The 57,671-nt window shown below is 40.7% G+C and carries 43 protein-coding genes; 32 read left to right on the top strand and 11 right to left on the bottom strand.

From position 1 onward, the window contains the following. Positions 1-73: 73 nt before the first annotated feature. From BMX21_RS02605 to BMX21_RS02595, 3 genes are all read right to left on the bottom strand, one after another. Complete coding sequence (locus BMX21_RS02605; protein ID WP_027203556.1) at positions 74-1,189, bottom strand: HD-GYP domain-containing protein; 1,116 nt, start codon at positions 1,187-1,189, stop codon at positions 74-76. A 100-nt stretch (positions 1,190-1,289) separates the two neighbouring features. After that, a complete protein-coding gene (locus BMX21_RS02600) occupies positions 1,290-2,351 on the bottom strand; it encodes an FAD:protein FMN transferase (protein WP_242952854.1) in 1,062 nt (353 codons plus the stop codon). Between the two features lies 1 nt (position 2,352). After that, positions 2,353-3,165, bottom strand: a complete 813-nt coding sequence (locus BMX21_RS02595; protein ID WP_092041013.1) for an AP2/ERF family transcription factor — start codon at positions 3,163-3,165, stop codon at positions 2,353-2,355. Positions 3,166-3,513: 348 nt separating this feature from the next. Here BMX21_RS02595 and thrC point away from each other — a divergent pair, with 348 nt between their 5' ends. Next, positions 3,514-5,001, top strand: a complete 1,488-nt coding sequence (thrC, locus tag BMX21_RS02590) for a threonine synthase (RefSeq protein WP_092041010.1) — start codon at positions 3,514-3,516, stop codon at positions 4,999-5,001. 255 nt (positions 5,002-5,256) lie between these two features. Here thrC and BMX21_RS02585 read toward each other — a convergent pair whose 3' ends face one another. Then, positions 5,257-6,630 carry a citrate/2-methylcitrate synthase gene (locus BMX21_RS02585; protein ID WP_022752607.1) on the bottom strand — a complete coding sequence of 458 codons (1,374 nt, stop codon included), beginning with the start codon at positions 6,628-6,630 and terminating at the stop codon, positions 5,257-5,259. A 541-nt stretch (positions 6,631-7,171) separates the two neighbouring features. Between BMX21_RS02585 and deoC the strand changes: the two genes are divergently transcribed. The 4 genes from deoC to BMX21_RS02560 all read left to right on the top strand — a co-directional run bounded on the left by deoC (position 7,172) and on the right by BMX21_RS02560 (position 13,887). Next, positions 7,172-7,831, top strand: coding sequence for a deoxyribose-phosphate aldolase (gene deoC / locus BMX21_RS02580; RefSeq protein WP_092041006.1), 660 nt, complete (start codon positions 7,172-7,174; stop codon positions 7,829-7,831). Between the two features lie 85 nt (positions 7,832-7,916). After that, on the top strand, positions 7,917-9,734 hold the full coding sequence (locus BMX21_RS02575; RefSeq protein ID WP_034489272.1) for an aminopeptidase P family protein: 1,818 nt from the start codon (positions 7,917-7,919) through the stop codon (positions 9,732-9,734). Positions 9,735-9,921: 187 nt separating this feature from the next. Continuing rightward, positions 9,922-11,682, top strand: coding sequence for a zinc ribbon domain-containing protein (locus tag BMX21_RS02570; protein ID WP_092041003.1), 1,761 nt, complete (start codon positions 9,922-9,924; stop codon positions 11,680-11,682). 528 nt (positions 11,683-12,210) lie between these two features. Then, the gene (locus BMX21_RS02560) at positions 12,211-13,887 is read left to right on the top strand and encodes a DUF5722 domain-containing protein (RefSeq protein WP_092041000.1); all 1,677 of its coding nucleotides are present in this window, start codon (positions 12,211-12,213) and stop codon (positions 13,885-13,887) included. Positions 13,888-14,076: 189 nt separating this feature from the next. Here BMX21_RS02560 and BMX21_RS02555 read toward each other — a convergent pair whose 3' ends face one another. Together BMX21_RS02555 and BMX21_RS02550 are read right to left on the bottom strand one after the other, a co-directional pair. Continuing rightward, on the bottom strand, positions 14,077-15,891 hold the full coding sequence (locus tag BMX21_RS02555; RefSeq protein WP_092040997.1) for a carboxylesterase/lipase family protein: 1,815 nt from the start codon (positions 15,889-15,891) through the stop codon (positions 14,077-14,079). 152 nt (positions 15,892-16,043) lie between these two features. Next, the gene (locus BMX21_RS02550; RefSeq protein WP_022752599.1) at positions 16,044-16,328 is read right to left on the bottom strand and encodes an HU family DNA-binding protein; all 285 of its coding nucleotides are present in this window, start codon (positions 16,326-16,328) and stop codon (positions 16,044-16,046) included. A gap of 365 nt (positions 16,329-16,693) precedes the next feature. Between BMX21_RS02550 and BMX21_RS02545 the strand changes: the two genes are divergently transcribed. The 3 genes from BMX21_RS02545 to BMX21_RS02535 all read left to right on the top strand — a co-directional run bounded on the left by BMX21_RS02545 (position 16,694) and on the right by BMX21_RS02535 (position 19,794). Further along, positions 16,694-17,623, top strand: a complete 930-nt coding sequence (locus BMX21_RS02545) for a hypothetical protein (RefSeq protein WP_092040994.1) — start codon at positions 16,694-16,696, stop codon at positions 17,621-17,623. Between the two features lie 215 nt (positions 17,624-17,838). Beyond that, entirely contained in the window at positions 17,839-18,879 is a 1,041-nt protein-coding gene (locus tag BMX21_RS02540; protein ID WP_092040991.1) for an SPL family radical SAM protein, read from the top strand. Between the two features lie 99 nt (positions 18,880-18,978). Then, entirely contained in the window at positions 18,979-19,794 is an 816-nt protein-coding gene (locus tag BMX21_RS02535) for an SDR family NAD(P)-dependent oxidoreductase (RefSeq protein ID WP_092040988.1), read from the top strand. A gap of 611 nt (positions 19,795-20,405) precedes the next feature. Here the strand turns inward: BMX21_RS02535 and BMX21_RS02530 are convergent. Then, entirely contained in the window at positions 20,406-21,566 is a 1,161-nt protein-coding gene (locus BMX21_RS02530; protein WP_242952853.1) for a DUF3048 domain-containing protein, read from the bottom strand. A gap of 293 nt (positions 21,567-21,859) precedes the next feature. Between BMX21_RS02530 and BMX21_RS02525 the strand changes: the two genes are divergently transcribed. From BMX21_RS02525 to carB, 24 genes are all read left to right on the top strand, one after another. Further along, the gene (locus BMX21_RS02525) at positions 21,860-22,558 is read left to right on the top strand and encodes a YggS family pyridoxal phosphate-dependent enzyme (protein WP_092040981.1); all 699 of its coding nucleotides are present in this window, start codon (positions 21,860-21,862) and stop codon (positions 22,556-22,558) included. Positions 22,559-22,662: 104 nt separating this feature from the next. Next, positions 22,663-25,593: a right-handed parallel beta-helix repeat-containing protein gene (locus tag BMX21_RS02520; protein WP_092040977.1), complete on the top strand. Its 2,931-nt coding sequence runs from the start codon at positions 22,663-22,665 to the stop codon at positions 25,591-25,593. A 32-nt stretch (positions 25,594-25,625) separates the two neighbouring features. Next, positions 25,626-26,261, top strand: a complete 636-nt coding sequence (locus BMX21_RS02515) for a histidine phosphatase family protein (protein WP_092040973.1) — start codon at positions 25,626-25,628, stop codon at positions 26,259-26,261. Between the two features lie 80 nt (positions 26,262-26,341). Further along, the gene (locus tag BMX21_RS02510) at positions 26,342-27,709 is read left to right on the top strand and encodes a hypothetical protein (RefSeq protein ID WP_022752590.1); all 1,368 of its coding nucleotides are present in this window, start codon (positions 26,342-26,344) and stop codon (positions 27,707-27,709) included. Then, entirely contained in the window at positions 27,709-28,380 is a 672-nt protein-coding gene (locus tag BMX21_RS02505; protein WP_022752589.1) for a DUF6320 domain-containing protein, read from the top strand. The genes BMX21_RS02510 and BMX21_RS02505 overlap by 1 nt, the downstream gene beginning before the upstream one ends. A gap of 45 nt (positions 28,381-28,425) precedes the next feature. Then, on the top strand, positions 28,426-29,628 hold the full coding sequence (locus BMX21_RS02500) for a pectin acetylesterase-family hydrolase (RefSeq protein ID WP_092040969.1): 1,203 nt from the start codon (positions 28,426-28,428) through the stop codon (positions 29,626-29,628). A gap of 108 nt (positions 29,629-29,736) precedes the next feature. After that, a complete protein-coding gene (gene truA, locus BMX21_RS02495; protein WP_092040966.1) occupies positions 29,737-30,594 on the top strand; it encodes a tRNA pseudouridine(38-40) synthase TruA in 858 nt (285 codons plus the stop codon). 781 nt (positions 30,595-31,375) lie between these two features. Then, complete coding sequence (gene rho, locus BMX21_RS02490; RefSeq protein WP_092040963.1) at positions 31,376-33,031, top strand: transcription termination factor Rho; 1,656 nt, start codon at positions 31,376-31,378, stop codon at positions 33,029-33,031. A gap of 229 nt (positions 33,032-33,260) precedes the next feature. After that, positions 33,261-33,818 carry a DUF3793 family protein gene (locus BMX21_RS02485; protein ID WP_092040961.1) on the top strand — a complete coding sequence of 186 codons (558 nt, stop codon included), beginning with the start codon at positions 33,261-33,263 and terminating at the stop codon, positions 33,816-33,818. Positions 33,819-33,906: 88 nt separating this feature from the next. Then, positions 33,907-34,329 (top strand): flavodoxin, encoded by a 423-nt coding sequence (locus BMX21_RS02480; protein ID WP_092040958.1) that lies wholly within the window; start codon positions 33,907-33,909, stop codon positions 34,327-34,329. A 785-nt stretch (positions 34,330-35,114) separates the two neighbouring features. After that, positions 35,115-36,560, top strand: a complete 1,446-nt coding sequence (gene glgA / locus BMX21_RS02475) for a glycogen synthase GlgA (RefSeq protein WP_092040956.1) — start codon at positions 35,115-35,117, stop codon at positions 36,558-36,560. Positions 36,561-36,973: 413 nt separating this feature from the next. Beyond that, positions 36,974-38,638, top strand: coding sequence for a putative polysaccharide biosynthesis protein (locus BMX21_RS02470; RefSeq protein ID WP_092040953.1), 1,665 nt, complete (start codon positions 36,974-36,976; stop codon positions 38,636-38,638). A 44-nt stretch (positions 38,639-38,682) separates the two neighbouring features. Then, a complete protein-coding gene (locus BMX21_RS02465) occupies positions 38,683-39,267 on the top strand; it encodes a hypothetical protein (RefSeq protein WP_143057195.1) in 585 nt (194 codons plus the stop codon). A gap of 587 nt (positions 39,268-39,854) precedes the next feature. Further along, positions 39,855-40,883 carry a tryptophan--tRNA ligase gene (gene trpS, locus BMX21_RS02460; RefSeq protein ID WP_022752580.1) on the top strand — a complete coding sequence of 343 codons (1,029 nt, stop codon included), beginning with the start codon at positions 39,855-39,857 and terminating at the stop codon, positions 40,881-40,883. Positions 40,884-41,083: 200 nt separating this feature from the next. After that, positions 41,084-42,850, top strand: a complete 1,767-nt coding sequence (locus tag BMX21_RS02455) for an Rqc2 family fibronectin-binding protein (RefSeq protein WP_092040947.1) — start codon at positions 41,084-41,086, stop codon at positions 42,848-42,850. 154 nt (positions 42,851-43,004) lie between these two features. Further along, on the top strand, positions 43,005-43,892 hold the full coding sequence (locus tag BMX21_RS02450) for a YicC/YloC family endoribonuclease (protein WP_022752578.1): 888 nt from the start codon (positions 43,005-43,007) through the stop codon (positions 43,890-43,892). Between the two features lie 72 nt (positions 43,893-43,964). Beyond that, positions 43,965-44,225 carry a DUF370 domain-containing protein gene (locus BMX21_RS02445; protein ID WP_022752577.1) on the top strand — a complete coding sequence of 87 codons (261 nt, stop codon included), beginning with the start codon at positions 43,965-43,967 and terminating at the stop codon, positions 44,223-44,225. Further along, on the top strand, positions 44,215-44,838 hold the full coding sequence (gene gmk, locus BMX21_RS02440) for a guanylate kinase (protein ID WP_092040944.1): 624 nt from the start codon (positions 44,215-44,217) through the stop codon (positions 44,836-44,838). Before BMX21_RS02445 ends, gmk begins: the two co-directional genes overlap by 11 nt. Positions 44,839-44,985: 147 nt before the next feature. Then, entirely contained in the window at positions 44,986-45,333 is a 348-nt protein-coding gene (rpoZ, locus tag BMX21_RS02435; protein WP_022752575.1) for a DNA-directed RNA polymerase subunit omega, read from the top strand. Between the two features lie 25 nt (positions 45,334-45,358). After that, on the top strand, positions 45,359-46,717 hold the full coding sequence (rimO, locus tag BMX21_RS02430; RefSeq protein ID WP_092040940.1) for a 30S ribosomal protein S12 methylthiotransferase RimO: 1,359 nt from the start codon (positions 45,359-45,361) through the stop codon (positions 46,715-46,717). A 95-nt stretch (positions 46,718-46,812) separates the two neighbouring features. Further along, positions 46,813-47,367 carry a CDP-diacylglycerol--glycerol-3-phosphate 3-phosphatidyltransferase gene (gene pgsA / locus BMX21_RS02425; RefSeq protein WP_022752573.1) on the top strand — a complete coding sequence of 185 codons (555 nt, stop codon included), beginning with the start codon at positions 46,813-46,815 and terminating at the stop codon, positions 47,365-47,367. A gap of 176 nt (positions 47,368-47,543) precedes the next feature. Next, the gene (locus tag BMX21_RS02420; RefSeq protein WP_092040937.1) at positions 47,544-48,011 is read left to right on the top strand and encodes a CinA family protein; all 468 of its coding nucleotides are present in this window, start codon (positions 47,544-47,546) and stop codon (positions 48,009-48,011) included. A 170-nt stretch (positions 48,012-48,181) separates the two neighbouring features. After that, positions 48,182-50,329, top strand: a complete 2,148-nt coding sequence (locus tag BMX21_RS02415) for a DEAD/DEAH box helicase (protein WP_242952852.1) — start codon at positions 48,182-48,184, stop codon at positions 50,327-50,329. A 200-nt stretch (positions 50,330-50,529) separates the two neighbouring features. Further along, complete coding sequence (carB, locus tag BMX21_RS02410) at positions 50,530-53,751, top strand: carbamoyl-phosphate synthase large subunit (protein WP_092040934.1); 3,222 nt, start codon at positions 50,530-50,532, stop codon at positions 53,749-53,751. 215 nt (positions 53,752-53,966) lie between these two features. Here the strand turns inward: carB and BMX21_RS02405 are convergent, their stop codons facing one another. The 4 genes from BMX21_RS02405 to BMX21_RS02390 form a co-directional block, all read right to left on the bottom strand. After that, positions 53,967-54,458: a hypothetical protein gene (locus BMX21_RS02405; RefSeq protein ID WP_092040930.1), complete on the bottom strand. Its 492-nt coding sequence runs from the start codon at positions 54,456-54,458 to the stop codon at positions 53,967-53,969. A 36-nt stretch (positions 54,459-54,494) separates the two neighbouring features. After that, the gene (locus BMX21_RS02400) at positions 54,495-54,857 is read right to left on the bottom strand and encodes a DUF2971 domain-containing protein (protein ID WP_092040926.1); all 363 of its coding nucleotides are present in this window, start codon (positions 54,855-54,857) and stop codon (positions 54,495-54,497) included. Between the two features lie 621 nt (positions 54,858-55,478). Further along, entirely contained in the window at positions 55,479-56,291 is an 813-nt protein-coding gene (locus BMX21_RS02395) for a zinc ribbon domain-containing protein (RefSeq protein WP_092040921.1), read from the bottom strand. Between the two features lie 84 nt (positions 56,292-56,375). Beyond that, the gene (locus BMX21_RS02390; RefSeq protein WP_092040917.1) at positions 56,376-57,167 is read right to left on the bottom strand and encodes a hypothetical protein; all 792 of its coding nucleotides are present in this window, start codon (positions 57,165-57,167) and stop codon (positions 56,376-56,378) included. Positions 57,168-57,671: the final 504 nt, after the last annotated feature.

Below are 57,671 nucleotides of genomic sequence, written 5' to 3'. Positions count from 1 at the left end.
AAAGATTTATAGTCTGTCGTCCTTGACGAGATATACCTGATATGGCACCGACTAGGTTTGAAGCCTTAGTATATCACTCCAAAATCTGAGGTGCTTCTACAAAGTCTGGGATCTCTACTTCGAAGTCTGTGCTTAGACCGCAACTTGTTATAGCAGCAACATCGAATACGTATCTGTTGTCCATAGTCTTCTGGACATCTGTTATCTCTATATCCCTGTTATGCCAGTCGGCAAGATCCAGAATGGAGTTATCCTTAAAAGTCAGAATTGTAGGTCTGAATATATCATCTTTATTTTCTGCAAGAACCAATGCTTTCTCATGGTTATTAAGTTCAACTGTTATACCACAGGAGAGAATGTTGACACTGTCTATAAGGGCATCAACGATCTTTTTGTCATATACATTCTCATGAAGAAGTGTGCGGATGGCTGTTACTTCTGAAGCGGGTTCGCCTGCATTTTGCATAGCTGTCATCCTGTCGTAGGCGTTGGCTACAAGCAGGATCTTTGCACCAAGGATTGCATTTGGATTGGGTTTTTGTTTACTTCCATGAGCTTGAACGCATATACGCTTGATATCGGGACTATCTGAGTATAGGGATTCGATAAGATTAAATCCCTTGGTCATATAATCTTCCGGGATATCAGAACTTTCACCGGAAAAAGAAGGATTGTCCGAAATGAACAGGATCTTGCCAAGCTCGTGTATGACAGCAGCTGTTACAACTTTCATCTGGTCTATAGGAGAGGTGTTTAACTTATTGGCTATCATGGCGCACAGCATAGCAACGCTAAGAGTATGCCTGAATATGTGATCTTCTTTGGTTCTAAGATCCTGACTGAAATTGATCTTGCTATCAAGATGACCATAATTCTGGATTATATCTGCAACTATGAACTGAGTTTTGGACAAAGTTTCTTTAGATACAATAAGTTCAAGCTCCTGCTTAATGGCATAAACATTCATAGTCTGGAATCTTTCGAAATCTATATCAGCTTGAGTCATGGGAGGAACTGGTTCGGCAGGCTCTAGAATGAACATGCCCATGAGACCGAAATTTTTAATGCTGGCAATCCCGGATTCATTGATTTTGGAATTACGATCGTATAGAAGTATTCCGTTTTTGGAGTATACAGGCCTCGCCAGACGCATGCCTGCTTTCATATTATCTATTTTTACAAAACGCATCGTAATCCTCCGGTGGAGAATAGTCGTTGTAACGAATATATATTAACGCTTATATAAATATATTATCACTATATTGAAAGCTATGCAATTTCGCTTGATTTCATTTAGTTAATCCGGAGCTGTAGGTTATAGAATAGTCGCTGTATACAAAGGCTGCTTCTACGCTGTCTAACGATTCTATTAGTTCCATGCCCTTTGAAGGGCCCAGTACGAAGCAGGCTGTAGAGAGAGCGTCACCGTCTACCGAATTGTCTGATAGTATTGTGACACTGTAAAGGCCATTATTAACAGGATAGCCGGTTTTGGGGTCTAATATATGGTGATAGATAGTATCGTCTATTTTGAAGTAGCGTTCATAGACGCCTGAAGTAACAACAGATTTATCTACGGCAGATACTGTGGTCACGTAGTCGCCTGCATTACCAAAAGGCTTTTCTACTCCTACTGTAAAAGAGGTGTTATCGGGCTTTGAACCAACAAGAAGAGCATTGCCGCCAAGATTTATAATGGCAGATCGTACTCCTTGTTGAACCAGATATTCTTTTAACTTATCAGCTATAAAGCCTTTGGCAATAGCACCTAGTTCTATCTTAACATCAGGATCTGTAAGCGTTACGATAGAGTTATCCTTATCGACAACGATAGTATTATAATCAGTGTGTTCTAAAGCTTTCTGAATGTCTGCATCGCCTGGTACTACGTGATCTTTTTCATCATCAGATGTAAAATCCCACAATGAGATAACACTGTAAAGAGCCGGGTTAAAAGCCCCATCTGTAAGTTTGGCATAATATAAAGCTGTATCAAGAAGGGAGATGGTTTCGGTACTGACTTTGACAGGTGTGCCCGCAGAATTATTGATCTTCCATATATCAGAATCTTCTTTTGATGCCGAAAGAAGGTTGTCATAGTATGCTGCAAGTTCCATGCATCCGTCGAGAATGCTTTCGTCCTGCTTATCATAGATGCGTACATTTATGACTGTATCAAAATAAAACGAAGTCCTATCGACATAGTCCGAAGAGGACGCGGTTTGATAGCCGCATCCTGTCAGACCTGCAAGAAGGAGAGAAGCAAGCATTGCTACTATGATGATCATTGCGATAATAGCAAAGAAACGCTGCTTGCGGTCCCTCTTAGAAGTGTTTGTGTTATTTGACATATTACCTGACTTCCATTTCGTTATAATTTTGTATACGCTTTGATATTTTAACATGCGTATAGATATCAGCATAGTCCTTGGAACTTAAATCTTCAATATAGTTTAGCTCATATTTTTTCTTAACACCTTTTTTAAGAAGGATATCAGCGGCTTTATTATAGGCAATCGCTGCTTCGTATTCCGTGTTGTAATGGCCTATAACGTAGGAACTTCTGATATGGATCACAGCTTTGTAACGTTGAAATCCCTTCTCAGTGTACATGCGTACGCCCCGGTATCTGTTGATGATCTCTATATTCTGGTATCTAAGATCTGTGGAATCTGAGTTGATGAATCTATAGTCGCGCCCTGCCACTGCGTATGGAGGGATACCATACCTTGAATATATGCTGATCTGGCTGCCGTAGTCAGCTACGAACAGATGTGATCCTCTTCGCATTATAGAGTGCGAAGAATAGTAGAACAGATCATCAATATCGAATGTCAAAATGTCATTGTATGACAGATAGTATAGGAAAAAATCTTTTTTTAATAATATAGGTGTTCCTATATATACTCCCTGATCTCTGAAATTGACAAGTATTACGCATTTCTGGAAAGATAGCGCATAATCTTTTTTCCAGTCTTTGAGCTCCCAGGCAGAGTTCTCGATAATGCCCCTTGCTTCAAGATATGCTGCGTGTGCCATCATGGGATTGTCATAAGAACCAAGGGCAATGTGCTTGCCCTTGTGAGTGATTGAAGCTCTGTAATAGGTGGATCCGTCCTTGTAAACGGCGGGTTGTACGCCGGATAGAGTGGTCAGATTCTCCATACTCAACTTTAACCTCATGTCGCGAGTAAAGTAAGTGGCTAATGGTTCAAATTGGTGGAGCTCGCGGCACCAATTTGGGTTTGAAAGTGAAACACTTTCAAACTTAACCTCATGTCGCGAGTGAAACGAGTGACTAATGGTTCAAATTGGTGGAGCTCGCGACATCAATTTGGGTTTGAAAGTGAAACACTTTCAAACGTTGCTCTCTTAGTGAAAAATAATGAATATTGATGTATAAATATACATTATTTGTTTGAATTGCTTGTTCCCTAACTTGAGTAATGTATGGTACAATGTGCAATAAAGTTTAGTTATCTATATTTTACCATGTACAGGGAGGCAATATCCATGGCAGATGTAATTTATTCAAGTACAAGAGGGGCGGATCTTAAAGTAAAGGCATCAGAAGCTGTGCTTCGCGGCCTTGCACCGGATGGGGGACTTTTTGTTCCGGATCATATTCCGCATCTTGATAAGACACTTAAAGAAATCTCACAGATGAATTATCAGCAGACTGCTTATGAAGTTATGAAGCTGATGCTCACTGACTATACCGAAGAAGAACTTAAGTATTGCATTGAACATGCTTATGATTCCAAATTTGATACTAAAGAGATTGCACCTTTGACACAGGCAGGCGGAGCATATTACCTCGAGCTCTACCATGGACGTACTATTGCATTTAAGGATATGGCTCTTTCCATCCTTCCATACCTTATGACAACGGCTGCCAAGAAGAACAATGTTAAGAATGAGATCGTAATCCTGACTGCTACAAGTGGTGATACAGGTAAGGCTGCACTTGCAGGCTTTGCAGATGTTCCGGGTACCAGGATCATCGTATTCTATCCCAAGCATGGAGTATCCCCTATCCAGGAGAAGCAGATGGTGACTCAGGAAGGTGCTAATACATGCGTAGTTGGTATTGAAGGTAACTTCGACGATGCTCAGACGGGAGTTAAGAAGCTCTTTACTGATAATGAGCTTGCAGCTAAGATGGATGAAGCCGGATACCAGTTCTCATCAGCTAACTCTATCAACATCGGACGCCTTGTTCCTCAGATCGTATACTATGTATATGCATATACAAGACTTCTTAAAGATGGCAGTATCAAAGACGGCGATCCTATCAACGTAGTAGTTCCTACTGGCAACTTTGGTAATATCCTTGCTGCATATTATGCTAAGAAGATGGGACTTCCGATTGCCAAGCTTATCTGCGCTAGTAACTCTAACAAGGTATTGTATGATTTCTTCCAGACAGGAAGCTATGATAGAAACAGAGACTTCGTACTTACAAGCTCACCTTCAATGGATATCCTCATCTCTTCAAACCTTGAGAGACTTATCTACCATATCGCAGGTGATGACTCAGGCGCTGATGCAGCATATATGAACAATCTTGCTACTACAGGCAAGTATGAGATCACAGACGAAATGAAAGCAAAGCTCTCGGATTTTTACGGCGGATTTGCTACAGAGGATGAGACCAAAGATGCTATATCAAGTCTCTATAAGGCTACAGGCTATGTGATCGATACACATACAGCAGTTGCAAGCCATGTATATGATCAGTATAAAAAAGAAACAAATGATAACACAGTCACAGTTATAGCTTCTACTGCAAGTCCTTTCAAGTTTACAAGAGCTGTCCTTGGAGCTATCGATAAGGCAGAAGATGATGACGATTTCAAACTTGCTGATCAGCTTGCTGCAGAAGCAGGACTTGAGATTCCTGAAGCAGTATCTTCTATCAGAAACGCACCTGTTCGTCACAATACAGTTGTAGAAGTTCCTGATATGGAAAAGGCAGTAAAGAACTTCCTTAATATGTGATAACTGTATAAGGCCAAAAACATAAGTGCTATTGGGCAATAATCCATAAATTCAATAATCTTTTGATATTTGCATAATTAAAAAAGCCGGTCTCTTATTTGAATATAAAAGAACGGCTTTTTTATTTGTCTTAAGTTTCATATCTAGTGTACTGACTCGTTCATATTTGATCAAATATGAATGAGCCGGCACACTAGCATGATAGCTCATAAAAAATGTAGAGTTCACCGCGCGGCTGTGTAAAGCTGTATATTTTTATACGCGCTTATTTATAGGTATATATGGCATATCAGGACCGATTGCCTTATATGCGGGACGGATGATCTTGCCGTTATTGGCGAGCTCTTCCATACGGTGTGCACTCCAGCCGACGATACGAGCCATTGCAAAGATAGGAGTGTACAGTTCAAGAGGCAGACCCAGCATCTTATATACGAATCCTGAATAGAAATCGACATTGACGCTGACACCCTTATACATCTTTCTCTTTTCAGCAATGATCTTAGGAGCAAGAGTTGCAACCTTGTCGTAAAGTGCATACTCTTTATCGAATCCCTTTTCATGGGCCATCTGTTCTACGAATCCCTTGAATATCTGAGCTCTTGGATCAGACTTTGAATAGACAGCATGGCCTACACCATAGATAAGACCTGCTTTGTCAAAGGCTTCACCGGCAAGGAGTTTCTCGAGATATTCTCGTACCTGATCATCATCTGTCCAGTCACTAAGACTGTTTTCCATATCTTCAAACATCCTAACGACCTTGATGTTGGCACCGCCGTGTCTGGGACCTTTTAAAGAGCCGATGGCAGCAGCCATGACGGAATAGGTATCTGTAAGTGAAGATGAGAGTAGGTGCGTAGTAAAACTTGAGTTGTTACCTCCGCCGTGCTCCATGTGAAGTATGAGGCAGATATCCAGGATTTTTGCTTCAAGCTCTGTGTACTGACTGTCAGGGCGCAGCAGATACAGGATATTCTCTGCTGTAGACAGATCAGTCCTTGGCGGATGTATGAACAGAGAATTGCCTTCATGATAATGGTTGTAAGCCTGATATCCGTATATTGCAAGCTCAGGAAAAAGAGCTATAAGAGACATGCATTGTCTTAGTACATTCGGAAGAGAGGTGTCATCCGGATTATCATCATACGAATACAGAGTAAGGACAGATCTTGAGAGTGTGTTCATCATGTCCTTACTGGGAGCTTTCATGATAATATCGCGCACGAAACCGGTAGGAAGACTTCTGTAGAAAAAGAGAGCTTCCTTGAATTCTTCAAGTTCCTTTTTGTTGGGCAATTGTCCGAACAAAAGAAGATATGCAACTTCTTCAAATGCAAAGCGGTTTTCTGTAGTGCTGCCTTTGATGAGCTCTTTAACATTTATTCCGCGATAATACAGCTCACCGTCTTCGGGAAGTGTCTGACCGTTGACCTCTTTGGTAGCGGTGATCTTGGAGATGTGGGTGAGACCTGTAAGTACACCTTTACCGTTAAGATCACGAAGACCTCTTTTTACATCAAAACGAGTATAAAGCTCGGAATCGATAATGTCGGATTTATGGCATAGTTGTGCCAGTTGTTCGATCTGTGGGGTTACAATTGAGTATACGTTTCTTTCTTCAGTCAATAAGCCGTCCTCCTTGCCTTTTGAATATTCTCTCGAATATGATGATGTATAGATCAAAATTATCTTCTGAGCTATGCATCAGTTGATGGAAAAATTTGAAAATAATTGATGCAGATGTGGTTGTATTCAATTCTAAAATCGTATACATTTTTGAATCAAAGATTCAAAAATGCAGCAATAGAGCAGGTTGAGTTCACCTTCGGTGAAGGCTCTATTGCCAACAGATTCATTGAATCACGAAACACGCAGTAAATGCGTGTTTCTGTAATTTACGTTCAAGAAGTCATACATCTGTAAAAAATGAACTGCATAACAAGAAAAAGCAATTCATATAAAATAGAACAATTATATTTTACCACAAAAATACGTATTTTTATGCAAGCTTAGGAACTTTTTAGAAAAAATATCCAAAAACTTGTTTCGATATAAAATAGCAAAGTGATGCTATTATTTAGCCTATGTGATATAATCTTATGGTCAATGGAGATAATTTTTTTGTGAAAGATTTTATCTTACTTATTTATTTTTGGAGGTATTGAACATGGAAGATAAGGAGATACTTGGATACATTGATCACACTCTTTTAAAGGCTTTTTCAACCTGGGATGAGATCGTAGCACTTTGCGATGAGGCTGTAAAATACGGAACAGCTTCTGTATGTATTCCACAGTCATTTATAAAGAGAGTCCATGAGAAGTATGGAGATAAGCTTACAGTATGTACTGTTATAGGCTTCCCTCTTGGATACAATACAACACATTCTAAGGTTGTTGAGGCACTTGATTCTATCGAGGCTGGTGCAACAGAGATAGATACAGTTGTTAATATCGGTGATGTTAAGGATGGCCGTTTTGATGAAGTCAAGAAGGAACTCATGGAGATCCGTAAGGCTACAGAAGGTCACTGCCTTAAGGTTATCATCGAGACATGCTATCTCACAGACGAAGAGAAGAAGAAACTCTGCCAGATCGTAACAGAGGTTAAGGCTGATTTCATCAAGACTTCTACAGGCTTTGGTACAGCCGGCGCAACAGTAGAGGATGTTAAGCTCTTTGCACAGAACATCGGACCTGATGTTAAGATCAAGGCAGCAGGCGGAATCAGAACTATCGAGGATGCTAAGGCTATGATAGATGCAGGCGCATCTCGTCTTGGCTCATCAGCAGTAGCACCACTTATCGGTGCTAAGTACAATATGTAATATATTTTTTAATATCAAGATCAGTGTCATAAGTACCTATGATACTGATGACATTTGAAATTATAGTGAAAGAAGGATCCAAAAAATGGAAAATGTGGCAGTGAAGAATCGTCTGTCCCTTCTTCGTGCAAAAATGCAGGAGTATGGAATAGACTACTACATGATGCCAACTTCGGATTTTCATAACTCCGAGTATGCAGCAGATTTTTTTAAGGCAAGAGAGTATTTTACAGGCTTTACAGGCTCTAACGGAACAGTCCTTGTAAGCAGTGACTGGGCAGGTCTCTGGACTGACGGCCGTTATTTTATACAGGCAGAGAAGGAGATCGAAGGAACCGGTGTAACTCTTTATCGTATGGGCAATGAAGGAGTACCTACACTTTCCGAGTATCTCAAAGACAATATTAAGAAGGGTCAGGTTCTTGGCTTTGATGGACGTGTTATCTCTACAGCTATAGGACTTTCTCTTGAAAAGAGTCTTGAGGACCTGGATATAACATTTTCCTATGAAAGAGACCTTGCTGATGAAGTATGGACAGATCGTCCGGCTCTTCCATGTCATAAGATCTATAAACTTAGGGAAGAACTTTTTGGCAAGAGCTTTAAAGAAAAGCTTGCAGATGTTCGTGCCAAGATGTCTTCATACAAGTGCGACAGTCATTTCCTTAGTAAGCTTGATGATATTACATGGCTCACAAACCTTCGCGGCAATGATGTTGAGTGCAATCCTGTAGCTTTATCATATGCTTTTATCACAATGGATGAGTTCCATCTGTTCGTGCAGGAAGAAGAGCTTACTGATGATGTAAGAAAATATCTTAGCGATAATGATGTTACTGTTCATGGCTATCATGAAGTAATAGATTTCCTTAAGAATAGAAATTATACAGGCAATATACTTGTTGATAAGAATAATATCAACTATTCTACTTACAGAACACTTATTAAGGCAGCAGGCAAGGACAAGCTTGTATACAATGACAATCCTACTGAGCTCATGAAGGCTATCAAGAATGATACAGAGATCAGAAATATCCGTGAAGTATACCTTCGCGATAGTGCTAAGCTCTGCGAGTTCATGTACTGGGTTAAGACCAATGTTGGCAAGATTCCGATGACAGAGTACAGTGCTGCTATGAAGCTTGATTCTATGCGTGCTGAACTTCCGGGATTTATAGAGCTTTCATTCCCGACAATAAGTGCTTATGGCGCTAATGCAGCAATGATGCATTATGAAGCAACTGAGACTGATTATGCAGAAGTTAAACCTGAAGGAATGCTCCTTGTAGATTCAGGCGGAACATACGAAGGCGGTACAACAGATGTTACAAGAACTATGGTTCTTGGACCTATATCTGATGAGATCAAGAAGCACTATACAGGCTCTTGTATATCTATGCTTCATCTTGCAGATGCCAAGTTCCTTAAGGGATGCACAGGCAGAAACCTTGATATCCTTGCAAGAGAACCCCTTTGGGCTATGGATATAGACTACAAGTGCGGTACAGGACATGGAATCGGATATATGCTCAATGTTCATGAGGGTCCTCATAACATCCGCTGGCAGTATCGTGAAGGAATGAAGGAATATGAGCTTGTTCCGGGTATGATAGTATCTGACGAGCCTGGTGTTTATAAGGAAGGAAGCCACGGAATCCGTCTTGAGAACATAATTGAAGTTGTAGAAGGTACTAAGAATAGTGACGGTCAGTTCCTTAAGTTTAATTTCCTTACATATGCACCTATAGATCTTGAGGCAATAGATACTCAGTATATGCAGCAGTATGATATAGATCTTCTTAATGCATATCACAAGGCTGTATTTGAAAAGGTATCACCTCTTATCAAGGATCAGGCTATAGTTGACTGGCTCAAGGAGCAGACAAGACCTATCAGCAAATAATAAAGGGATTCTTGTTTTTTATGTACATACTTTAAAGAATGTATGATAGCTGAAAACTTCGTATTTTATGTAGGACATAAATACAGGACATCAGCATATTAAAAGGGTATTAAAATGGTATATGTTTCCACTTTTAGAAACATATACCATTTGTATAAAAGCGAAAAAAGTTCGGAGGGAGCTAAATATGATTTGTAATGTGTGTGGAAAAGAGTATCAGGATGGTAATGCATTCTGCCCTTATTGCGGGTCAAAAACAGCAGCGCCTGGAAGCCAGCCCCAGATGACATATGGAGCTAGTCAAGGCGGTCAGCAGTATGGAGCGATGCAGCAAGGACAGGGACAACAGTACACAGGTCAGGTTCAGGGCCAGCAGTTTGGGGGACCTGGACAGGGTCAACAGTATGGAGGACCGGCTAATGGCCAGCAGTATGGAGGCCAAGGTCAGCCACAGCAGTTTGGAGGAGTAGGTCAGCCTTATGGCCAGCCTCAATTTTATAACGGACCTATGCAGCAAGAGCCGCCCAAGAAAAAGAAAAGCCATAAAGGTGCGATAATAGCAATACTTCTTGTTATTGTACTTATTGGATGCGGTGTTGGCGGATTTTTTGGCTACAAATGGTATCGTAACAATTGTTTAGAGAATGCACTTGCCGATGGTGAAGAGCAGTATGCTGACGGCAATTATGATAAAGCTATATCTTTTTATAAAGAAGCACTTAAATATGATGAAGAAAACAAGCAGGCTCTTGATGGAATCAAGAAGTCAGAGCTTGGTAATGCACTTGCAGATGCAAAGGCACTTTGTGATAAGGGATCTTATGATGAAGCAATAGCAGCATATGATAAGATCCTTGAAGATTATCCTGATAATGAGGATGCCACCAAGGGTAAATCAGATACCAAGAAGGCTAAACTTCAGGCACAGATAGCAGCTGATCTTGAAGTTGCTAATGGATATCTTGATTCCAAAGATTATGAAAATGCTATAACAGCCTACGAGACAGTTCTCAAAGAAGACAGCGGCAATGAAGAAGCTAAAAGCGGCATTGTAACAGCATATAATGCGATCATTGATGCAGATATTGCAGCATCAGACTATGAGACAGCAATGGAAGATGCACAGAAAGCTCTTAAGGCAACAGGAGATGACAGCTTCCAGACAAGAATGGATGATGAGATCTCTCCTAATCTTATACCTGATGTAGATGATGCTTTAGAAGCAGCTGATGATTATCTGATGGATACAACCGGTCTTAGCGCTTCTATCAACAATACCATAGAGTTTTCTATGACTATGAGTTCAGGAACCTATGATTTTGATGGAGAGATAAATGCTTCATTCAAGGGTACTTATGATGATGACACCATAGATCAGGCATATACAAGTTTGGAATATTATATTGATGATAACGAAGGCGATAGTCTTGTAGGACATCATTCAGAAGAGATATTCTGTGATGGCAAGACATTTTCATCCAATTATGATGGTGGCGGATGGGAAGCTGATACAGATGATAACCAGTATTCATATTATGGTATCATGCTCTCTGATAGTATTCTGTTCGATGTAGATCTGATCTCTGATTGCACGATAGATGATACTACTACCGAAATTGATGGAAGACAATGCTTCGTGATCCGTGGTACATTTGGTGCAGGAGATGCAGATACACTTGCAATGTATGCAGAGTTTTTCTATGGTCTTGGTATTGGAGACGATGTAGATTCAGTTACAGCTGAAGTTGTATTGTATCTAGATGCAGAGACATTTGCACCTGTCCGTCAGGAGATAGTGCTTGACAGTCTTGATATGTCACATTTTGCTTCAGATATTTCAGATGCAATGGGAGAAGATGGTATTAAGGTATCAGATGCTACATGTAAGTTTACAATCACTTATGATTCATATGAAGAAGTTGGCGATTTAACACCATCTGATTATTAAATTATCATAATAACAAATGCAAATATAAATTTTCAGTTTATTTATGAAAATGTAGTTGCAATTTGTAGAAGCTGTTATATAATGATGGTAGAAGAACTCGAAAGAGTTCACCTGAGATGTTCGACAATCCTGTCAGTTTTTGAACCTACAGTTACTTTAAACGGGAATCCTATATCTCCTCATTTTCAATGTCACGCCTCCGGCCCTGCGCGTGCGCAGATCAAGCTAAGGGAGAGGAAGACAGCGACTGAGGCTGCGGTAACCCACCTGGCGTTCGCTAGGAGTCAAAAAGCAGGAAACGACATCACCGGGTACAACATGATGACAATGCCGGCGACAACATAGTTTGTCGTCGGCAACTTTTTTATTAATGACTCAAACTTCCCACTTTGATGATACTGTACCGCTTAAGTGGGAGTTAATGACTTACAAGCGCATGCAGTGAGTACCTATATTTATTTGAAATAGGCCCAACTGCATGATATAGTTAAAAGAGTAGATTAAAAATATTTATTCTGGAGGATATTGATGAATAAGAAGAGCAGGAATACAATCATTGGATCTATTGTAGTAGTCATGCTTGCAGTTATTGCAGCAGTTGTAGTATCCGGAATCTCTTTCTGGAACAGTTCAGTAGATTCAGAGGCAGCAGGAAGACCTGTAAAGATCGATTCTGTTACCATTGTGGGAAGTGACGTTGTAGCACAGATCTCATGTAGTTCTATTCCGTCAAGTGATGATGGAGTCTTCTATCTCTATGGAGATGAAGTATATGAAGATGGTGCAACCGGCAAGGTAGTTGCAACTACCAAGACAGCTAAGAGTGCGACATTAACATTCCCTCTTAATCTTAATTCAGAAGATTCAAATCTTAGCCGTAAATTCCTTGTAGTAGTCGAGCAGGGTGGTAACCTTGTTCAGGTAAGTGATGAGCACTATATTACAAATCCTGAAGCTGTAGCAACTTATACATCTATTCGTAATGACCATGGTATCAAGGGTCTTCTTGCAGATCTTGAGATGGAAGATGTATATGAACTTTCAGAGCTTGGCCTTCAGCAGGTTATCTATAACTTCGATCTTGGTACAGTATGCGGACTTACAGATGATCCTGCATATCCTACTATCGAGTATACATATGACGGAACAACATATTATTTTAACGGTCATACAGTAACAAGCTATGACACACTTATATCTCAGTGGAACAACATGGGACTTCAGGTTACTATGGTAATCCTTAATTCTGATGATGTTCAGTCACCTTATACAGCTGACCTTATGCATCCTGATTCAAGAGACGGACATGAGTGCCCCGGATATGCTTTTAACACAGCAGAAGAGGGCGGTACTAAGCACCTTAAGGCTATCGCAGCATTCCTTGGTGAGAGATATTCCGGAATGACTGGTCATGGCCAGGTTGATAACTGGTGTATAGGTAACGAAGTTAATGCAAGAACTGAGTGGTATTACCTTCAGTCAGATGATCTTGATACCAATGTTAATGCTTATGTAAAGGCATTCCGTATCTTCTATAACGGCATCAAGTCAATGAACGGCAGTGCTAATATCTACAATTCGATCGATCAGGAGTGGAACCGTAAGTCCAATCCCGGATGTTTCCTTAGTAAGGCATATCTTGATACATTCAATTACTACATGAACAGAGAAGGTAACATTAACTGGGGACTTTCATTCCATCCTTATAACTCACCACTTTTTGATCCATATGCATGGAAGGGACAGTCACAGTATGTAAGCAGAAACATTAAGACACCTTACATCACAATGCAGAATATCGATGTTCTTATCGATTATATGCACCAGGCTGATTTCCTTGCACCTGACGGAAGCGTACGTAGTATCTCACTTGCAGAGCAGGGCTACACTTCAAGCTTTGGCGAAGACTATCAGAGTGCTTCACTTGTGTATAGCTACCTGATGGCAGCATCTTATCCTGATATTGATGCATTCCTTCTGTTCAGACAGACAGATAATGCTCATGAGATGGAATCCAATCTTGCTCTTGGTCTTAATAACCTTGACGGAACTCATAAGCCTGCATACTACTTCTATCAGGCAATGGGAGCTGCTAATCAGCAGGAGTACATTGATAAGGCTTCCAATATCATCGGAATGGATGTACAGTATCTTGTAGATAACAGAATCCTTCTGACAAGAAGCGGCTGGTCATTAAACGACTGATGCGTATATTGTTTTGAATAAGATCATATAAATACTAAAGGCTATCTAAACCGTACGAATGGAATAGATAGCCTTTTTTGAATTCAAGGAGACTTAGCAGATGGAAAGAAAAAAATTTATAAGAGTTCCTATAAACCAAAAAGCAAAGCGGCGATTCAAGATCGTCGCTTTCGCTATCTTAAACGTAGTTTATGAAATTGTTGACTGCTGGTACAAGTCGATGATCTTGTATAGTTCTGTATTAGGATCGTCGATCATCTTGATCTGTGTATCCAGCTGAAGGAGCTGATCCTGGTCAGCTGATCTCATCTTCCATTCAGGAAGGCCTTCGCCATTTGGATTGCCGGTCTTTGCGAAGTTGACCCAGTACTGTTGCATTATTTCTGAGAGCGCGTAATCTTCTTCATCGTAGAGCCCAGGGTGTCTCCAGAGATTACCATAGGCGTAGGGGAGTTCGCCTGCGTGATAGTTGGATAGTATATTATTTGTTTTAGTAAAATAGTATTCGTAGCATGGGACATTCTGCGCTATCAGATAATTGTTCCATACATAATGTGAATAGCTAAACCATAGAGCAGAATAGCTTATGTTAAGAGCTCCCTTGGCATCTCCCATTGCATCTACTATGAAGTGCTGATCTCTTTGTGGAGAGTCTGCCGGCACAACTTTGGCCATATCATCTGCATAGGGGCCAAGTGCATCTGCCAAAAGCTCTACATAATTATCACTTGTTGCCTTAGTTCCTAAAAGGAATGCATCAGCTTCTTTTGCATTAAAGCCGTTTAGAAGAGCTTTCTCATGGTTTTGACCCTTTTCATAGGTTAGATATGGCTGCTCAACTATCGCATAGCCATCTATAGTCATAGCTGACTGGACAGAAGAGGATGTAAGAAGCTTATCAGCAGGAATATCTCTAAGCTCTTTGGACGAAGATACTCCAAACTCATCTCTTACTATATCGCCCTGCTCTAAAGCTTCATCATAGCTTCTGAAAGTATGATAGGGCTTATAAGCTACTATTCCACTAGACTCGGCAATTGCATATCTAAATAGTCCTTCTGTTAGAGGAGATACGCACAAGGCATTAACACTTGAAGCTCCGGCTGACTCCCCGGCGATGGTTATCTTCTCGGGATCACCGCCAAAGGCTTCTATATTGTCATATACCCACTGGAGCGCAGCTATCTGGTCGAGGAGTCCGTAGTTACCTGTGGTGCCATTCTCAGATTCTGCTTTAAGGTCATCGGCAGTATAGTAGCCGAATACTCCAAGGCGGTAAGCGAAGTCTACGAATATAACGCCTCTTTTAGCCAGATCTTCACCTCTGTACTCTGTATATGAAGGATGGCCTGTAGTAAGGCTTCCTCCATGGATGTAGAAGATAACAGGAAGTGGCTCATCACCGGCATCTTCCGGTGCGAATATATTAAGATACAGGCAGTCTTCACTCATCTCTTCAATATACTCATCTCCGAATTTGATCTGATAGTCATGCCAGCCCAGAATGTGTGAGAGACTATCATACAAGGGATTTGACCTTGACTGCATAGCCATAGGGCCGAATTCATCACATTCTCTTACCCCTTCCCAGCTATCAGGAGATTGAGGCTCTTTGAATCTAAGATCACCAATAGGAGCTTTGGCATAGGGGATGCCGGCATATACCTTTACCGAGTGATCTTTATTATAAACACCTGTAAGATCGCCTTGAGAGATACTGACTACCTCTGTAACATCGGGATTATTGTTGTCTACAGCAGGAACTCTCTTGTAAGGCGGCGTGGTAGATATATAATTTATTCCAAATACTGCAAAAAGGATTATCCATAAGAGTAGTGAAGTCTTAAATGATGAGCTTCCTGATCTTTTGAAAAATAAATGTGCGATAATCACACCACATGATGCCATTATTCCGATAACCCAGCTGATAAGTATATTTTTGGACAATTCCAAAACAGCTATATATAGTACAGTTATCAGAATGATTCCAATATAAAAAAGCATTACTGGTTCTCCTTGAGTAAATAAATTGCACACAATCGAACATGCAAGAGTTATTCTATACTATATTCGGCAAAATGTCACAGATAATAAAATTATTTTTTTATAAACTAAAAAAGGAGCTGTCATAAGACAGCCCCGGTGATATTATTTGATTATTTCTTCTTGCCGTTAACAGCGTCCTTAAGAGCCTTACCAGGTTTAAACTTAGGAGCGATAGCTGCAGGAATCTTGATTGTAGCGCCAGTCTGAGGGTTCTTACCATTTCTTGCAGCTCTCTTAGCTGTCTCGAATGTACCGAAACCAACAAGCTGTACTTTGCCTTTCTTCTTCAGAGTCTTTGTTACAGCATCAACAAATGCCGTAACTGCCTTTTCAGAATCTTTCTTTGAAAGACCTGTCTGCTTTGCGATTGCATCAACGAGTTCTGCTTTGTTCATCTGTTTTTCCTCCGTTTAAGTAGTGAAATTAACTAACTAAGCACATTCTAGCACTGTGAGTGCAAAAAAACAAGCATAAATAGACGGTTTAAGATAAAATAATCGAAATTTTTCGCTTCATACCTTGATTTGTGTGATAATTAAGCCTAAAAATGCACTTATTCACTCTGATTTTCTACATCGTACTCAAAGAGAATGCTAATTTTATGCCATTTTCTTTAATCACAGTACAGGGTTAATTATGTACAATGACCTACCGACTGGTAGTATAATAGTTCGTATTAGACTACTCAAACTTTATGCTTGAATGGAGCAGTATCATTAAAGCTTAAAGTTTGAGTTAAAATACTTAAAAGGATAATGATATGATTATTGTTTTGTGTGCGCTGTATCCTGAAGCGGAGCCTGTCATAAAGAAGCTGTCCTTGAAGCAGGACAAGGCAGATAGATTTTATAAAAAGTATTGTAATAATGATAATAGTATATGCCTTTATATTACGGGCCCGGGGCCTATAAACGCTGCAACTGCAGCTTCCTACGCTCTAGCTGAAAATAAGACTGATATTGATGACATACAAATAGTTAACTTCGGAAGTTGTGCTTTTCTTGATGGTAATCTAAAGCCGTCCGGGATCTGCCTGTGCAGCAAGATTGTTAATATTGATAGTGGCAGGACCTTCTATCCTGATATGCTCCTTAAGTCAAGCCTTGATGAAGCGACAATAGTAACAGGCAGCAGGATCTATGAAAAGAAGTTTGAAAATGGCAAAGACGAATCCCTCGTTTCTAACAATGAGGGGCGAACTTTGCAGGAATCTTTTTTAGAAAAAACAGTTCCTTTTTTATATGACATGGAGGCAGCTGCTATATATGAGGCAGCTTCTCATTTTATAGGGCCTCATCAGATGCATTTCCTAAAATATATCACAGATGAAGGTGATGGCAGGATCACTCCAGAGATTGTGAGAACAAGAGCACAGGAGTCACAGGATGACGTAGTAGAATATCTGAAGTCTCTTGAACTTCTTGCAGATAATCTGGCAGTATCAGAGTTAAGCGATGGGCTTCTTTCTATACAGGATCGTCTCATAGAAGACCTCCATGCCTCTTTTACCATGCAGCATCAGATACACCAGCTGCTTAGATATGCTGATATTGCCGGCATAGACTTTGAGAAGATTCTTACAAAGCTCTATGACGATGGCAAGCTTCCATGCAGAGATAAGCGCCAGGGTCTTAAAGTGTTAGAAGAAGTAAGAGCATACATAGATGGCAGTACTGAAGCTACGGAGTGATGTTTCGGTGCCAGACCGTTTTCTTAAAGTATTTAACCGGAAATATATCTAAATCTTCCTGAAGGTGAAGAACCTACAAAGGAGGAGCTGCAGCGAGCAGAAACAGATAAACACTGATATTATAAGGAGCTTCAAACCTTGTGCTTGGAGCTCTTTTTTCGTACAATAAAGGAACATATTGATTATGAGTTTTTGGATTTGTGGAGACCGGAGATATGGACGGAGAAGATATTTTTCAAAATGCTTTTAAGCATATATATGTAGAAAAAGAATTATTAGGCAATGGCAAAGCAGATATTATCCTGAGTCACTTTCCTGATTCACGCGTAATTGTAATAGATCATTACAAAGATGTATTCAACAGGAAAAGACAGGATTTTAGTGCTCAGCGCCTCGCAAGAAATCTGATACTGGCATCCAAAAAAGGTCGCCTTGTATATGACGGAGCTCCTGTATGTCAGGATTTTGGTAATAGCCATTTTTATTATACGTCATGTATCATGAACTGCCTGTACGACTGCGAATATTGCTATCTAAAAGGAATGTATCCTTCTGCAAATCTTGTTGTATTCGTGAACATAGAAGATATATTTAAAGAAGTAGAAGAGCTGCTTTCAAAGTTCCCTGTATATCTGTGTGTATCCTATGATACAGACCTTATGGCACTTGAGAGCCTTACCGGATTTGTATCAAAATGGGTAGAGTTTACTAAAAGTCATGAAAATCTTACAATTGAAATACGTACCAAATGCGGAAGAGGTGACCTGGATATAGAGCCATGTGACAGAGTTATATTCGCATGGACTATTTCGCCAGACCCTGTCATTAAACAGTATGAGCACGGCACTGCAAGACTTTCAGCAAGGCTTGAAGCTGCCGCTCATTATCTGGAAGCCGGATGGCCTGTAAGACTATGTTTTGATCCCATGATCTATATTCCGGGTGGTCATGAAAACCCTATGCCTGGAAAAAACTGGAAACAAGTTTACAGCGGTATGCTGGAAGAAGTAAGTACAGCTATAGATATGACTAAGGTAAGAGACTTCAGCGTAGGAAGTTTTAGAATATCAGAAGCTTATCTTAAGAAGATGAGAAAAGTAATGCCGGTATCTTCTGCGGTGCAGTATCCATATATTCTGGATGAAGGATACTATCACTACCCAAAGAAACTGACAGAAGAGATGGAGTCTTTCCTCACAAGTAAGATCTTAAAAATCTGCCCTGATGCCAAGATATTCAGGTGGGAAGAGACGTAAGTTTGAAAATGTTCCATTATCAAAAAAACAAATTGATGCCGCGAGCTCCGTCAATTTGAACCATTAGTAATTTGTTTTGCTCGCGACATGAGGTTAAGCATGAATAATGTAAATGCAAACATCAATAATAGAGAAGAATGCAGAAACGATAAAGATGAATACATAAATAATAGAGAAGATAACATAAATACTAAAGATGAAAATCTAAACAATAAAGCCGTCCTCCTTACAGGCGCATCCTCAGGCATAGGAGAACAGATAGCTCTCATGCTATGCAGCGAAGACTATATAGTATACGGAATAGGCAGAGACTTTACAAAGACAGATGATACACTTATAAGTAACCCAAACTTCAGAAAGATAGCCTGCGATATCACAGATACAGATGCCCTTGTGAGGGAAGTAAAGGCTATAAGGAAAGAAAATGATATAAACATCCTTATCAATAATGCAGCCTGCGCCTACTACGGCCTCCACGAAGAGATAAGCCCCGATAAGATCAGGAAGATGGTCAGAACCAATTTAGAAGCGCCCATGATCCTAACTCAGATCCTTCTAAGAGACCTAAAGAAAAGCGGAGGTGTTATAATTGACATCTCATCTGTCACAGCTCTTGCATCATCCAATCCTCATGGCGCAGCTTATGGTGCAATTAAAACAGGACTCCTTAGCTTTGGCAACAGCATATTTGATGAAGCCAGAAAGTACGGCGTAAAAGTCACCACCATCATGCCCGATATGACAAGAAGTAACCTATACAGAAACGCAGATTTTGAAGCAGATGATGCTTCGAAAGCAAGTCTTGATCCTGCAGAAGTTGCAGAGACGGTAAAATACATACTAGAACGCCCCGAAGGCGTAGTAATACCACAGATTGTCCTTAGACCTCAACTACATAGAATTAAGAAAAAATAAAATGCTAACATAAAAAGTGACGTTCATTTGCTGAACGTCACTTTTTCAAATGATACTAATCAATTTTTTGAATATCTAAGTAATATCCTAAAACCTCACCAACATCAGTGCACTTTCCACGAATAGTGACAGTATCACCTATGATCATATCCATAATCTCAATATACTGATCCTTATAATTGAGGGATTATAAATACAGAACTAAAAGCAAATAACTTATATTTATCACTTGCAGAACATGAGTCGTCCAATTGGAAGGTGCAATATTCCTAAAGACTTTGCCGGGGCTGGCAGAATATAAATCGTTGACAAGCTTTATAATTGGTTTATAAAATTCATGAGCGTGATAGATGGAGCTTTTTATTCTGCATGGGGTCTGCATGTTTGAGCGAAGCGAGTTTCAGACCCCGGAATAAAAAGCTCCAGATATCATGCCATGAATTTATAAAACAATTATAGCTTGTCAATGATTTATATTCTGCCACCCCCGGCAAAGTTTTTGGGGATATTGCACCTCCCAATTGGACGGCTCATGTTCTGCAAGTGATGGCGCAGACGTACATAAAAAAATCCACACCGCTTCTTGGAAGAAGCAGGTGTGGATTTTTGAATTACTTGTTCAGTTCAACTTCGTCCCATGTATCACGAGGAACAAGTGCAACATAAGTCTTACCTGTGTTGATCTGAAGCTCCTGTGAGTAAGAAGAATCTGTGAAGTAGTATGTGAGAGCTTCCTGTGAACCCTTGATCCACCAGATCGGGATGCACTGACCCTTTGTAAGGTAGTAACCTGTGCACTGATCACCGTTATCAAGATAGTTGTAAACAAGGTATCCGTTCTCATCAAGCTGTGAATGGCTTGTGTTCTGAAGGATTACATTGTCGAATGCAAGAGGCTCATTGTCTTCTGCATCAAGGTGAGCATCACCATACTCATAGTACTCATACATCTCTGTATCAGGGTTGTACTTAAGAGTTGAGCTGTTGTGATAGAAAGGAAGAACAACTTCTGTTACGTCAGAAACCTCTGTTCCCTCTGCAGCAAGATCAACTGTTGTACCATAATCTGTGAAATAGAACTTCTCGCCATCTTCAAAACGGTTTTCATTGTAAGTAGTAGAGATGTTTGAGTTAGAGAAAGCCTTGTCAAGATCTCCAGATACGATATACTCTGTGAACTCACGGGACTTACCGTTGTTTACACGAGAGAAGATACCTGAGAAGTGATCTGCGAACAGGTTCTGCTTGAAGTAGCTGTCATTGTAGTAAGGACCACCATCGTGGCACAGTACTGCGTTGAACTCAGCAGCAAGTACGATGTTAGTAGGTCTTGTACTTCTGATACTTCCGAGCTGTTCGATAGACTCCCAGTCCTTGAAGATGCACATAAGACGTGTGATACGATTGTTCTTAGTGCTGTTCATAAGTTCGTAAACGATATCTGCTTCAGCTGTTCCGTAGTGAGGAAGTGCTGTAAGCTCGTTATCAACCATAACAGCGATAGGACGCTGATCCTTTAGAGACTCGTCGATAGGCTCGCCTGTAAGTTCGCTAAGGTACATTCCTTCAGGAACTTCAGTTGTTGTAGTAACTTCCTGACTTACATCTTCTGTAGTAGCATCTGTTGTTGTAGTATCAGAAGGTGTTGTCTCAACTGCTGTAGCTGATGAACCGATTGTAGATGGCTGTGTGCCTGCATCATTAGAGCTACATCCAACGACCATAGCGGCACAAAGACCTGTTACAAAAAGAGAAGCAAATCTTTTTTTCATATTCATGACTCTTTCTGACTGCCCTTGTATTTAATGGGGTTAGACAGTCTGTTTAGTTTAGTGGCAGGTAAAAACCTGCCCATCTATTTTATCAAAAACAAGTTTATGGTACAACCTTTATCTGAAATTAAACTGAAAAATGACAATTTTTGGGTAACCTGTCAAAAGAAATGAACATTTTTTCCGAATAAAAAAATAGTATCTGCGGCGCAGCTGCTTTATGCGAAGGGTGCAAGCATTCTGGCAGTGTGGTAGAATATAAAAAGTAAAAAACTAAAAATGAAAGGCATATCATGAGTAATATCACAGAGAACTTAGATGAAGTTGAAAAGAAGATTCAGGCTGCCTGTGACAGGGCTAAAAGGCCAAGAGAGTCAGTTACACTTATAGCTGTAAGTAAGACCAAGCCTGTATCTGATATCAGAGAAGCTATGTCGCATGGAGCTACTGTCTTTGGAGAGAACAAAGTTCAGGAGCTTCGTGACAAGACTTCCCAGATTACGGAAGATGTTCACTGGCATATGATAGGACACCTTCAGAACAATAAAGTCAAATATCTGCCCGGAATGGTAGATATGATCCATTCGGTAGATAATTTAAAGCTGGCCCAGGAGATTGAGAAGCAGGCAGCTAAGCACGATATTGTCATGGACATATTATGTGAAGTCAACATGGCAGGAGAGGATACCAAGTTCGGACTTGCTCCTTCTGAGTGCATTCCTTTTATAGAGAGCATCAAGGATTTTGAACATCTGCATATCCGCGGCCTTATGACTATCGCCCCTTATACTGAGGAACCTGAGTCTAACAGACAGTATTTCAGAGGGCTTAAAGAGCTTTTGAATAAGGCCAATGAGATGAAACTTACCAAAGAGCCTATGGATACTCTGTCTATGGGCATGACAGGAGACTATGAAGTTGCCATAGAAGAGGGTGCTACATTTGTTCGTGTCGGCACAGGAATCTTTGGAGAGCGTAACTACGCTATATAAAAATGTATTTTGATTTTATATCCAGGAATTAACAGATGAATAGCGAAGAAGCCAGCGAGTAAGATGACGGTCTTGTCTGATCCTATACGGGAGGAAGTGGACTTATGTATTATTATGTAGCACAGAACAACTTTGCAGGTGGTGACGGATCAAGAGAACATCCTTTTAAAACTATACAGGAAGCTGCTAATGTGGCACTTCCCGGTGATGAAATCATCGTCTCTCCCGGCATATACAGGGAGAGAGTTGATCCGCCGTTAGGCGGCGAAGAAGGTATGCCCATAGTATACAGAAGCTCAAGTCATCTTGGCGCAGTGATAACGGGAGCAGAGAAGGTCGGCCCTTGGAAAAGAGAATCTGAGAGCGTATGGTCATGCGAAGTTCCTAATTCTGTCTTCCCGGAGCGAAATCCCTTTACTGAGTTTGTAAGAGGAGACTGGTTTGATGTAAGGAAGAAGGCTCATCTTGGAGATGTGTTCCTGAACGGAAGGTCCATGTACGAGGTCTTTTCATATCAGGAAGTTGAAAAGCCTGTGACCAGGAAGTCTTCCTGGAATCCGGGTGATACGCTCTTTGTCTGGTATTGCGAGCAGTCGAGGGATGGACTTTATACTGTATTTAAGGCCAATTTCAGAGGCTATGATCCTAATATAGAAAATGTTGAGATCAGTGTTCGCAGTACCTGCTTTTATCCAAGCAAAGAAGGCATAGGATATATTACGCTCTCTGGTTTCAAAATCTGTCAGGCAGCTACCAACTGGGCACCTCCTACTGCGCATCAGGAAGGAATGGTGGGACCCCACTGGTCCAAGGGCTGGATCATCGAAGACTGCGAGATAACTGAATCCAAGTGCAGCGGTATCTCGCTAGGCAAGTATCTGCAGCCTGCTAATGAGAATAAATGGACTACTACCTATCTCAAAGACGGCACACAGACCCAGAGGGATGCTGTATGTCAGGCCTTGAATGAAGGCTGGGACAAGGAGACAGTAGGTTCTCATATCATCAGAAGATGTAACATCCATGACTGTGGCCAGACAGGTATCGTGGGACACATGGGCGGCATCTTTTCTACAATTGAAGACAATCATATCCATCATATAGGATGTAAAAATAACCTTGCAGGTGCTGAAATTGGCGGTATCAAGCTTCATGCGGCTATAGATACTCTTATAAGACGTAATCGCATAGATCACTGCATACGGGGACTGTGGCTTGACTGGCAGGCACAGGGTACCAGAGTTACCGGTAACCTTTTTCATGATAATGTCCCGCCTGTGGGAACACAGATAGATAGCGGACTATCTCTTGGTGAAGATATATTTGTCGAGGTTTCTCATGGGCCGACTCTTATAGACAATAACCTCTTGTTATCAGATATTGCCTGCAGGCTGTCAACACAGGGGATCGCCCTTGTCCATAACTTTATCGCAGGTTCTTTTACCTATGTAGGTAAAGGGACTGATAATGGCGGGCATATATTTGCTACAGACAGGTATACTCCTTATCACGTGCCGCACTCTACTATGATAGCCGGATTTATGACTATCCTTCATGGTGATGCAAGATTTTGTAATAATGTATTCGTTCAAAAACCTGTCCGTGATGATCTTCAAGTGTATCTTGAATCAAAGAGTGCTACAATAGGTAAGTTGACAGCTCTGTCCTGTGGCACTATCGCATACAAAGATTATCCGTCTATGGAAGAGTATCTGTCAGGTTTTAAGACAAGACCTTCCAATAGGGATGTTTACTATGATCATCTGCCGGTATATTTTGAAGGCAATTATTATTTTAACGGTGCTCTTCCATCTCCCAAGGAAAAGGATGCATATGTTGACAACAAGCACAAGGTCACCTTCAGGATATCAGATGAAGGTAATGAGTGTGCATTTATGACCAATCTCTTTGCTTTTATGCCAAGGGGAGAAAAAAGACTACTTACTTCCAAAGAGCTTGGGACTGCCTTTGAGCCAGAGCAGAGATTTGAAAACCCGGACGGCTCTGTTATAGTCTTTGATACTGATTTTATCGGTAATCACAGACCTTTGATGCCTTCGGCCGGGCCTTTTGAGTATCCGTCTGAAAGGTATGTCCTTTTCAGGTCAGGAAGCTTTAGGAATCCTGTACTTATAGAGGGAGTGCGTCCGGGACTATCACAAAAGAGTATTACTTCGCCTTCTAAAGCTGAGGCGGCCTATGATAATCAGAATATTGAAGATGCTTTGAAGGCAGATGCTGCAGTTACAGGCAGTCAAGGCTCAGATAGAGGCATGCAGTTACAGACAGGTAAGTTTGTGATTGAAGAGATAGAAGGCAATATAGATTATAAAGATGGCAAAGATATTAAAAGTAGTAATAATATAAAAAATAGTAAAGATAGTAATGCTATTAAAAACATTAAAAAAAGTATAAGCTCATCCGAAGCTTCTATAGAAGAGAGTGCAGATTATACAGCTGTGGATGATAATGATTCATCCGGCACTGCTTCCAAAGATGCAGAGCATGAATCCAATGTTTTTGACAGTGCAGATATATCATCGCGTGACAGGAAGAAAAATCTCCACTGTCAGATAGCACTTGTGGATTGCGAAAATATATCCGTCACCTGCAGGGAACAGATAAGGCATGTGTCAGAGATATTCATAGAAGACAATATAGCCTGGGTTCATCTTGAAGGTGATAGTGGGATCACAGAAATTGACTGTGCTTACGGAATATGTCATTATATTCCTTCCTGGAGTATGGAAGCGGAAGATACCGTAAGTGTTCAAAGAAGTGACGGTACCATGGCTCTTGGAAGGTGCATTGCTGCGCTTCTTCGCATATATATTGATAAGGATCTTCAGGATCCCGATATCATGGAAGAGCGTGTTAGCATGCAGGAAGGCCCTGTCCTTAATCATTATGGCATCCAGCTTCGCTTTGCCAACAGGCAGCTTAAACTTGTAAGAAACAAGAAGTTCCTTAGCCTTGTACAGGCAGCAGAAGCTGTAAGGCGTGCATCAGGAGATGTTATAGTAGAAGAGATCTGATAAATAAATAATAGATAGGAAAACGTTAGGTTATGTATTGGTATTTTGTAAGACACGGTGAGACCAGGTGGAATAAAGAAAGGCTCTTTCAGGGAGCTACCGATATTCCCCTTGATGATACCGGAAGAGATCAGGCTCGTGAAGCAGGGCTTAGACTTAAAAATGAGGGGATAAGTATCAAAAAGGTATACTCAAGCCCTCTTGACAGAGCCATAGAGACGGCAGAACTTATAACAGGGATTGACAGATCACAGTTTGTAGTTGATGAGCGCATCAAGGAGATGTATTTCGGAGAGCTTGAAGGCACAGACTATGATATTGTCAAGGCCAGGGAAAAAGAGCTTTTTGAAAACCCGCAGAAATACGTTAACTGCGAACCTAAAAAAGGCGTTGAGACTTATGACAGTATAGTTGGAAGAGCAGGAGATTTTATTTTTTATCTTAAAGATATGGAAAAAGAATATGAGCCTTCTGATTGTATACTGATACAGACGCATGGTGCATGCATGAGAGCGCTTCTTACTAATCTAAGAGGCAGTGATCTATCTGATTTTTGGAATATCAAAGTCGGTAACTGTCAGTTCTTTTGCTTTGAATGTAAGGATGGCAATATATCTGAAATTGATATACAAAGGCTAAATGAAGGCACCACAGGGGGCAAGGTATAGAGATTAGCCCCTGGTCTAAAACAAGACCAGACCCAAATGATAAATAATAACGGCAGTTATTGCCGATGTACGAGGCACACATGGCACAGACAAATAGAAAATGGTATCAGCTGGACAATGCGGCCAAGATCATCCCGTCAACAGTCCAGGGAGCCAACACAAGAGTATTCAGAATAAGCTGCGAACTTAAGGACTTGGTCAATCCTGCTATCCTACAGGAAGCCCTTGACGAAGTAATAGAGGAGTTCCCATATTTTAACAGTGTTTTGAGAAAAGGACTATTCTGGTATTATCTCGAACACCGTGATAATCTGCATCCTTTTGTTGAGGAAGAGAACCTTCCACCATGTTCACAGATCTATTTTCCCGGTAGAAAGACACTTCTTTACAGAGTATTTTATTACAGGAATCGTATCAATCTTGAGATGTTCCATGTTCTTGCGGATGGAACAGGAGCGCTTATTTTCTTTAGAAAACTGGTTACAGTATATGTATCCAAAAGGTATAATCTTAACCTTTCAGACTGGAATGAAGAGACATCTTCCAAGGAAGAGAAGGATGATGATGCCTTCCGTCACTTCTATCAAAGGTCAGTAGGACTTAAGCAGCTCAAATCCCTTTCAAGTAAGAGAGCATATTCTCTTAAGGGTGATCCGGACCCTGACAGACAGCCCCATCTCATAGAAGGCTGCGTATCTGTATCACAGTTCAAGAAGCTTGCAAAAGAGTACAATACCTCAGTAGGTATCATGGCTACATCTGTTTATATAGCAGCTGTTATTGATGAGATGAGTGTGCGTGACAGGAAAAAGCCCATAGTTGTAAGCGTACCTGTTAACCTAAGGCAGTACTTCCCTTCAGAGACAACCCGTAATTTCTACGGTACTATCACAATAGTATACGATCTGTATAAGCAGGGTGAGGAACTTCCTGAGATCATAGAATATGTCAAGCAGTCATTTGCAGATCAGCTGTCCAAAGACAAGATCACAATGACCATGAACTCATATGCAGCTTTAGAGCACAATATAGCTGTTAAAGTTGTCCCTCTTTTTATTAAGAATTTTACTGTTCAGGGTATCAACAGAGTTGCCAAGAAGGGCGTGACAAGTACCATGTCCAATCTTGGTAACATTGACATGCCGCCGGAAGTTGGGGTCTACATTGACAGATTCTCATGCTTCATGACTGCTATATCAGAACAGATATGCGTATCCAGCTTCAAGGACAAGATGGTCTTTGGTGAAGTCAGCGCATATACAACCCATGAGATCATGCTCCATTTCTTCAGAAGACTTGTAAAAATGGGAATAGATGTAGAAGTCACAAGCTCTGATCACAATGTGGATATAGATACAGTCCTGATCTGGGAGAAGAATCAGGAGAGAGAAGTAAAGTTTGAAAAACCGGAAGAAGAAAACGGTGATATGGAAGGAGAACCTGTCTGATGCAATACTGTCCTAAATGTAAAGTCAAAGTTAGAGGATATAAGACAGAGTGCCCCTTATGCCAGGGACGCCTTACAGGAACACCTGAGGCACCTGCATATCCTGTTCTTAAGAAAAGAGTTTCAAGAGTATCACTTCTTAAAATACTGACATTTATTCTGGCAGTAGTCGTTATCATAATGCTGTCTGCAAGATTCATCCTGGTTCATCAGATCGGCAATACCGATTCTTCATGGCCGGGAGTAGTCATAACTGCTAGTTTTGTAGTATGGGTTGATATGGTAGTAGCTATCATGCTTCGAGGCAATATACTAAAGCTTGTAACTTTCGAAGCCTATGCGGTGATGCTTATATCCTATTGTACGGACCGCGTTTTTGGAAACCGCGGCTGGGATATAGCATGGACGATACCTATGACTCTTATAGCACTTTTGTGTTTTACTATACTGATAGGGATTGTGACAAGAGCCCATCTGGAAGACTATGTCAATTATCTTATATTTGACTTCGTTGTAGCTATGATCCAGCTCATACCGATAATCCGTGAGACCAATATATTCATGTGGCCTGCGGTAATATGTGTTGCACTATATCTGATACTTGCTGCAGCGATCATTCTGTTCAGGTTCAGAGACCTTAAGAATGCGTCTGCCAAATTCTGGAACATGTAAGGGAACCATTAGCCGCTCGCTTTGCTCACGACATGAGGTTAGAAAATGCCACAAAAACAACAGACTAACAGTGATAATCTAAAACGCGGACTGGCTTTTGCCTACCGCGTTGGTGACTATTTTGAGAATAGTGTAAGTGATATGATCGCCAATACTCATCTGGGAGTAGCAAAACTTGGCGACAATGAAGAGCCGTCTATAAACACCTGGTACAGGGTCGATATCCCCAAGGGACTAACAGGAGATGGTTCGGAATATTATATTTATATCAAAAAAGGTAGTTCCAAAAACCTTCTTATCTTTCTGTCAGGAGGGGGAGTTGCCTGGAATTCCTATACAGCTGCAAGACCCTCTTCAGGAGGAACTATTACTGCCGGAATGCCCAATTTTTACTGGAGCAATCTAAGACCTTTTACACAGATCATGAATATCCGTTCCGGCATCACAGAAGATATAAATCCCAGAAACAAGTTCAAGAATTTCTCACAGGTCATCATAACTTATGCTACAGGGGATCTCCATGTCGGCAACAACGATTATGAGTTCAAGAATAGTGAAGGCGCTGATGATGTGATCCATTTTCATGGGTATACTAATTTTAGAAGTGCTATGGAAATGGTAAAAAAATACTTCAAGACTCCCAAAAAGCTCCTGATAGCAGGAGATAGTGCAGGTGCCTTTGCAGTTCCTGCTCTTGCGGGTGAGATCGTAGACGACTATTATCCAAAGTGTGAGGATATCACGGTTCTTTCGGATAGTGGACAGTTTCTGTATGATGGATGGCGGGATACTGCCAGAGACATCTGGAAGGCTCCGGATGAGCTATGGCAGGCTATTACTTCTGATAATATAACAGTTGACTGGTATAGAAGACTTTATAACAAATACGGAGACAGATTTAGATATCTGTATTCGTCGTCAACTCATGATTATCTTCTGAGCGCTTATTACAATGATGTAGCCAATAAGATCTTTGCTTCTGACAAGGATATACAGGCAGAGTTCTATGAACAGATGAAAGTGATGCTGACGCAGCTTAGGCAGATCAATCCTGAATTTCATTTTTATATTAATAACTTTAAGAACAAAATGGTCATGAAGAGCGGGATGAAAGGCGGAACGATCCATACTAACATCAGGAACCTTAACTTCCATCTTCCAAATGCTGAGGGCGTATCCATGGAGAAGTGGCTTTACGATGCAGTGCATGACAGATGCTATGATAGCGGCATGAGCCTTGTGGAATGAGTTTGTTGCTAAGGATGATGGATTCATATGATCAGATTCCGAAATAGACTTAAGAATACCTAATACAATTAAGAATGCCAAATACAAAATAGAACAGGGAAGAACTATATGAAAAGAAATTTTAAAATGAAAATAAGATACGACGGTACGAGATTTCAGGGATGGGAATCTCAGCCCGGTGTAGAGATGACTATTGAAGGTAAGATAGAGACTGTCCTTAGAAGGATGCTTGAAGATGAGATGGGTGAAGGAGCTTTAACGAGCGAAAAAACTTCTCTCAAAACTCTTGGCAAGATCTCAGGTGAAGATGCCGCGGATAATAACTATAATACGGCTTTGATAAATGCTGGCATGCCTGTTAAAGTCATAGCTTCCGGTCGTACAGATGCAGGTGTTCATGCCATAGGCCAGGTTGCCAATGTTCATCTTGATACTGATATGACATCAGCAGATATTCAGAGCTATCTTAATAGATATCTTCCGGATGATATTGCTATTGAAGATTTAAAAGATGCATCTGAAAGGTTTCATGCAAGATACAATGCTCTTGGTAAGACTTACAGATATACCTGTTACTACGGGGACAGTAAACCTGTTTTTGATCGTAAATATGTGAATGTTCTGGATCAGGAGCCTGATGTAAGGGCTATGAGACAGGCAGCAGAATATCTTATAGGAACTCATGATTTTAAGAGCTTTTGTGCTAATCCTCGTATGAGGAAATCTACTGTAAGATGTGTCGATTCTATTGAGATAGAGAAGGAAGGACCATATATCAGGATGTATTTTCATGGTAACGGATTCCTTCAAAATATGGTGAGGATCTTGTCAGGAACTCTTCTTGAAGTTGGTTTTGGAAGGATGACTCCGGAGAGGGTCGGAGAAGTTCTTGAAGCCAAGGACAGAAAGCTTGCCGGTCCTACTGCCAAGGCGCAGGGACTGTGCCTTATGGAAGTTGATTATTGATTAAGTTGTAATTTTGCACTTGCCAAACATACACCATCCTTTGTAGCAGCACCGATGCGGACAGTTTATAATGCATTTTCGTATCTTGAATGTGTTATAATTCAGGGCACGATATCTGAATCTTTATATTCTAGGGTCCGAAACTCGCTTACGCTCAGACATGCGGACCCTAAGAAGAATATAAAGATCCATCTATCATGCTCCTGAATTTAATAACACATTCAAAGATACGAAAATGCATTATAAACCGTCCGCATCGGTGCTACTTCAAAGGATGGTGTATGTTTGACAAGTGCGAAGCTTGATTGACAAATACTTACACGTGGACAAGTCACTATCCCTAAAGTCGTTACAGGGATAGCGACACGTTCAAGTATAGAAATCAGAGTCGAAAAATTTTAATAATCTATATCCACATTGTGAACGCATTGTGATATCATAATAAATGTAATAACGTCAACATCTTGGGCTGATCATTGATCCTTGTGATGATGAAGCGCTATATATGCGCTTAGACGGTATTTTATTCTGTGTTTATTCCCGGCGAAATAGAAAGAACTAATAAATCCAGCTTATATTCCGATAATAAATTTGGAGAATTATGTGTTTTTTAGTTGAAGCGATTAATTTAAGCCGTAAAGTCAAGGTATATCGAGCTTTTCTAGAATCATTTACTTTAGAATTCCACAGATCATTAGCATGAGAAGACTTTTTTTCATATAAATATTTCATGAATTAAATCCAGACTAATAATCTTAATCAAAAATGGAAAAGGAGATTTATGAGAGAGCGATATGAAACTCTGAAATTGTCAGATTTGCGCGCACTGGCCAAGATACGCGGGATCAAGTCTGTAACTACGCTTAAGAAATCTGAGATTATCGATGCTATGGTAGAGCTTGATGAGAAGGAACTTAAGACTGGGAACAAGGCTGTATCTGGCGCATCTGTGGCGCGGGATGTTTCAGATAAGAAGGTATCAGATAATACGTTGTCTGATAATGGGGATGCTGACAAGCCCTCTTCGGATAAGGGAGCATCAGATAATGCCTCTTTTGATAGTGGGGCAGCGCCTGCAAAGCCTCAGGGAGCTTCTGCAGGGCATGCACACGGCGATGGTCGTGACAGAAGACATGATAATAAACATGATATAAGGCATGATAATAAGAAGACTTTTATTAAGGATGCAAGGCAGGAATCAAGACCTGAGTCCAAAACAGATAGAAAAGATAATTCAGTAGATAAAGCTTCTGATAAGCCTATAGATAAGCCTGCAGATAAGCCTTCTGAAGAGCCGGCTACGCAGCAGGAAGTAAGCGGCGTTCCTGCATCAGGTATACTTGAAGTAATGCCTGACGGATTTGGATTTATCAGATGTGAGAATTACCTCCCCGGTGAAAATGATGTATATGTAGCACCGGCTATCATTAGAAAACTTGGACTTCGTACAGGTGATATCCTTGAAGGAATCGCAAGAGAGAAGTCCGGCAATGATAAGTTTGGAGCCTTGATAAAACTAAGCCTTGTTAACGGATATCTTCCGGAGATGGCAGCTACCAGGACCAGCTTCCAGAAGATGACACCTATTTTCCCTAATGAGAAGCTTAATCTTGAACGTGAAGGCGGTAGTATCGCCATGCGTATCATGGATCTTATATGTCCTATCGGTAAGGGTCAGCGTGGTATGATAGTATCTCCTCCTAAAGCCGGTAAGACAACTTTGTTAAAAGACGTAGCCAAGTCTATCCAGAAAAACTATCCTAAAATCCATCTTATTATTCTTTTGATAGATGAGCGTCCTGAGGAAGTTACAGATATCAAGGAATCTATAACGGGTGAAAATGCAGAGGTTATCTATTCTACATTTGATGAGCTTCCTGAGCATCATACAAGGGTTGCTGAGATGACAATAGAGCGTGCAAGAAGGCTTGTAGAGCACAAGAAAGATGTTATGATCTTAATAGACTCCATAACAAGACTTACAAGAGCCTACAATCAGGTAGTGCCGCCGTCAGGTCGTACTCTGTCTGGTGGTCTTGATCCGGCAGCTCTTCATATGCCAAAGAGATTCTTTGGCGCAGCCAGAAATATGAGAGAGGGCGGAAGCCTTACTATCCTTGCAACAGCTCTTATAGAGACCGGTTCCAAGATGGATGATGTAGTATATGAAGAGTTCAAGGGAACAGGTAACATGGAGATGATCCTTGACAGGAAACTTCAGGAAAGAAGGATATTCCCTGCTATCAATATTCCGAAATCTTCTACAAGAAGAGAAGACCTTCTGCTTATGCCTGATGAACTTGAAGCAGTTAATCATATGCGTAAGGGCTTCAATGGACTTAAGGCAGATAATGCTGTAGATCAAGTCATCAACCTCTTCTCACATACGCGTAATAATCACGAGTTTGTCAGGATGATCCAGAGGCAGATGCTGTAATAAGATTTGGGATTCATGAGATTTTATATATTTACAGTTTTAAAATCTAAATGAACTTGACAATCATTCTCAAAATGATGTATTGTAAAGACGGTCGGAATATTATCATTCCGGCCGTCATTTTACGCCACATGTTAGCAAATGCTAATTAGCAGATGCTAACGCAAAAAAAGGGGATAGGACCCAATATACTAAAAGTATAGGCTGGCGTATGACATAAGGAGGAGAGATGTCTGAAGAAGAAGTTGTCTACTATGGGGCACCTACGCTTGCGGGGCTTAAGACTGGGAATCTTATGTCCTGCCCATATGAGTCCAGACAAAAGACCATGGATGAACTAAGAGTACTAAATGATGAGCTGGTTCCCAAGGGAATATGCCTGTACCCTCTTAGATTTCACAAGGGAAGAGTTCTTGTATATATGTTCAGACCTTCTTTTCTTCAAAGAGATCTAAGTGACAAAAGGGCCTGGGAGATCCTGGACGCAGCGGGGTACTCAAGATGCGACTATTCATCTTGCATGATGGAACTGATCAGAAGGCTTCGAAGCTGCAAGTCCAGCGAATTTTTTCCTCATGAGATAGGTCTTTTTCTAAGTTATCCTCCGGAAGATGTTAAGGGATTCATGGAAGATCCTGATGGCTGCAAATGTGTCGGAACCTGGAAGGTTTATGGCGACGAGCAGGCTGCCAGGAAGATGTTTGACTCTTTTAACAAATGTACAGATATCTATTGCAGAGAATGGAAGAGGGGGACTAAGCTCTCCAAACTCGCAGTTAAGATATAAAAATTTCTCTTGAAATTCATATAATGGCGTGAATTTCTAAAGATAAGTCAAATCAAATTTACCTAATAATGAAAGGAGACATAGGGTTATGTCAAAAGTAGCAGTAGTTTATTGGAGCGGAACAGGTAATACAGCAGCTATGGCACAGGCTGTTTCAGATGGTGCCACAGGCAGCGGAGCAGAGGTTAATATCATCCCTGCAGGTCAGTTTACTAAGGATGATGTTTCAGCATATGATGCAATAGCATTTGGCTGTCCTGCAATGGGCGCAGAGCAGCTTGAAGAGAGCGAATTCGAGCCTATGTATGAAAGCGTTAAGAGTGCTCTTTCAGGCAAAAAGATCGGCCTGTTCGGATCATACGGATGGGGAGACGGCGAGTGGATGCGCCTCTGGGAAGCAGATGTTAAGGCTACAGGTGCTAACCTTGTAACAGACAGCGTTCTTGCAAACAATGCTCCTGACGATGAAGCTATCTCATCTTGCAAGAACCTTGGAGCTTTACTTGCATAATTGTTATGTTCGTTCGAAGAAGCCCCTTCCTTTTAGCGAAGCGCGACTTCATGTAACTTGTTTTTAACCAACACGAAAGGCCGCGAAGGAAAGTATCCTGCGCGGTCTTTTGCGTACATAGGACAGTGCACACTTGTTTGTGCTGCCTGGCTTTAGTGATGACGAATACCTTTTGTATGATTTTTGGGCAAAAAAAGAGAGCCTTTCGGCTCCGGAATCTATTAAGCAAAAAATAAAAGCCTTTCGGCTGTTCTTTTGGGAGGAGGGGCCGCTCGGCGGGGAACCGAACGACCCGGTATGAAAAAAGTTTTATTGGGGGAGTCAGAAGTATTTTATTAACACTTCCGATATTTTTATGATATATGAAAGATGTGAACAAAATGTGAACAAAAAGAAAATAAAAAATGAAATCGAACGTAATTATATTTTCGAAACAAACGTAATATTGATAATTGTATAGAAAATATATAATGAACGATGGTCAGTGGTAGTACAATTCGTTTGCAAAACCAGCAATATGCGCTAATTCCAAAGACAAATAATAGTTAAAAGTTTACTGCGTTAATGCGAATATTGGCGCTTATGCTGAATGTTTCGCCTTGATTTTCGGTATAAATAAGTACTTTTTTACAAAAAAATTCAGGATACTTGTATATCAATTGTATGACTATTGGTCATATCTGTCTATAAGTAGAAGAATCTTTTTTGTGGCCTGTAGTGGTGTGTGATATAATATTATAGATAAAAGAAAAAGAGATATCATCGGAAAGGAAGAACATAAAATCATGAAGAATATTCTTTTTGTTGCATCTGAAGGAGTTCCTTTCATCAAAACAGGCGGCCTTGCCGACGTTGTAGGCTCTCTCCCTCGCAACATCGATCACAGATATTTCGATGTTAGGATTGTAATGCCTAAGTATGCTTGTATGGCCAAGGAGATGGCAGACAAACTCGAGTATGTAACAAACTTCTATATGGATTTTCACTGGAAAAGAGAATATGTAGGAATTTTTAAAGCTGAAGTTAATGGTATCATCTATTACTTCATCGATAATGAGTATTATTTCAATGGTTTCAAACCTTACGGAGATGATGTTAAGTTCGAAATTGAGAAGTTCGCATTTTTCTCCAAGGCAGCTCTTTCTATTTTACCTGTTGTAGAGTTCCATCCTGATATCGTTCACTGTCATGACTGGCAGACAGGCCTTGTTCCTGTATATCTTAAAGAACGTTTTCAGGCCAATGAATTCTATCGCAGCATGAAGACTATCATGACTATCCATAATCTTAAGTTCCAGGGAAGATGGGACAAGAAGGTAGTCAAGGATCTGACCGGACTTCCGGATTATTTCTTCACACCGGACAAGCTTGAGATGTTCGGAGATGCCGATCTTCTTAAGGGCGGTATCGTATATGCTGATGCCATCACAACTGTATCAGAGACATACGCAGAAGAGATCAAGTCTGAATTCTATGGTGAGGGTCTTAACGGACTTCTTAAGTCCAGAGAGAATGATCTTCGCGGTATCGTCAACGGTATCGATTATGATGAGTTCAATCCATCAACTGACAAGTATATCGATTATAAGTATGATGCTATCAACTTCCGTAAAGAGAAGGTTCGCAATAAGCGTGCTCTGCAAAAAGAGCTTGGGCTTGCGCAGGATGATAAGATCATGATGATCGGTGTCGTATCAAGACTTACTGATCAGAAGGGATTCGATCTTATCAGCTGTGTTATGGATGAGATGTGTCAGGATGCTGTTCAGTTCGTGATCCTTGGTACAGGTACAGAGCAGTATGAGAATATGTTCCGTCATTATGCATGGAAGTATGGAGATAAGGTTTCTGCTAATATCTATTATTCAGAAGCTCTGTCACACAAGATCTATGCAGCAAGCGATGCGTTCCTGATGCCATCACTCTTTGAGCCTTGCGGATTGTCTCAGCTTATGTCTCTTAGATATGGAACACTTCCTATAGTACGTGAGACAGGTGGTCTTAAGGACACTGTTCAGCCGTATAACAAGTTTGAAAGCACAGGTACAGGTTTCTCCTTCACCAATTATAATGCGCATGAGATGATGCAGACTGTAAGATCTGCAGAGGCTCTGTATTATGATAACAAGCGTGAATGGAACAAGATGATCGACAGAGCTATGGCTGTAGACTTTAGCTGGAAGGTATCTGCTAACAAGTATCAGGAGATGTACGACTGGCTTAGACCCTGATGCTGTATTGAATCAGCTTGCTCGCTCCATCCTAGCGGCAGCATCCTCGAAGGATTGCCCGTGACAGATAGATAATAAAAATACCACGCATTAACTCTTTTATAAATTCATGGCATGATATCTGGAGTCTTTTATTCTGGGGTCCAAACTCGCTTTGCTCAGACAGGTGGACCCCGGGCAGAATAAAAAACTCCATCTATCACGCTCATGAATTTTATAAAACAGTTAAAAGCGTGGTATTTTTATTAGCTATCTGTCCCGGACACTCCTTCGAGGATGCTGTCACTAGGATGGAGCGGGCAAGCCTGTAAGTGGTGGGGCTGATTAGAATATGTGCTGGTAAAAACTTGTCTAAAGGGCGGATTGATTATATACTACGTGGGGAAGATTTTTATGAAAGAAGATTTAATATCATGGCAGAAAAGGGTAGTAACGGAATATTAAAACAGGCAGGAATACTGGCCGCAGCAGGAATAATCGTAAGGATAATAGGTCTTTTATATAAGAGTCCTCTTACGTCTATTATAGGAGATGAGGGCAATGGATATTATAATGCTGCATACAACTGGTATATAACTGCTCTTATGATAGCATCCTATAGCATACCTTCGGCTATATCCAAGGTTATGTCTCAGAAGTTTGCACTAGGACAGTACAAGAGCGCGCAGAAGCTTTTTCGCTGCGCCCTTGTCTTTGTAGGAATATCAGGTACTATATGCGGAGTTCTTCTTATGGCTCTGTCAAGATTTCTTGTTGGAGAAGGGGGAGCCTATGTACTTAGAGTATTCGGGCCTACAGTTCTTTTGTATGGACCTCTTGGCGTTTTAAGGGGATATTTCCAGGCCAATAGGACTATGGTTCCTACATCTATATCCCAGATAGCGGAGCAGATCATTAATGCTGTTGTAAGTATTCTTGCAGCGTTTCTTCTTACAAATTATGCAGTATCTAAGCTTGCAGCTAATCCTGATTCTGGCGTTAATCCTGCTATATACGGCGCAGCAGGAAGCGCTCTTGGTACTGGAGCAGGTGTTCTTACGGCTCTTTTATTCATGATGTTTGTATATTATCTGAATAGAAATAGAGTTAAGAAACAGATGGATAGCGATCATGGCGCTGTTGATGATACAGCTACGATTCTCTTTCAGATTATTGCAGTAGTTGTACCTTTTCTATTCAGTACACTTTTATATAACATTACACCTAATATCAATCAGAAGATTTTCTATGCTTTTATGATGAATGTTAGAGGGCTTGGAGAGTCGGAGACGGCGTCGCTCTACGGAGTATATGCTGGTAAAGCTCTCACTATCACTACAATACCGATAGCGATGGCATCTGCAATGGCGTCTGCTATGATTCCAAGTATCTCTGCCAAGTTCATTAAAGGTCAAAGGGATGAAGCCAATGCTATAGCAACCAAGGTAATACGAGTATCTATGCTTGTTGCTATTCCATCAGCTATAGGACTTATAGCACTTGCAAGACCCGTTACGATGATTCTTTTCCCTCAAAGAGGATCTCTGGATCAGGCGGCAATGCTTCTGGCTGTTCTATCGCTGACAGTAATCTTTTATTCGCAGTCAACTATAACTAACTCTGTACTGCAGGGAACCGGCAGGCTTTTTGTACCGGTTATAAACGCAACGATCGCACTTGCGTTACAGACAGCGATACTTATTGTTATTTTGTCTGTAACACCTCTCAACAATATGAGCCTTGTAATTACGAGAGTTATATATGCATTTATTCTTTTTGTACTAAATGATATTTCATGTAGAAAGAGACTTGGCCTTAACCTTGATACAAAGGCAATTTACATTATGCCTGCTGTAGCAGCCGTGGTGATGGGTGTTGCGGCATTTGCGGTTTACTTTGTACTGACTATTCCTTTTGGCGGAATGGCAGAAGTTGGATATTTTGTGAACCTTATTGCTACAGTTATAGCGATAGGAACCGGCGCGCTGACTTATGCAGCTGTACTCATAAAGAGCGGTTCGATCACTGAAGAAGTTCTCAGAAGCCTTCCAAAGGGTACTAATCTTATTGGTATATTAAAGAAAGTAAAGCTTTTGTAATAATACGATATTATTGATGGATAATAATGAAATTGATGATTCATATGAAAAAAATAATAATAAATACTATTATTACAATATTGATAGTAAGCCTTGGGGTTCTTTTTTATGAAGCTTATAACTACTGTAAAAAGGAAGTGAAAATTAATCGATGGGCAGATGATTATTTCTTTGTTCTTACATACAAAGATGAATTGGCATTCGACGAAGTGAAATTAGAAATACAGGCATTTTATTTTGAATTGGAATGTGGAAAAAAGTATTCGGTTGAAGATCTTAAGGCAGCTTATGTAGAAAGAAATGATTTGTTTTATGATTATATGGATACCTTTTTCCAAATACATTATGCACCAAGAGAATTGGAATATTCTTTAAGTAATATATCCCTGGAAGAGTGGAATCTTTTTTTCTCTAGTTTAACGCAAGAAGAAAAGGATATTACAAAACATATATATATAGAAGAACAGAAAATGGTTACAGATTATTATGGGGACAGTCGAGTTAAATTATATAATCTTACAGAAGCACAGAGGTTAGAATTTCATAATCTCTATAAAAATCCAAACTATGTTCTTGACGATGAATTGATGGAGACAAATCAGCCATTGGTAGGAGTGCCCATATATTGAAGAAAAGTGATATGTTTTCATAGGTGATAGCGTTTTTTCTTTGAAATACTGGGAAAAGAACGAGAAAACTATGAAAATTATGGAAATACTCACTTGTGGGATTTTTATAATTGATTTAATAGGACTTGTTTACAAGATATCAAGCAAAAAAAAGTAATAAAAAACCGCTCCTAACCTGCGAATGTTTGAGCGGTTTTTTAACACTTAAACTTATCAAGGGTATCGCTACCACTTTTTGTATTATAGATATTATTATATTGATTTTCAAGTGGGGGGATAAAAGCCATTATCAGATGCCAGAAGAAAAATAAATAATAAATGAGACCACAAATGTGGTCTTTTTTAAATAGGTACTTAAAAAAGCATTCCTTTGATGGTATACTAGTTTGAAAGTCACATTGTAAGGGAATTCAAAATATATGAACACAATGGTTATTAACAAGAACCTTCGTCTTGTGCTTCGATGGCGTAGCCTATAACGACATCTGAAAACATTATTTGCCCTAAAGATTGTCTGGATCAGGATGATCTTCGATTAGGACGCCCTAATACGCTAAATGCTAAAAAGAAAAGACGAGGATTTTAAAATGGAAGAGAATAAATCATTAGAAACAACACAGGAAAAGAAGAAAGTACTTCTTTCAGGAATACAGCCAAGTGGTGATCTTCACCTTGGCAACTACCTTGGAGCCATCAAGAACTGGAAAGTAAGAGAAGATGAGTATGACTGCTTTTATTTCATGGCAGACCTTCATACTATCACTGTAAGACAGGATCCAGCAGCACTTCGTAAGAGAACTATTAATCAGCTTGCACAGTATATCGCATGCGGTCTTGATCCTGAGAAGAACACTCTTTTCATTCAGTCACATGTACCGCAGCATTCACAGCTTGGATGGGTTCTGCAGTGCTATACAATGTTTGGTGAGCTGTCTCGTATGACTCAGTTCAAGGATAAGTCTGCTAAGCACAAGGACAATATCAATGCAGGTCTTTTTGCATATCCTTCACTTATGGCTGCTGACATCCTTCTGTATCAGCCTGATTTCGTCCCTGTTGGAGAAGATCAGAAGCAGCATGTTGAGATAACACGTGATATTGCTACAAGATTCAATAATATATATGGCGATGTATTCAAGATCCCTGAACCTCTTATCGCTAAGACAGGAGCCAGGATCTATGGTCTGTCTACACCTGAAGACAAGATGAGTAAGTCAGTTCCTGACGGATGCGTATTTCTTATGGATGAGCCTGATGTTATCGCTCGTAAGTTTAAGCGTGCAGTTACAGACTCAGATAGAGAGAACTGTGTACGTTATGATAGAGAGAATAAGCCCGGCGTAGCCAACCTTATGAACATCTACTCAACCTTCACAGGTAAGAGTTTTGAAGAAATAGAGAAGGAGTTCGAAGGTCAGGGATACGGTGTGTTCAAGCCTGCAGTAGGTGAGGTCGTTATAGATGCTCTTAAACCTATTCAGGATGAGACTAAGAGAATCCTTGCAGACAAGGCATATCTTGAATCTGTCTACAGAGAAGGCGCTCAGAAGGCTTCTTATGTTGCCAACAAGACTCTTCGTAAGGTATACAAGAAGATCGGCTTCGTACAGCCATAATTGCAGTGATGACCTTATGCCTGGACATTTATAGTACAGATATGGCACAGGGCATATGAATGTACATATATCAGTAGATGATAATGGTTTGAGGCAGGCCTTAAAGGGGCTTGCCTCTTTTACAAGATTGTATTTGCTTTGGAAAAAGAATAACAGAATGATCAGTATATCTTTTTTCAATGCGTGAAAGGAAAGCTTAAATGGCATTCGATGGTATCACAGTTGCGGCGATAACAAGAGAATTGTCAGACAGATGTACTGACGGCCGCATTTACAAGATAGCGCAGACAGAGAAGGATGAGATCCTTCTTACGATCAAGCCTCAGGCTGAGCGTGGAGGAGGACAGGTCAGAGTATATCTGTCTGCAGATGCGTCTCTTCCGCTTGTATATATGTCTGATGAGAATAAGCCCAGTCCCCAGCAGGCACCTACTTTCTGCATGGTGCTAAGGAAACATCTTCTAAATGGGCGTATCAAATCTATAGAGCAGCCTTCCATGGAGCGTATCATTAGGTTCAATGTAGAGCACATGGATGAGATGGGAGATATGAAGACCAAGACTCTTCTTATAGAGCTTATGGGCAAGTATTCCAATATCATCTTTGTAGATGATGACAATACTATAATAGATTCTATTAAGCATGTACCTGCGTCTGTATCATCAGTTCGTGAGGTACTGCCGGGAAGAGAGTACTTCATCCCTGATCAGCACAACAAGCTCAACCCTAAAGAGGCTACAAGAGAGTCTTTTGACAAGGCTCTTTTGGAAAAAGCGGGTCCTGTTTTTAAGGCTATATATGGTTCATATACAGGATTTGCTTCAACTATAGCTCAGGAGATATGTTTCAGAGCTGATGTTGACTCGCAGCTTCCTGCATCTGCACTTTCAAGCGGCCAGATGGAGAGACTTTATAATGTATTCGACCTTTTTATGACAAGGATAAAAGATGGCGAGTATAAACCTGCCATATGCTATGAGAATGGTCAGCCCAAAGAGTATGCACCTTTTCATCTTATGACCTATGAGAAGATGCCGGGATGTACGCTCAAGGATTATGACAATATGTCGTCCCTTTTGGAGAGCTATTATGCTGAGAAAAATGCTATAACAAGGATACGTCAGAAGTCTGCAGACTTAAGGCATATCGTTGCTACAGCTCTTGAAAGGACTGTAAGAAAGTATGACCTTCAGCTTCAGCAGCTCAAGGATACTGAGAAAAGGGATAAATACTGCGTATACGGAGAGCTTCTTAATGTGTATGGATATAGCGCAGAGCCTTCTGCCAAGTCTATAACTGTCAATGATTATAATACAGGAAATGATCTTACGATCCCGCTTGATCCTACGCTTACAGCCAGTCAGAATGCCAAGAAGTATTTTGAAAGGTACAATAAACTCAAGCGTACTGCTGAGAACCTCGAAACGCTTACTAAGGAAGTAGAAGCAGAAAAAAACCACCTTGAGTCCATTCAGAATGCGCTTGATATAGCGCAGGGCGAAGAGGATCTTGTTCCTATAAGAGATGAGCTTGTAGAAGCAGGCTATATCCATAAGAAGGGTGAAAAGAAGAAATCTTCAAGGTTGCAGACAAAGAGTAAGCCGCTTCACTATAAGAGCTCAGATGGTTTTGATATATATGTTGGCAAGAACAATTATCAGAATGACCAGCTGACTTTTAAGGTAGCTAATGGCGGAGACTGGTGGTTCCATGCCAAGGGTATGCCCGGATCACATGTAATACTTCAAACAGGTGGCAAGGAGGTTCCGGACAAGGCTTTTGAAGAGGCAGCAGCACTTGCGGCTTTTTATTCTAAAGCCAAGGAGCAGGAGAAAGTAGAGATTGACTATCTCCAGCGCAAGAATGTCAAGAAGCCCGGCGGTGCCAAACCGGGATTTGTAGTGTATTATACTAATTACTCGATGGCTATAAAGCCGGATATATCAGCCCTTACACAGGCTGACTGATATGGCGGCTATGGGGCGTAATGATGATGCGCCCCTGATTTTATGGGACTTTATGCGTCGCGTAGCTTGTTGACGCTAATATTGACTTCGTCCTATAATGTTTATGTCTATGTATTTTCTTGATTGAAATCAAAATCTAATTCGGAGGCTTTTTATGGTCAGCAGTATGACAGGATTCGGCAGAAGCGAAGTCAGCTTCGATAATCGCCGTATCAGTGTAGAACTTAAATCAGTAAACAACAGATATCTGGACCTTGGAATCAAGATGCCCAAGATGTTCAATTCACTTGAAGCAGACATCCGCAAGGAACTTAAGTTATATATGAAAAGAGGTAAGGTTGATGTTTTTATAAACTATGAAGACCTTACGGAGGCTGATACCAAAGTTCAGTACAATCATGATATTGCTGCTGAATATATGGACTGCCTGAAACAGATGTCAGAAGATTTTGGATTACAGAATGACGTAAGACTTTCAGTTCTTGCAAGATTCCCTGATGTTCTTACTATGGAAGCTATGGAGATAGATGAAAAGACTCTCTGGGAGCCACTTAAAAAGGCTCTTGATGAGGCGTGTGAGCAGTTTGCAGCTGCAAGATCAAGAGAGGGTGAGTTCCTCAAGGAAGACCTTAACAAGAAGCTTGATATCATGCAGCAGGATGTAGAATTCATCACGCTAAGGTCTCCGCAGATCATCGAGGAATACAAGACTTCTCTTCGTGAGAAGATCGCAGCTCTTCTTGAAGATACTCAGATAGACGAGAACAGGCTTGCTATGGAAGTTACTATTTTTGCAGATAAGATCTGTGTAGATGAAGAGCTTGTAAGACTCAGAAGCCACATTGAAGCTGTTCGAAGTGCTTTGGAAGAAGGCGATGATGAGAACGGAATCGGCAGAAAGCTTGACTTCCTTGCTCAGGAGATGAACAGAGAAGCCAACACCACTCTTTCCAAGTCTACAGATATAGCTGTTTCTGACAAGGCTATCGAGCTCAAGACTACGATAGAGAAGATAAGAGAGCAGATTCAGAATATCGAGTAAAATAGCACATTAGTCGAGGAGCTGATGAGCGGTAGCTATCATAGCTTTGGACATAGCTATTAAGAGGTGTATATGTTCACTCATATAGGTTTTGGTAATATTGTTAATGTTGATAAGGTCATCAGTATAGTTGTTCCTGATGCAGCGCCTGTTAAGCGCCTTGTCCAGAAAGCCAGGGATGAGGGCCGTATCATAGATGCCAGCGCAGGCAGGAAGACCAAAGCTGTCCTTATTATGGAGAATAATACAGTCGTTCTCTCGGCCCTTTTGCCGGAGACGATTGCATCAAGAATACAAACAGGAAGTATAGGAAAAGATACAGATGAAACGTAAAGGATTTTTAGTAGTTGTGTCAGGTTTTTCCGGCACAGGCAAAGGTACACTTATGAAGGAACTGGTCAAGAAGTATGACGGTTATGCACTGTCTGTTTCTGCTACGACCAGAGATCCTAGACCGGGCGAAGAGAACGGAAGAGAGTACTTCTTCATTACAGATGATGAATTTGAGAAGCTTATAGAAGAAGACGGACTTATAGAACATGCAGGATACTGCGGACACTATTACGGAACACCCAGGAGCTTTGTAGAAAAGCAGATGGAAGAAGGCAAGGACGTGATCCTTGAGATCGAGATCCAGGGCGCAAGACAGATAAGGAAGCAGTACCCGGATGCACTTTTATTATTCGTAATGCCTCCGTCTGCTGCTGAACTTGAAAAAAGACTCAGAGGACGTGGTACAGAATCTGATGAAGTTATAAGAGGCCGCCTTAAGAGAGCAGCTGAGGAGTCAGAGGGCATTGAAGAGTATGACTACATCCTTGTCAATGATGACCTTCAGGAGTGTGTAGACAAGATGCATCAGGTAATCGACAGCGCACACAATACTCCTTCAAGGAATCAGGAATTCATCGACAAGATTCGTGATGAGGTTCAGCAATTCGCTTAAAATTGTATTAAGATAAGGTTATAAGGAATTTTTTATAAACTCGACATAATATTTTTGTTGAAATTGCTTGGTTTTGCTGTTAAAATTTGACAGCATGGTATAAAATTAATTATTAGGTTAATATGCATTTACGAAAGGAAAAAGAATATGATTCATCCGTCTTATGTAGATCTCATGAATGTAGTTAATAAAGGAGTAGAAGAAGGCGAAGAGCCTGTAATCAGCAGCCGTTATTCAATCGTTATGGCTACTGCTAAGCGTGCAAGACAGCTTGTAGCTGGCGACGAAGCTATGATCAATGCTGATCCTAAGGACAAGCCATTAAGCACAGCTGTTAAGGAACTTTATGCTGATAAGCTTGCAATCCTTACAGATGAAGAGAAGGAAGCTATGGCTCAACTTATAGAGCAGAAGAATGCTGAAGAAGGTAGCCAGAAGGCTGCAGCAGCTCTTGATGAAGCTGTTAATGAAACAGAAGAGTCAGAAGAAGAGTAATTTATAAGGCAATAATTTCCATATTATGAAGATATTATTTATTTCTCTAGGTTGCGAGAAAAACCGTGTAGAAACCGAGTATATGCTCGGTATACTTGCTGAGCATGGTTATGAATTTACAGATGATGCACAAAGTGCAGAAGCAGCAGTAATCAACACCTGCTGCTTTATTAATGATGCTAAACAGGAAAGCATCGATACTATCTTAGAGCTTGCTGAATTTAGAAAGAGCGGCAAGCTTCGTGCACTGATAGTTGCAGGATGCCTTGGTCAGCGTTACAAGGAGGAGATCCAGAAGGAGATTCCTGAAGTTGACAGTATCCTCGGAACTACAGCTTTTGACAAGATAGTAGAAGCTCTGGATGAAGTATTAAAAGGACAGGTACAGAACTATTTCGAGAGCATCGATAGAAAGCCTGTTACGTATAACAGAATACTTTCCACAGGAACAGCCTATAGTTATCTCAAGATCGCTGAGGGCTGTAACAAGAATTGTACATACTGTATCATTCCTAAGGTTCGTGGACATTACAGAAGCGTTCCTATGGAAGATCTTATTAAGGAAGCTGAGGAGCTTGCCTATAACGGTATCAAGGAGCTTATCATAGTAGCTCAGGAGACTACTGTATATGGCGTAGATCTGTATGGCAAAAAGATGCTTCCTGAGCTTTTGACAAAACTTTGCAGGATAGAGGGATTCGAATGGATCCGTATCATGTACTGCTATCCTGAAGAGATAACAGATGAGCTTATCGAAGTTATGAAGAAAGAGCCTAAGATCTGCCATTATCTTGACCTGCCTATACAGTCAGGCAGTGATGCAATCCTTCGTAAGATGGGTAGACGTACTGATAATGCAGATATCAGAAGGATTGTTGAGAAGCTTCGCTCTGAGATTCCGGATATCTGCCTTCGTACAACTCTTATTTCAGGTTTCCCCGGTGAGACAGCAGATGATCACAATCAGACCATGAAACTTATCTCTGATCTTAGATTTGACAGACTTGGTGTTTTCACATATTCACCTGAAGAGGATACTGTCGCTGCAGCTATGGAAGATCAGGTGCCTGAGAGAACCAAGAAGACTCGTCGTACCAAACTTATGAAGATGCAGCAGGAGTTTGCATTTGAAGGCGCCAGAAAGATGGTTGGAAGGAAACTTAAAGCCATCATAGAAGGCAGGATTGGTGATGAAGATCCGGATACAGATGATCAGGGAAGACCGCTGTACACATATGTTGCAAGAACCTATAAGGACAGTCCTGATATAGACGGTTTCCTCTTTATAGAAAATGTTCCTTATGATCTTATGAGTGGCAAATTTGTTGATGTAATGATCACAGGTTCTGATGAGTATGATCTTATTGGTGAATTAGCAGAATGAGGGTTATTTTACTGTTTTGCTTTGGGAGATTTACAGACAGTAAAAGATGATGAAGAAGATTATTTTTTTGCCGTAACAGGCGGAAAGAGGACAAGATGAATTTACCTAACAAACTTACGTTGCTTCGAGTTATCATGATTCCTTTTTTTGTAGCATTCATGCTTACAGGATTTAAATGGATCGCACTTATATTATTTGTAATAGCAAGTCTTACAGATATGGCTGATGGCAAGATTGCCCGTAAATATAACCTTATAACTGATTTTGGAAAGTTTATGGATCCCCTTGCAGATAAGATGCTTGTAATATCCGCACTTATATGCCTTGTGGGTATGAATCGTATCTGGACTTGGATCGTAATAGTGATTGTTGCCAGAGAGTTCATCATAAGTGGTTTCAGACTCATTGCTGCTGAGAAGGGCAAAGTCATAGCTGCAAGTATGTGGGGCAAGTTCAAGACAACATTCCAGATGATCATGGTCATTATGATGATCATAGATGTGGATTATGCCTGGAGTGAGGCTGGCGTCTTTGGACAGATCTATGGCGTATTGACATGGATCATTACGGTGATAGCAGTAGCTCTTACTATTATCTCACTTGTAGATTATCTGCTTAAGAACTGGAACGTGATGGATGGCCAGATGTAAAAGTTTGAAAATGTTCCATTTTCAAAGGTTGATTAGAAATTAACTTCTCAAATTGGTGCCTTTAGCTACACCAATTTGAGCCATTAGCTATTTTCATTGCGTGCAACATAGGTTTATTTACGATAATACCTTGACGTTTTCGCGAATATCTATATAATAGTTGAAAGGCACACTCTTTGAACGAAAATGAATTATTAGTGCACCTACTGGCACAAAAAAAGCTTGCTATATCATGCGCCGAGTCCTGTACAGGCGGTATGGTAGCTGCGGCGATCACTGATGTCGCCGGTTCATCAGAAGTTTTTAAAAGAAGCTTTGTTACATATTGTGACGAGGCCAAGCATGAAATGCTTGGAGTTGATCAGGATATTCTTGATAATTTTACTGCGGTCAGTCCACAATGCGCAGAGGCCATGGCGCGTGGATGTGCACAAATTGCGGATGCGGATGTAGCCGTCTCTGTAACAGGAATCGCAGGACCGGGTGGTGGAACAGAACTTGCACCGGTCGGATGTGTATACATAGGATTCTATGTAAAAGGAATGGTCGTAACAGAGAAGCACCTGTTTGAAGGAGACAGAAGACAGGTACGCAGATTGGCAGCGCAGCGTGCGATTCATGGTATGCTGCAGATGCTGCAGTAATTAGTATTATATGTGGTTTAAGTGATGCTTAAAGAATAAAAGCACTAAGCTTTATTACTTTTTTGAAACAGCAGGCCTTAAAGATCTTGCCTGCTGTTTTTGTTTTGTAATTGATTTTGAAGGGCGTCCAGGAACCGCATAAGGCACATAAGTGCCGGAAAGGTTTAGGAATGAGCGATATTTTAGAAGATCTCGAGATATTCGGTCTCGGCGATGAGAAGTTCAAGCACAGAGAGGAAGACGTTTACAGTCAGATCAGCAAGAAGAGAGGAATTTTTGGTTCTAAGAAAAAGAGCCATGACATTCTTGCGCAGTCAGATCGTCCATCTGAAGAGTCTGAAAGAAAAGACAAGTTCAAGAAGGATAAGTTTAAGAAAGACAAGTTTAAAAAAGATTCAGAAAAGAAAGATAAGGTAACAACAATAGATACAACAATTTTTGAAACAAAGAACTACGAAACATCAGCATCAGAAGTTGTACTTGAATCTGACACAGTAGCATATGCAGAGGATTCAGCCAAAACAACATCATATTCAGATATAAATGAAGATGCATCAACATTAGAAGAGTCAGCTTCAAATGAAGAAGTTGGCGAAGACAAAGAAGATAACCGCATCCGTTATGATGAGTCAGAACTTGACGAACGTATCATCAGAGCGGTATCAGAGATGGGATTTGAATATATGTCTCCTATTCAGGCAGCTGCAATCCCTGTAATGCTCAAGGGCAAGGATATTATCGGTCAGGCTCAGACAGGTACAGGTAAGACTGCTGCATTCGGAATCCCGGTTCTTTCTAATGTTAATCCTGATGACAAGCGTCTTCAAGCAGTAATCCTCTGCCCTACAAGAGAGCTTGCTATGCAGGCTGCAGATGATCTTAGAGATTTTGCCAAGTATATGCATGGTATCAAGACACTTGCAGTATATGGTGGACAGGATATAGTACGTCAGATCAAGGCTCTGTCTCAGGGCGTTCAGATCGTAGTAGGAACACCCGGACGTGTTATGGATCACATGAGACGTCATACCATGAAGATGGATGCGGTTAAGACTCTGGTACTTGATGAAGCTGATGAGATGCTTGACATGGGCTTTAGAGAAGATATCGAGACAGTCCTTAAGGGAATGCCTGAGGATCGCCAGACAGCTCTTTTCTCAGCTACCATGCCAAAGCCTATCCTTGAGATAACAAGACAGTATCAGAAGGCTGATGCTGAGTATATCCGTATGACTCCCAAGGAGATCACTGTTAAGTCTATCGAGCAGTCATACTTTGTAATACCAAGAGAGATGAAGTTTGAGGTTCTTACAAGACTTCTTGATTACTATCAGCCACAGAGATCTCTGATATTCGCTAATACTAAGAGAATGGTAGATCAGCTTGCAAGTATGCTCAAAGACAGAGGATACCAGGCTGACGGACTTCATGGTGACCTGTCTCAGAACCAGCGTGACATGGTCATGAATATCTTTAGAAACGGACGCATCAACATCCTTATTGCAACTGATGTTGCAGCAAGAGGTATCGATGTAAGCGGAGTTGACTGTGTATTCAACTTCGATATTCCGGAAGATATTGAATACTATGTTCACCGTATAGGACGTACAGGAAGAGCCGGTAAGAGCGGTAAGAGCTTCACACTTTGCTCAGGTCGTGAGACATACAAGATCCGTGACATCGAGAAGATCTGTCATACCAAGATCGAAGAGCGTAAGGTTCCTTCTGCCAAGGATATCACTAAGGCTAAGTCACAGAAGGTATTTGCAGAAGTTATAGATGTAATTGAAAACGGCGATGTAGATTCTGTTATGGCATTTATCCAGCAGAAGGTTGAAGAGGGCGAGTATACCGCTGAACAGCTTGCTGCAGGTTTCATGAGACTCAAGATGGGCAAGGATGTAGAAGATCTTAAGATCCCTGAGAGAAGAAGAGGCGGTCGTGATGGAAGATCAAGAGGCCGCGACGGCGCACGTTCCGGATACGGAAGAGGAAGCCGTGATGGTGCTCGCTTAGGTTATGGCAAAGATGGCAGATCAGGAAGAAGTCGTGATGGCAAAGGCGCAAGATTTGGCCGTGATGGCAAGCCTTCCAAGAGCTACAGCCGCGATGGCAGAAGCGCAAGAGATGTAAGAGGCAAGGGATCTCGTGATTCCAAGTCCTTTGATAAGAGCGCAAGGACCTTTAGAAACGCAGACAAGTCAGGTAAAAAAGGATCCCGTAAGGATTCCATGAAAGTAGAAAGAAGCCAGGAGCGTTTCTTTGGAAGAGTTGCTATCAAGACCAAGGGTGCTGATGGCAAGTTCTATAATGACTAAATGAATAGATCATTATTAATCACATACAGGACTAAAATTAATCTTTTGATCAGATTAATTTTAGTCCTGTTTTTTTGAATTTATTTTGCTATAATGTCTCTCAGTATGCTATCGTATGTATAGTTGAAAAGAGTATATTGACTTGTCCATATCCGGTCATTGTACGTATCATAATGAAATTTGGGAGGCAGATCAAAGACATGAAACGTGAAGATATCCACCGCATTCTAATCATCGGTTCCGGTCCGATCATCATAGGTCAGGCGTGCGAATTCGATTATTCCGGCACTCAGGCCTGTAAAGCTCTTCGAAAGCTGGGCTATGAGATCATCCTTGTTAATTCTAACCCTGCAACTATCATGACAGATCCAGAGACGGCTGATGTTACCTATATCGAGCCTCTTAATGTCAAAAGACTTACTCAGATTATCGAAAAAGAGCGCCCTGATGCCCTTCTTCCTAATCTCGGCGGCCAGTCAGGTCTTAATCTTGCTTCTGAACTTTCAAAGGCAGGCGTACTTGAGAAGTATGGTGTTAAGGTAATCGGCGTTCAGATCGATGCCATAGAGCGCGGCGAAGACAGAATTGAGTTCAAGAATACAATGGACGAACTTGGAATTGAAATGGCACGAAGCCAGGTTGCATATTCTGTTGATGAAGCTGTTGAGATAGCTTCAAGACTTGGATATCCAGTAGTACTTCGTCCGGCGTATACTATGGGCGGCTCAGGCGGCGGCCTTGTTTACAATGTAGAAGAGTTAAAGACAGTATGTGCACGTGGTCTTCAGGCTTCTATGGTACATCAGGTGCTTGTAGAAGAGTCTGTTATAGGCTGGGAAGAACTTGAGCTTGAAGTTGTAAGAGACTCCAAAGGCCAGATGATAACAGTATGCTTTATAGAGAATATAGATCCGATGGGTGTTCACACTGGAGATTCTTTTTGCTCTGCCCCCATGCTTACAATATCCCAGGAAGTCCAGGACAGACTTCAGGAACAGGCATACAAGATCGTTGATAAGGTTCAGGTTATCGGCGGCTGTAACTGCCAGTTTGCACATGATCCCAAGACAGATCGTATCATAGTTATAGAGATCAATCCCCGTACATCACGTTCATCAGCACTTGCATCCAAGGCAACAGGATTCCCTATTGCTCTTGTTTCTGCTATGCTTGCCTGCGGACTTGACCTTGATGACATCGAGTGTGGCAAGTACGGAACCCTTGATAAATATAAGCCGGACGGAGATTATATTGTTATCAAGTTTGCAAGATGGGCATTCGAGAAGTTCAAAGGCGTAGAAGACCATCTTGGAACGCAGATGAGAGCCGTTGGTGAAGTAATGTCCATCGGTAAGACATATAAAGAGGCTTTCCAGAAGGCTATCCGTTCACTTGAAAAGAGCCGCTATGGCCTTGGATTTGTAAAAGACTTTAATACAAAAACACTTGACGAGCTTTACAAAATGCTTGTCATCCCTACAAGTGAGCGCCAGTTTATCATGTACGAAGCTCTCAGAAAGGGCGCTGATATAGACAGACTCTATGAACTTACTAAGATCAAGAGATATTTTATAGAGCAGATGAAAGAACTTGTTGAGGAAGAAGAGGAGATTATTAAGACTTCTTATGGTAAGGTTCCGGAGATTACAGTTCTTGAAAAAGCCAAGAAAGATGGCTTTTCTGATAAGTATCTGGCACAGATATGTCACGTATCTGAAGATGATATCAGAAGTACGCGTGAAAGCGCCGGCATTACAGAAGGCTGGGAAGGCGTACATGTAAGCGGAACTAAGGACAGTGCATACTATTTCTCAAGTTATAATATAAAAGATAATAGTCCTGTAAGTACAGATAAGCCTAAAGTTATGATCCTTGGAGGCGGACCTAACAGGATAGGTCAGGGTATTGAATTTGACTATTGCTGTGTACATGCAGCTTTTGCTCTTAAGAAACTTGGATTCGAAACAGTTATTGTCAACTGTAATCCTGAGACTGTATCAACAGATTATGATACATCAGATAAGCTCTACTTCGAGCCTCTTACACTTGAAGATGTACTTAGTATCTACAAGAAGGAGAAGCCTATTGGAGTTATAGCCCAGTTCGGCGGACAGACACCTCTTAATCTGGCATCAGACCTTAAGAAAAATGGTGTCAACATCCTTGGAACAAGTCCTGAAACCATAGATATGGCTGAAGACAGAGATCTCTTCAGAGATATGATGGAAAGGCTTGGAATCCCTATGGCAGAGTCAGGAATGGCTTCAAATGTAGAAGAAGCCAAGGAGATAGCAGGCAGGATCGGATATCCTGTTATGGTACGTCCTTCGTACGTACTCGGTGGTCGTGGTATGGAAGTCGTTCACAGCGATGAACAGATGGATATATACATGGCTCAGGCAGTAGGCGTTACACCGGATAGACCTATTCTTATCGACAGGTTCCTTAATCATGCAACAGAATGTGAAGCAGATGCAATAAGTGATGGTGAAGATGTATTCGTACCGGCTGTTATGGAACATATCGAGCTTGCAGGTATTCACTCCGGCGACTCTGCTTGTGTACTTCCTTCTAAGCATCTAAGTGATGAGACCGTTGCTACGATCAAAGACTATACAAGACGTATAGCCAAAGAAATGCATGTAGTAGGCCTTATGAACATGCAGTATGCCATAGAGGACGGCGTGGTATATGTTCTTGAAGCTAATCCAAGAGCATCCCGTACAGTACCGCTTGTATCCAAAGTATGCGATATCAATATGGTTAGAGAAGCTACGAATATCATGACGCTTCCTATAACTGGCGGCGAGTCACCTGTAGGCAGGCTCCGCGACAGGAAGATTCCTTATTATGGAGTAAAAGAGGCAGTATTCCCATTCAACATGTTCCCTGAAGTAGACCCTGTACTTGGACCTGAGATGAGATCTACAGGTGAAGCACTGGGCCTGTCTGAAGACTGGGGCAGAGCATTCTTCAAAGCTCAGGAAGGAACTAAGACGGAGCTTCCTACAGAAGGAACCGTACTTATCAGCGTTAATGACAAGGATAAGCCTGAGCTTGTAGAGGTTGCACAGAAGTTCCATGATGATGGTTTTAACATCCTTGCAACAGGCAGAACCTATACCATGATAAGTGAAGCAGGTATACCTGCAAAGAGGATCAATAAGATATTCGAAGGAAGACCTGATATCGTAGATGCTATCACCAATGGTGAGATTGACCTTATCGTAGATACTCCTACTACCAAAAAAGATGATGTAAGCGACAGCTACATCCGTAAGAATGCTATCAAGCATCATATCCCTTACATCACCACAATGGCTGCAGCAAGAGCTTCGGCGGAGGGAATCGGGGCCGAAAAGCTCGGCGAAGGAACGGCGGTGCGCTCACTGCAGGAGTATCATGCAAGCATCGTGGGATGATGCGCGAGATGTGCTGACTTAAAGGGTGTCGTTTTTGCCAAAATGAAATAAGATCCAAAAGCTTGCCTTACACTTCGTCCGGACGGCGCTTTTGGATCTTATTTTATTTTGGCGGGAACGATTGTGCCTTTAGTTTAGGTTAGTAAGTATCGCGGGAGGGGCGCTTATGCTTGCAGGAGAAGGGCGGGTGAGCGCAGGTTATGAAGCGATTAGGATTATCTGTAGCTGGCTTTTGACTTTGTGACTTTGATCTTATTATTTGGGAAGAAGACTTCTAGCCATTTTTTGATGTCTTCGATTGTCCAGCCGCATTTGGGGCCGGTGCAGACGCTTATGATTTCGTCGGGGTGGAAGGGGAGGATGACGTATTCGGCGGCTACGGTTCGGAAGTCGTGGTAGAGGGCGGAGTCTAGGTATTTTTGTTCATCGCCGTTTATGCGGGATATAAGGCGTTCGAGGCGCACGTCTTCTTTGTAGATAAGGCGCATTTCCATTTCTTCCTTGAAGCAGGCGCTTTTGTAGGTGGCAAGTTCGGGGAGCATGCGGTTTAGGATTGGTTTGTATGGGTCGGAGTCTGATATGTTGTCATTGGAACTTGCAAGGGCGGCAGCTTCATTGCAGGCGTAGAGAGTAGGCGGATTGTCTATATGTCTTGCAGAGCGGCCCATTTCTTCTGCAGAATGGAGTATTGATGCCCAGTTGAGCATGTCAGATCTTTTGAGTGTAGTCCTATATCTGACATCTTATAATGTGAGTTTTGCATTCCTTTCGCACATGAGGGGAAGATCAAAGCCTATGGATACGCCTCTGCTGTCATTGCCATATCCGCGCCACTGGCTGAGGATATCGTCACCCTTTGAGCTGCTTCCGATGAAGATGTTATTCTGGCCGTGCTCGTGGATGTATTTAGAGGCTTTTCCAGACTCAGCTTTGACATGTTTTAGTGACTCATCGTCCGATTTGGGCATATGTTTACATACCCGGGTTATCTCGTCAGTATCGTTCATCTGCAAAGGATCTGAGAGAAAAACTGAGTGATTCTTGATAATGTTGAAGAATGTTGATAGAGAGCAATAATAATAGCCGATATTTTTGGATTTTTTCATAGTTGTCTCACCAATAACCCTCATATTGTATATCTGTATATCGGCAAAAGTAAAAAAGTACTATAGCAGATGAGTGTATACACAATGGATATACAGTAGAATGAAAATTCCCTCACAAGGAGATATAGGATATGAGCTTAATGAATGAAAGCTATATGAATAGCCTTAGTGAAGAAGTTGAAGATATATAGAAATATGGTAAGTCACAGGCACTTAAACTAGTGTTGGAACAAAATTCGCTGAAAGAATATACAGCAAAGTGAAATAAAGAATATTCGTCTTAAAGCTAGTATTTCTCAAGCAATATTTGCAAAATGCTTTGTGATTTCAAAAAGACAGTAGAAACTTGGGAAGAGGGAATAAATGTTCCTAGCAGCACTGTTGCAATAATGTTAGAGATGCTTAGCATAGATAACATTTCTCTGGAAAAATATCATGTCATAAAATGATATTAAGGTACGAATCATTATATATTGAGATGTAATAAAAAAATAAAAGATCTATTCGTATTGGATCAGTTTTTACTCTTTAATCCGATATTCACTGACGCCACCAAGCGAAAACTCGGTGACGTGAAATGCAGTTGTCTGCATTTTTTAATGATTCCGTTAGTATTATGTATTACCACATATATCCACAATTAGAGCATTTAAAGGTCTTACCTATTTTTTTGCTCCCTATACCAAATAATCCTGTTGAGACAAATCTGGATAGGCTAGATATTTTTGTTATGTTTATCGAGCCGCATGTAGGACATTTTGAAACATTGACAGTTGCAGAAACAATAGAAGCAGTTTTCACTGCTTCTTGTACAGCTACACTGTCATTGAGATGTCGTTCCACGCTAGATGTTATATTCTCCATTTTACCAGTGCTATTTAAGTATTCCTCAATGGGCTTTTTAATTGACTCAGACGCGTGATTTATAATTTGATATGTCGGATACCATAATAGAATAATATTTATATGACCGTTTTCACTATCGGTTAGTTCAGAAAAAACCCAATCAGCAATCTCTTTCATTGTTTTTTCGGATATACTGTCAAAATCTACTAACTCATAATATGCCTTAAGTGATATCCAACTACCAAAACCTGTACATCTCGATGTGGCTTCAAGAATGACTGCTGCAATCTTATCCTCGATTATTGTTCTTTCTTCATCAGAGCAATCAGATGCTTTTCTTCGAACAGAATTAACATCTCTTGTGATAACAGGTAGAATATCTGACAAGGACTTATATATATCATTGGTTTTGGGCGGTTTTCGATCAAAATCATCAATCAAAGAATACATTCGATCAATCTCTCTTGAAACATTTATACCTGATGTATTTGGTGTATTATTATCTCTTATAGGATATCCACAATTCGGGCATGCCAATGCTTGATTTGATATTTCTTTTCCACATTCAGGACAGTTTATAAGTGCCATTTTCCTTTCCTCCGTCTACTAGTTGAACGAGTGAACTGCGCACTAAGCAAAATTAGTGCGCAGTTCACTTAAATAATATGAATTTTAATAATATTTTGAAAAATCTAACGCAATAGTAAATTTGTAAAGGACAGTGGAACCAAATAACGAATAAACATATGAAACAAAATTGGGCATATCACTATTGCTATAAATATCATCTTCGCTATCAATACATATTATGTTATAGACACTACCATCGGAATTACAATATCCGATATATGTTTTATATCCGGTGTAAGCGCCAAAGCTATTTTTTGCATTTATTGACGCAGATATACAATAATACATGTTGAGATAATTAGCTGTATGAAAGTTTACTAAATTTGCAATGCAATTATCAAAGTAGGGCTGTAAAGCAGGTGATTGGACGGTGGTTGAAAATTTGGTTACAACGAGAGCGCTTATTTTAGCTGAATATGGGTCTTTAAAATTTGATTTTATATACTGCATAAAAGCAACGGCTCCGCTAGCATATGCATACGTAGCTTCTGTTGAAGAATCGTTTGTTAATACCGTAGGATTAAAAGTTACTCCACTTGGTTTAAGTGCTTGAGCAAATTCTAATGCAACTTGAGCATCATCAGAATTAATAGTAATGGTATTAACCGCTCCTTCATATGGGAGTAATCCTTGGTATTTTCCGAAAGTATTGTATTGGGCATACAAATTTTCGCTATCAGTACCAACTACAGCCGCAACATCTGGGTAAGAGGCGGCATAGTATTCAGCATCAAATATTCCGCCATCAGACATTACAGTAGGAGCTGCGTAAGCAGTGCTTGAGAAGAATGTAACCAAAAATATGGAATATGCAATCGAAAGAAATTTCTTCATATGGCAAATACCTCCATAAAAAATAACCATAGAATCTTGGTGCTTGAATTGCACTAAAACTCCCATGGTTATACTATTGATACAAATAATTTTATCATACGCATATACACATATACAATAACAAAATATCGGTAAAGAGTTAAAACGTTTAAAATACGTTACAGTTCAGACCCAATGTCATTTAGTTAACATCACGAGTTAGATTCTTTATTTAGGGTCTAACTCATTTTTTATATAAAACAGTTGACATAGTGAATCAAATATGCGGCCGCTCTAACTACTGATTGATTTTTAAGAGGTAGTTAGAGCGGCCCTTGAAATTAGCAATGTAATCATTGTTTCAATTTCAAGGAGGTTCAAAAATGTCATTTGCTCTACAAGTCAAAGATTCGCTACTTAATATTATTTCTAACATGTCAAAAGATGCAGGAAAGTTTTCTATTAATCCTGACAAGTTTTTTTCTAGAAACAGAAAGCTTGATTTTTCTTCCTTAATTCATCTTA

The organism is Butyrivibrio sp. TB, from assembly GCF_900110805.1.
Lineage (GTDB): Bacteria > Bacillota > Clostridia > Lachnospirales > Lachnospiraceae > Butyrivibrio > Butyrivibrio fibrisolvens_C.
The sequence above is the reverse complement of the archived record's forward strand: the minus strand, read 5'-3'. Positions and strand labels throughout refer to the sequence as shown.

What these genes read in the sequence shown, in the direction of transcription:
- BMX21_RS02605 (WP_027203556.1), bottom strand. Translation starts at nt 1,189, where the DNA reads ATGCGTTTTGTAAAAATAGATAATATGAAAGCAGGCATGCGTCTGGCG.
- BMX21_RS02600 (WP_242952854.1), bottom strand. Translation starts at nt 2,351, where the DNA reads ATGTCAAATAACACAAACACTTCTAAGAGGGACCGCAAGCAGCGTTTC.
- BMX21_RS02595 (WP_092041013.1), bottom strand. Translation starts at nt 3,165, where the DNA reads ATGGAGAATCTGACCACTCTATCCGGCGTACAACCCGCCGTTTACAAG.
- thrC (WP_092041010.1), top strand. Translation starts at nt 3,514, where the DNA reads ATGGCAGATGTAATTTATTCAAGTACAAGAGGGGCGGATCTTAAAGTA.
- deoC (WP_092041006.1), top strand. Translation starts at nt 7,172, where the DNA reads ATGGAAGATAAGGAGATACTTGGATACATTGATCACACTCTTTTAAAG.
- BMX21_RS02575 (WP_034489272.1), top strand. Translation starts at nt 7,917, where the DNA reads ATGGAAAATGTGGCAGTGAAGAATCGTCTGTCCCTTCTTCGTGCAAAA.
- BMX21_RS02570 (WP_092041003.1), top strand. Translation starts at nt 9,922, where the DNA reads ATGATTTGTAATGTGTGTGGAAAAGAGTATCAGGATGGTAATGCATTC.
- BMX21_RS02560 (WP_092041000.1), top strand. Translation starts at nt 12,211, where the DNA reads ATGAATAAGAAGAGCAGGAATACAATCATTGGATCTATTGTAGTAGTC.
- BMX21_RS02555 (WP_092040997.1), bottom strand. Translation starts at nt 15,891, where the DNA reads ATGCTTTTTTATATTGGAATCATTCTGATAACTGTACTATATATAGCT.
- BMX21_RS02550 (WP_022752599.1), bottom strand. Translation starts at nt 16,328, where the DNA reads ATGAACAAAGCAGAACTCGTTGATGCAATCGCAAAGCAGACAGGTCTT.
- BMX21_RS02545 (WP_092040994.1), top strand. Translation starts at nt 16,694, where the DNA reads ATGATTATTGTTTTGTGTGCGCTGTATCCTGAAGCGGAGCCTGTCATA.
- BMX21_RS02540 (WP_092040991.1), top strand. Translation starts at nt 17,839, where the DNA reads ATGGACGGAGAAGATATTTTTCAAAATGCTTTTAAGCATATATATGTA.
- BMX21_RS02535 (WP_092040988.1), top strand. Translation starts at nt 18,979, where the DNA reads ATGAATAATGTAAATGCAAACATCAATAATAGAGAAGAATGCAGAAAC.
- BMX21_RS02530 (WP_242952853.1), bottom strand. Translation starts at nt 21,566, where the DNA reads ATGAAAAAAAGATTTGCTTCTCTTTTTGTAACAGGTCTTTGTGCCGCT.
- BMX21_RS02525 (WP_092040981.1), top strand. Translation starts at nt 21,860, where the DNA reads ATGAGTAATATCACAGAGAACTTAGATGAAGTTGAAAAGAAGATTCAG.
- BMX21_RS02520 (WP_092040977.1), top strand. Translation starts at nt 22,663, where the DNA reads ATGTATTATTATGTAGCACAGAACAACTTTGCAGGTGGTGACGGATCA.
- BMX21_RS02515 (WP_092040973.1), top strand. Translation starts at nt 25,626, where the DNA reads ATGTATTGGTATTTTGTAAGACACGGTGAGACCAGGTGGAATAAAGAA.
- BMX21_RS02510 (WP_022752590.1), top strand. Translation starts at nt 26,342, where the DNA reads ATGGCACAGACAAATAGAAAATGGTATCAGCTGGACAATGCGGCCAAG.
- BMX21_RS02505 (WP_022752589.1), top strand. Translation starts at nt 27,709, where the DNA reads ATGCAATACTGTCCTAAATGTAAAGTCAAAGTTAGAGGATATAAGACA.
- BMX21_RS02500 (WP_092040969.1), top strand. Translation starts at nt 28,426, where the DNA reads ATGCCACAAAAACAACAGACTAACAGTGATAATCTAAAACGCGGACTG.
- truA (WP_092040966.1), top strand. Translation starts at nt 29,737, where the DNA reads ATGAAAAGAAATTTTAAAATGAAAATAAGATACGACGGTACGAGATTT.
- rho (WP_092040963.1), top strand. Translation starts at nt 31,376, where the DNA reads ATGAGAGAGCGATATGAAACTCTGAAATTGTCAGATTTGCGCGCACTG.
- BMX21_RS02485 (WP_092040961.1), top strand. Translation starts at nt 33,261, where the DNA reads ATGTCTGAAGAAGAAGTTGTCTACTATGGGGCACCTACGCTTGCGGGG.
- BMX21_RS02480 (WP_092040958.1), top strand. Translation starts at nt 33,907, where the DNA reads ATGTCAAAAGTAGCAGTAGTTTATTGGAGCGGAACAGGTAATACAGCA.
- glgA (WP_092040956.1), top strand. Translation starts at nt 35,115, where the DNA reads ATGAAGAATATTCTTTTTGTTGCATCTGAAGGAGTTCCTTTCATCAAA.
- BMX21_RS02470 (WP_092040953.1), top strand. Translation starts at nt 36,974, where the DNA reads ATGGCAGAAAAGGGTAGTAACGGAATATTAAAACAGGCAGGAATACTG.
- BMX21_RS02465 (WP_143057195.1), top strand. Translation starts at nt 38,683, where the DNA reads ATGAAAAAAATAATAATAAATACTATTATTACAATATTGATAGTAAGC.
- trpS (WP_022752580.1), top strand. Translation starts at nt 39,855, where the DNA reads ATGGAAGAGAATAAATCATTAGAAACAACACAGGAAAAGAAGAAAGTA.
- BMX21_RS02455 (WP_092040947.1), top strand. Translation starts at nt 41,084, where the DNA reads ATGGCATTCGATGGTATCACAGTTGCGGCGATAACAAGAGAATTGTCA.
- BMX21_RS02450 (WP_022752578.1), top strand. Translation starts at nt 43,005, where the DNA reads ATGGTCAGCAGTATGACAGGATTCGGCAGAAGCGAAGTCAGCTTCGAT.
- BMX21_RS02445 (WP_022752577.1), top strand. Translation starts at nt 43,965, where the DNA reads ATGTTCACTCATATAGGTTTTGGTAATATTGTTAATGTTGATAAGGTC.
- gmk (WP_092040944.1), top strand. Translation starts at nt 44,215, where the DNA reads ATGAAACGTAAAGGATTTTTAGTAGTTGTGTCAGGTTTTTCCGGCACA.
- rpoZ (WP_022752575.1), top strand. Translation starts at nt 44,986, where the DNA reads ATGATTCATCCGTCTTATGTAGATCTCATGAATGTAGTTAATAAAGGA.
- rimO (WP_092040940.1), top strand. Translation starts at nt 45,359, where the DNA reads ATGAAGATATTATTTATTTCTCTAGGTTGCGAGAAAAACCGTGTAGAA.
- pgsA (WP_022752573.1), top strand. Translation starts at nt 46,813, where the DNA reads ATGAATTTACCTAACAAACTTACGTTGCTTCGAGTTATCATGATTCCT.
- BMX21_RS02415 (WP_242952852.1), top strand. Translation starts at nt 48,182, where the DNA reads ATGAGCGATATTTTAGAAGATCTCGAGATATTCGGTCTCGGCGATGAG.
- carB (WP_092040934.1), top strand. Translation starts at nt 50,530, where the DNA reads ATGAAACGTGAAGATATCCACCGCATTCTAATCATCGGTTCCGGTCCG.
- BMX21_RS02405 (WP_092040930.1), bottom strand. Translation starts at nt 54,458, where the DNA reads ATGCTCAACTGGGCATCAATACTCCATTCTGCAGAAGAAATGGGCCGC.
- BMX21_RS02400 (WP_092040926.1), bottom strand. Translation starts at nt 54,857, where the DNA reads ATGAAAAAATCCAAAAATATCGGCTATTATTATTGCTCTCTATCAACA.
- BMX21_RS02395 (WP_092040921.1), bottom strand. Translation starts at nt 56,291, where the DNA reads ATGGCACTTATAAACTGTCCTGAATGTGGAAAAGAAATATCAAATCAA.
- BMX21_RS02390 (WP_092040917.1), bottom strand. Translation starts at nt 57,167, where the DNA reads ATGAAGAAATTTCTTTCGATTGCATATTCCATATTTTTGGTTACATTC.